The sequence below is a fragment of the Pseudomonas sp. MWU12-2037 genome, assembly GCF_023242345.1.
Taxonomy (GTDB): Bacteria; Pseudomonadota; Gammaproteobacteria; order Pseudomonadales; family Pseudomonadaceae; genus Aquipseudomonas; species Aquipseudomonas gingeri_D.
On sequence record NZ_JALLIZ010000004.1, the window covers coordinates 57,186 to 114,856 of the forward strand.

The following is a 57,671-nucleotide window of genomic DNA, read 5'->3' on the forward strand; positions in this document are numbered from 1 at the left end:
CGACCGTCCCCTCATCGCCTAAACCCGGTACCCGGTCGGGCACAGATTTCCACCAGCCAATCGACAAACACCCGCACCCGCGCCGACATCTGTCGATGGGGCGGATACATTGCGCTCAGCGGTAATCCGGGGGGTGGATAATCGCCCAGCACTTCGCACAACTGGCCGCTGCGCAGTTGTTCGACCACGTGGTAATAGGGAATCTGCACCAACCCATAACCCGCTTCACACGCCGCCAGGTAACCGTCGGCACTGCTGACCGAGAGACGCTTGGGCAGGTCGATCGCCTGCAACTGGCCGCCCTGCTGGAACTCAAGCCCGAAGCGCTTGCCGCTGACACTGGAAAAATACTCGACCATCCGATGCCCCGCCAAGTCCGCCAGTGACGTCGGCAACCCCATGCGCTCGATATAGGCCGCACTGGCACAGGTCACTTGCTCGACCAGCACCAGCGGCCGGGCCACCAGCGATTCGTCCAGGGCCTCGCCACCCCGCAGCACACAATCGATACCGTCGCGGATCAGGTCCACGGGCCGGTCATTCAGGCCGATTTCCAGGTCGATCAGCGGATAACGCTCGCTGAACTCGGGCAATACCGGAATCACGATCAAACGCCCGATGCCCGCCGGCATATCGACCCGCAGGGTCCCCCGTGGATTGCGCCGGGCAGAGGAAAACACCGCTTCGGTCTCCTCCAGGTCCGCCAGCAGTTGCACGCAGCGCTGGTAATAGGCCGCGCCGTCGAGGGTGGCGCTGACCTGGCGGGTGGTGCGGTGCAACAGTTGCACCCCCAGGTGCGCTTCCAGTTGCTTGACCAGCACCGTCACCGAGGCCCGGGGTACTTGCAGGCTGTCGGCGGCCTTGGCAAAACCGCCCAGCTCGACGATCCGGGTAAAGACCCGCATGGCATTGAAGCGATCCATCGGCCCTCCATTATTGGGATTTTACGAATAGTGATAGTGCTTTTAGCCGGTTTATCGCGCTTTTGTCGAGGTTCACACTGCACGAAATCCCACAGGAGCTCACACCATGCACACCCGTCAACTCGGCAAGAACGGCCCACAGGTCTCCGCCATCGGCCTCGGCTGCATGGGCATGACCGATTTCTACACCACCGGCAGCGACACCCGCGAAGCCACCGCGACCTTGCATCGGGCCCTGGAACTGGGCGTAACCCTGCTCGACACCGCCGATATGTACGGCCCCCACAGCAACGAAGAACTGATCGGCCAGGCCATCGCCGGCAAACGCGACCAGGTGTTCCTGGCCAGCAAGTTCGGCATCCTCCGTGACCCGGCCAGGCCGGCGTACCGTGGGGTCAGCGGGAAACCGGAGTACATCCGCACGGCCATCGACGGCACCCTCAAGCGCCTCGGCGTGGAGACCCTGGACCTGTACTACCAGCACCGTATCGACCCGGAAGTGGCCATCGAGGAAACCGTCGGCGCCATGGCCGAGCTGGTCAAGGCCGGCAAGGTTCGTTACCTGGGTTTGAGCGAGGCCTCGGCCGAAACCCTGGAGCGGGCCCATCGGGTGCATCCGATCAGCGCCTTGCAAAGCGAGTACTCGCTGTGGAGCCGTGATCAGGAAGACAACGGCTGCCTGGCCGCCTGCCAACGCCTGGGAATCGCCTTTGTGCCCTACAGCCCGTTGGGCCGTGGTTTCCTGACCGGCGCCTTGAAGAGCCCGGATGATTTCGCCGCCGATGACTATCGGCGTTTCAGCCCGCGTTTCCAGGGCGAGAACTTCGCCCGCAACCTGCGGCTGGTGGAGCAGGTGCAAGGGTTGGCCGCGGAAAAAGGCGTGACGGCCGGGCAACTGGCATTGGCCTGGGTCCTGGCCCAGGGCGACTACCTGATCCCGATTCCCGGGACCAAACAACGCAAATACCTGGAAGAGAACGTGGCGGCCCTGGAGGTGAAGCTGAGCCCCGCCGAATTGCAGGCCCTGGAGGCGATTTTCCCGGCGGGTGCCACGGCCGGGCTGCGCTATCCGGAAGCGGTGATGCAGGGCCTGAATCGCTAAAGACCCGACTGCCGAACCCTGATCCCGAGCACACAACGGAACCTTGTAGGAGCAGGACTTGCCCGCGAAGCGGCGCCCTCAAGGACGCCTTCGCGGGCAAGCCCTGCTCCTACAGGATCGTGTGTGACCGCAGAGGAGTGTCATTCCTCAGAAATCGCGCTTGTAGAAGATATCCAGGGAACTGGCCACGCCGCTCGCCGCCTCCAGGTAAACCTTCTTGCTCAACATATAACGCAAGGCGATGGTATTGGCCGGTTCGAACACCCCCACCCCGTAGCGCAAGCTCAGCTTCTCGGTGATCTTGCCGCTGGCCACCACCGATGTGGTACTGCCGCTGCCCTGGGTATCGAGGGCAAAATCCTCGATACCCAGGTTCTTCGCCAGGTCGCCGGTCAACCCGGCACTGCCCATCAAACCCAGGCCCAACGCCGCCTGGGCCAGCACATTGCTGTCTTCGCCAGTGGTGCTCAACGGTCGTCCCAACACCAGGTAGGACAACGCCTGCTCCTGGCTCATGGCCGGTTCCGAGAAGATCTGCGTGGTCGGTTGCTCTGCGCTGCCGCTCAGGCGGATACCGGCAATCACATCATCGGTCTGGCGAATCGCCTCGATATCCAGATACGGCTGGTCGATGGGCCCGGCGAACAGCAAGCGCGCCCGGCGAATGGTCAGGCGCTGGCCATAGGCGCTGTAGCGCCCGTCATTCAGGCGCAACTCACCCCGGGTATCGAGGTTGTCACCGATATGCACCTGGCCCTGCAAGTCGGCGGTCAGGCCAAAACCGTTGAAACTGAGCTTGTCCTCCCCCACCAGTACCTCGATATCCATGGACATCGCCAGGGGCGCCTTGCCCTCCTCGGTCTGCTGGCCGACGATCACCGTGTCGTCCGAGACCTTGACCGTCGACGGCGGCAGCTCGCGCACGACGATCGCGCCCTTGGGCACATGCACCTTGCCGGCAATCGCCAGCTTGTCGCCGTGCATCGACACCGTCAGGTCCGGCGCCACCTCCAGGGTCGCATAGGGCTCGACGCTGACCGGCAACTGCGAGCCCTTGATCGCCAATTCCACTTGTAGCGCATCGGTCCAGTCGATATGCCCGGTCAGGCTGCCGTGTCCGGCATCACCGCCGGTCCAACTGCCGTTGAGCTGGACGTTTTCCCCGGCAATCTGCGCCTGCACCCGCAGGTCCTTGACCGTGGTCGGCACTTCCGAGCCGGAGACCTCGCCACCGCTCAAGGTCAGGTTGCCGTTGACCTTGGGCGCCAGCAAGCCGCCGGACAAACGCCCGCTGCCATCGAGGCGACCGGCCAGGGTCTCGACCTTTCTTACGAAAGGCCGGGCCACACTGAGATCGAGGCCGCTGAGACGGAAATCGCCGGTCAGGGGTTTGTTCTTCGCCAGGGGATTGATCTGCGCCTGGAGCATCAGTTCGCCGAGCTTGCCACCGCGAAAATCCAGGACCGTGTCGACCCGCCGTGGGCTCAGGTTGCTGGTCAGCTTGAGGGTCTCGTAGGGGAAGTCCAGCCATCTGCGTCGTTCGCGAATACGCAGGGTGCCGCCGCTGGCATCGATCATGATCTGGCCCTTGGGGCCGCTGGCCGGCAGGTCCACTTGCAGGTCGGCATTCAGCCGGCCCTGCCAGGCGAAGTCGCGGGGCAACCATTGCCCCAGGCTTTCCAGGGGGAATTGCTTGAGGTGATAACGCAAGCGCGGTTCGGGCATCAACCGCTGATCCTCGCCGCACAGGCTGGCCTCTCCCGACAGCCAGCAGTGGCTGCCGAAATTCAATCGGCCATCGGCAAGGTATTCGAGTTTGGCCGGGTTCTGCAGTTTCCAGTCCTGGCCGCCGGTCTGTACATCGCCGGAAACCAGGCGCCCGCGCCAGTTGCCTTTGTCGAGTCCGCCGTCCAGGCCCAGGGCCAGTTTCAACAGCGGGCCTTGCAGATCGAGCTGCGCTTGCTGGCGCTTGAGATCGCCCTGCCCGTGCAAGGTCAGGGTACCCAGGGCCGTTTCGCCGGCCTGGATACCTTCGCCCTTGAGATCCAGTTGCCCACGTTGGGCGCTATCGAGGTTTGCCTCGAGACTGAGGTTTTGCAGACGGTTATCGGCAAATACCAACTGCTGGCCGTGCAGGCTGACCTTGCCTTGCGGCGCCTTCAGCGTGCCGGCGAGATCGACCCGGCCTTTGACTTGTCCGCGCAACTGCGGCCAGAGCTGGCCCAGGCGCGGCAGGTTGAGGTCGAGCTGCCCGGCCAGGCGTTGTTGCAGGCTGCCGCTGCCCTGGATACGGTTATCGCCCAAACGAATGTCCAGGGCACCCAGGGTCCATTGCTCGCCTCTACCGCTGGCCTTGGCTTGTAACACTGCCGGTTGCCCGCGCAGTTTGCCCTTGAGGTCGATATTCGCCTCCAGGTTCAACTGCTGGTTCTTCAACTCGCCTTTGCTGCGCAGCGGCCCGGCCAGGGTCCCGGGCAACTCCGCCAGCCAGTAAGCCGGATTGAGCGCGCTCAGGTCCAGTGCGGTGTCCCAGGCGATGCCATCGGCGAATTGCAACTTCAGGTAACCGCTGGCCTTGCCCTGCCCCGCCGTCAGTTCGAGCTGCGGCAGGGCGATCTGTTCCAGGTCGCCACTGAACGGCGTCAGCAGCCGGAACTTGCCCGCCGGGCCATCGAGATCGGCCTGGACGAAACCCAGGTAGTTGCCGTCACGGTAATGTACCTCACCGACCAGGGTCCGCGCCTTGACCGCCGGTTCCTCGATCAACGGGTAAAGGCGATGCCAGGGAAAGTCCAGCCAGTCGACCTTGGCGTCGACAGCGAAGCCCTTCTGCCAGTCCAGTTCGGCGCTGAGTTTCAGCCGCTGTTTGGCATCGGCCGTCAGGTCCAGCGCGGCGATCTGCGCGCCCCGCGCATCGACCCGGCCTTGCAGGTTGAGGTCGACGGGACCTTGCTCGGCCGGCAGCACGGCCTTGCCCTGGAGCTGGTAACCGTCTTTCAGGTTGCCGCTGCCGGTGAGCTCCAGCTGATTGAGTTGCAGGGTGTCCGGCAGTTCGGCGCTGGCCTTGAAGCCATCGGCGGTGACCCGCACCCGGGCCGGCAGGTGCTCGGCCAGGGCCTCCAGTTCGCCCGTCAGTTGGCCCTGCAGATAACCGCTGCTGTTGGCCTTGAGCTTGAGGGTCTTGAGCAGATCGCCCTGCACCTCCAGCGCCAGGGCCCAGGGCTCGCCGCCCGGGGCCGGCAACAGCAGCTTGCCCTCGGCCGTCAGCGGCCAGTCGCCGCTCGGTTGCAGCAGCCCGGAGAGGTCCAGGCTGAGGTCGTCGTGCTGCAGATGCACGGTATCGATCTGCAAACCCTGCGCCGTCCAGTGCGCGGCCAGTTGCAATTCCTTGAGCTGCTCGCTGCCATCGAGCCACAGGCTGCCGATACGCACCTGGCGCAACTCGATCGCCACCGGCAGTTTCAGCGTCGGCAAGCTCAGCGGCCCGCTCTCGGCCGGCGCGCTCGGTTCAAAGCGCAGGTCGACCCGCTCGACTTCCAACTGATCGACACACAGCACAAAGTGCGTCAGGCACAACGGCGACCAATTGAAGCGCGGCTGCTGCAATTCAACCCGATTGCCGCCCTGTTGCCAGAGCAGATGATCGGCGCTCCACTGCCCGCCCAGATGACCCTGGAAATTTTCCACGCTCAAGCCCGGCACCTGCGCCAACGCCCAGCGGCTGCCGGCCTGGGTGCCCAGCAGCAGACCCAACGACACCAGCAACAACAGCATCAGCGCGACAAGCGCCAGGCCGAGTATTTTCAAACCACGCTTCACAACTCAGGCCCCATGGAAAAGTGCAAACGGATACCCCCGGGATCGTCCAGCGCATGGGCCAGGTCGAGACGGATCGGCCCCACCGGCGAGATCCAGCGCACGCCGATGCCGACGCCGGTCTTGAGGCTCGGCAACTCCAGGGTGTTGAACGAGTTGCCCTGGTCGACGAAGGTCGCGACCCGCCATTTCTCGGCGATGGAATATTGGTACTCAAGGCTGCCGGCGACCATGTAGCGCCCACCGATCCGATCCCCTTCGGAGTTTTCCGGGGACAGGCTCTGGTAGTCGTAGCCGCGCACGCTCTGGTCGCCGCCGGCGAAGAAGCGCAGGGACGGCGGCACGTTCCGGTAGCCATTGGTGGCGCTGCCGCCGAACTGGATCCGGCCGAGGAAACGGTGATTATCCCAGACCGTGGTCAGGCCCTTGAGCGTCGCCGTGCCGTACAGCAGGTTATTGTCCGAGGCCAGGCCTTCCTTGGCGACCTTGCTGTCGAACTCCAGGCGATAGCCGTTGTGCGGATCGATGCGGTTGTCGCTGCGCAGGTAGGAGTAATTGATGCCCGGCATCAGCAAGGTACTCAGGCCCGAGTCGTCGCCGAGGCGGTACTCCTCGCGCTGCCACTTGAGCGAGATCACCCGCTGCCAGCCGCTGGGCAGCTTGCTGTGCCATTCCGGGCCGATGGTGAACAGCTTGCTCAGGCTGTCGGTGTTGGCGATCTCTTCGTACTGGTAGCCGGCGGCCCAGCGCAGCTTGTCGGTGAGCGGCGGGTCCAGCGGATGGTCGTACCACAGGCCGATATTCTGCCGGGGCGCGGACACCTCGCTTTCGATGCCATAGCTATCGCCCTGGGCATTGACCCAGTGGCGAGTCCAGTTGGCCTTGACCCGGGGCCCGACGTCGGTCGAATAACCCAGGCCCAAGCCCATGGTGCGCGGCTTGCGGGTATCGAGCTGGACCTCGACCGGAATCACCCGGTCCTTGGCCGCCAGCGGCGCCGCATCCACCCGCACGCCTTCGAAGTAGCCGCTCGATTGCAGGGCCTGGTTGAGCTCGGCGATCAGTTCGGAATCGTAAGGGGTACCGGCCTTGAATGGCACCATGCGGTGCAGCAGGTCCTCGTCGAAGGGCGTGTCGCCGGCGAAATGCACCGGTCCCAGGGAGTAGCGCGGACCGCTGTCATAGATCAGCTCGATATCGGCGATGCCCGCCTTGGGGTCGACGATCAACTTCTGGCTGATAAAGTGGCCGCTGAAAAACCCATAGCGCGAGGCCCGGTTGAGAATCAGGCGCTTGGTATCCTCGTAGTGCCCATGGTTGAGCACGGCACCAGGCTTGAGGGCATCACTCCTGGGGATCTGGAAAGCCTTGAGGCTGGCGGCCGGGCCTTCGATGCGCACGGTGACATTGCGCAGATGCACCGGTTCGCCGGGATCGATGGTCAGGATCAGCTTGGGGGTCTTGCCGGCTTCGACTTCGGTCTCGATCTGCGGCTGATAATAGCCGAGCGCCTGGGCGGCCTTGCGTGCCTGCTCCTGCGCGCCGCGGCTGAAACGCCGCAGGGCATTTTCACCACGATTGCCGAGACTGCCAATGTAGCCTTCCACATTGGCCTTCAACTCGTCGTTCGCCGGCTTGACCCGTACATCGAGTTCGCTTTGCGCCAGGGCCGCCATGCTGCAACAGAGCAGGAGCAAACCGCTGGTCAATCTTATAGAAAACATCATAGGCGCGGATGCTATCACGGGCTGGGTTAAGGCCGTCATAGAACGCGAAACCGACCGGAAAGTTCGACAGTCAAGCCATTGCTGTTTGTAACATCAGGGGGTTGGCGTGATAAAACACGTGCTCGCGGATCGGTCCCACCGCTACCTCACCGATGTCCTCATAACCCTGGCGCTTGTAGAACTCAACGTAACGCGAGTTACCGGTATCGAGCACCACGCCTTGGGAATGCGGGTCTTCGGCACACCAGTTGTGCACCGCCATCAGCAACTGCTCGCCATAGTGCTGGCCCTGGAACTGCGGGTGGATGCCCAGCAACGGCAGCACGTGCACCGAATTCGACGGCAGACAGGCGAGCACCGCCTGCTGGTACTCCAGGTAACGGCGGGTACAGCGAAAGCCGGTGCTCAGCACCATGCGCATGCGCCAGACCCAGCTCTCGGTAATGTCCAGTCGACGTTGGGGCGGAGCGATCAGCGCAATGCCGATCAGGCGGTCGTTGACCAGCAGCCCGATGGCCGGCAGATCCTCGAGAAAGTGTTGCTTGACCCGCTCGCGTACCGTGGCCCGGACCCGCTGTTCGTAGCCCGGGCGTTCGGCCTCGAACAGATAGGCGAACGTCGGTTCATGCCGATAGGCCTGGTACAACAGCGAGCGTGCTTCGCGAGAATAACCACCGTCGAGCAGATGGATCTGGGCCTTGATCTCTGGCATTTCCGGCATGGGGGTCAACCTCCCTGGCCGCGGCGCGTTGCCGCAACGATCTGAGAGAACGTTAGCAGTGCATCGACACTCCCGCCACGCTGGCCGTCGCCGGACTTGTCGGCTAGCATCGCTGTTTTGCCAGGATTGCCGCCCATGAAAATCGTCTCGTTCAACATCAACGGCCTGCGCGCCCGGCCCCATCAGTTGGCGGCGCTGATCGAGAAGCACCAGCCGGATGTGATCGGCCTGCAGGAAACCAAGGTCTCCGACGACCAGTTTCCACAGGCTGAAGTCGAAGCCCTGGGTTACCACGTGCATTTCCACGGTCAGAAAGGCCATTACGGCGTGGCGCTGCTGTCGCGCCAGGCACCACTGAGCCTGCACAAGGGGTTCGAGGGCGACGATGAGGAAGCCCAGAAGCGCTTTATCTGGGGCACCTTCGCCGATGAAAACGGCACGCCGGTGACCATCATGAACGGCTATTTCCCCCAGGGCGAAAGCCGCGACCATCCGACCAAGTTCCCGGCCAAGGAACGCTTCTACCAGGACCTGCAGCAGTTGCTGGAAAGCCGGTTCCAACACGACCAGCCGCTGGTGGTGATGGGCGATATCAATATTTCCCCGGAGGACTGCGATATCGGTATCGGCGCCGACAATGCCAAGCGCTGGCTGAAAACCGGCAAGTGCAGCTTTCTGCCGGAAGAGCGCGAATGGCTGGCACGCCTGAAGAACTGGGGGCTGGTGGACAGCTTCCGGCATCTGCACCCTGAGGTGAATGACCGTTTCAGCTGGTTCGACTACCGCAGCCGTGGTTTTGAAGACGAGCCCAAGCGTGGCCTGCGGATCGATGTGATCATGGCCTCGAATGGCTTGCTGCCACGGGTCAAGGCCGGTGGGGTCGACTATGAATTGCGCGGCATGGAAAAGCCTTCCGACCATGCACCGATCTGGCTGGAGCTGGGCTGATCCCCGCTCTCCTGAACAGCACAACCCTGTAGGAGCAGGGCTTGCCCGCGAAGCTTTTAGCGGTCTCAAGGCCCCCTTCGCGGGCAAGCCCTGCTCCTACAGGTACGTGGCGTTTTCAAGAGTGGGGCTTGGCGCCCGACCGTCGTCATTTAACTGAAACCTGACTGACTTATTCTTGCAGCACTCTGGCCCATTAAAGGTGCAGGCCCCATGCTGCGCGCGCTCTCACTGTTGATCCTCTGCGGCCTCCCCGCCCTGACCCTGGCGGCCCTGCCCGCGCCGCCCGATGACGGCCCGGCGCTGCGTATCCAGGGTTCCAACACCATCGGTGCCGACCTCGGACCGGCGCTGGTCAAGGGCTGGCTCGAGGAACAGGGCCTGCACGGCGTGCACCTGGCCAACACCGGCAAGGACAACGAGCAGCGCGTGCTCGCCACCACCGAGCAAGGCCGCCGGGTCCGGATCGAAGTCGCCGCCCATGGTTCCAGCACCGGCTTCAGCGCCCTGAAAGCCGGTACCGCCGACCTCGCCGCGTCTTCCCGTCCGATCAAGGACGCCGAACTGGCGGACCTCGCCAGCCTCGGCGATCTGAAAAGCCCCGACGCCGAGCAAGTGATCGCCATCGACGGCGTGGCGATTATCCTTCATCCGCAAAACCCGCTGACCCGACTGAACACCGAAGAACTGGCGAAAATCTTTTCCGGCGAAGTGAAAACCTGGGAAGAACTGGGCGGGATCGGCGGCGCCATTCACCTCTACGCCCGGGATGAAAAGTCCGGGACCTGGGACACCTTCAAGGAACTGGTACTGGCCCGTCGCGGCAAGTCCCTGGCCGTCGGCGCCCAGCGTTTCGAATCCAGCGAACAGTTATCCGATGCGGTCAGCCAGGATCACCAGGGGATCGGCTTTATCGGCCTGCCCTACGTTCGCCAGGCCAAGGCCGTGGCCATTGTCGACGGCGATTCGCAAGCGATGCTGCCACTGGCCAGCCTGATCGCCACCGAGGATTATCCGCTGTCCCGACGACTGTTCTTCTACCTGCCGCCCAACCGCCAGAACCCCTGGGCCGCGTCCCTGGTGCGCTTCGCGCAAAGCCCGGCGGGCCAGGCGATTGTCGCCGGCAACGGGTTTGTCGCGCAGACGGTGCAAGCCATCCCGGTCACGCCCGGCCCGGCCATGTCGCCGGAATACCTGGCCCTGGCGAAAGAAGCGCAGCGCCTGTCAGTGAATTTTCGTTTCGAGGAAGGTAGCGCCAGCCTGGACAACAAGGCCCGCCAGGATGTGCTGCGGGTCCTGGATTACCTGCATGCCCAGGGCAAGCTGAACAAACAGGTGACCCTGGTGGGTTTTGGCGACGCCAAGAACGACCCGGCCCGCGCCGCCCTGCTGTCCAAGCTGCGGGCGATGGCGGTGCGTCGGGAACTGGTGAAGGGTGGCGTGGTGTTTCGCGATATCCAGGGCTTCGGCGCGCAGATGCCGGTGGCGGCCAACACCCTGGATGAAGGCCGCATCAAGAACCGGCGGGTCGAGGTCTGGGTGTATTAAGAGCGCGGCTCTCAGCGCTCCGAACGCATCATCTCGCGCGGTACATATTTGCCGATCTCGTACTTGCCGATCGCCGCCCGGTGCACTTCATCCGGGCCGTCGGCCAGGCGCAGGGTGCGTTGCATGGCGTACATGTAGGCCAGCGGGAAATCGTTGGAGACCCCGGCCCCACCATGGATCTGGATCGCCCGGTCGATCACCTTCAAGGCCACGTTCGGCGCCACCACCTTGATCTGCGCGATCTCGCTTTTCGCCACCTTGTTACCGGCGGTGTCCATCATGAAGGCCGCCTTCAGGGTCAACAGGCGCGCCATGTCGATCTCCATCCGCGAGTCGGCGATCTTGTCGATATTGCCGCCCAGGCGAGCCAATGGCCGGCCGAACGCGGTACGGTTGACCGCCCGTTTGCACATCAGCTCCAGCGCGCGCTCGGCCATGCCGATGGAACGCATGCAGTGGTGAATCCGGCCCGGGCCAAGGCGACCCTGGGCGATCTCGAAACCACGGCCCTCACCCAGCAGCACGTTCTCGTAAGGCACCCGCACGTTCTCGAACAGCACTTCGGCGTGACCATGGGGCGCATCGTCGTAACCGAATACCGGCAATGGACGGACGATCTTCACCCCGGGGGTATCCACCGGTACCAGGATCATCGAATGTTGCTGGTGACGCGGTGCGTCCGGATTGCTCAGGCCCATGAACACCAGGATCTTGCAGCGCGGATCACAAGCGCCGGAAGTCCACCACTTCTTGCCGTTGATCACCCACTCGTCACCCTGGCGCTCGGCGCGGGCGGCCATATTGGTCGCATCGGACGAAGCCACATCCGGCTCGGTCATGGCGAAGGCGGAACGGATCTCGCCGCGCAGCAGCGGTTCCAGCCAGCGTTGTTTCTGTTCTTCATTGGCGTAACGCACCAGCACTTCCATATTGCCGGTGTCCGGTGCCGAGCAGTTGAACGGCTCCGGCCCGAGCAAGGAGCGGCCCATGATTTCCGCCAGGGGGGCGTATTCCAGGTTGGTCAGGCCGGCACCCAGTTCGGATTCCGGCAGAAACAGGTTCCACAACCCCTCGGCCTTGGCGCGGGCCTTGAGTTCTTCCATGATCGCGGTGGGCTGCCAGCGATCGCCTTCGGCGACCTGGCGCTCGAACACCGGTTCGGCCGGATACACATAAGTGTCCATGAACGCGGTCACGCGTTCACGCAGTTCCTGAACCTTGGGCGAATAGGCGAAATCCATGGGCAGCTACCTTCTTGAGCAGGTGGTCGGAGTCATGGAATCGATGCTAGATCAGCTACGAAAATTTACCAAAGCTATTCTCGCCGTGTATTAACATTCATCACCGATATATGATCGGCTGATCGAACCCTAACAATAAGAGCGCCGCGAAATGAATCTGAGCAAGGTCGACCTCAATCTTTTCATCGTCTTCGACGCCATCTATACCGAGGCCAACCTGACCCGCGCCGGGCAGATCGTCGGCATCACCCAGCCGGCGGTGTCCAACGCCCTGGCACGCCTGCGCGAGACCTTCAACGACCCGCTGTTCGTGCGCACCGCCCAGGGCATGGTGCCCACGCCGATGGCGCAGAACATCATCGGCCCGGTGCGCAATGCCCTGTCGCTGCTGCGCATCTCGGTCCAGGAAAGCCGGATCTTCAACCCGTTGCAGGCGAACAAGACCTACCGCATCAGCATGACCGACCTCACCGAGGCGGTGATCCTGCCACCACTGTTCCAGCGCCTGCGTCGCCTGGCGCCGACGGTGGCGATCGAGAGTTTCCTCTCCAAGCGCCGCGAGACCACCAAGGAACTGGCCGCCGGACGTATCGACTTCGCCGTCGACGCGCCGCTCAACACTGACCCGCAGGTGCGTCATGTCAAGCTGATGGAAGACCGCTATGTCTGTGCCATGCGCAAGGGCCATGCAATGGCCGGCAAGGACAAGCTGACCCTGGATGACTACATGGGATTCACCCACATCCATATTTCCAGCCGACGCAATGGCCTGGGTTATGTCGACCTGGCCCTGGGCAAGATGGGCATCCAGCGCAAGATCGCCTTGCGTTCGCAGCATTACCTGATGGCCTCGCAGGTGTTGCAGCAGACCGATATGGTCATGACCGTGCCGGAACGCTTCGCCCGCCGCCATGACTTGCATTACTTCCCATTGCCGGTCAATGACGTGCCGCCGGTGGAAACCCACCTCTACTGGCACGAAAGCACCGACCAGGACCCGGCCAACCGCTGGATGCGCGAGCAGATGATCGAACTGTGCCAGCAGGTCACGGCCCATGAGAAGAAGCTCGACAAGGCCTGAGCCTGGGGAAAACACTACTCACTTGAATCTGAACGCATACCCCGTGGGAGCGGAGCTTGCCCGCGAAGCTTTTGGCGATCTTGAAGCCCCCTTCGCGGGCAAGCTCCGCTCCCACAAAGGTCATCGCATGCCTCACGCATGCTTGACGTATACGTCAAGCAGCCCTTAGCTTAGCGCCATGACCTTTCTCGAGCGCTTTCATGAGCAGCCAGACCTACAGCATCTCCGACCTCGCCCGCGAGCTCGACATCACCACCCGGGCCATTCGCTTCTATGAAGAGCAAGGCCTGCTCAGCCCTGAGCGCAAGGGCTTGGAACGCATCTACTCGGCCCGGGACAAGGTGACCCTGAAACTGATCCTGCGGGGTAAGCGCATCGGTTTTTCCCTGGCCGAGTGCCGCGAACTGATCGAACTCTACGACCCCACCAGCGGCAACCACAAGCAGCTCAACAGCATGCTGGCGAAGATCACCGAGCGCCGGGCGCAGCTGGAGCAGCAACTGCTGGATATCGAACAGATGCAACTGGAACTCGACACTGCCGAGGAGCGCTGCCATCAGGCGTTGCAGACCCTCGAACAACAGGCCGACCCCATCCTGTAGGAGCAGAGCTTGCTCGCGAAGGGGCTCTTGAGAGCGCTAGAAGCTTCGCGGCCAGACCCTGTTCCTACTCACCAACAAGGTACCCCCCATGTCATTGCCCACCCACGTACGCCTGATCGAAGTCGGCCCCCGCGACGGCCTGCAGAACGAAGCCCAACCCATCAGCGTGGCCGACAAGGTCCGCCTGGTGGACCGTCTCGGCGACGCTGGCCTGGGCTATATAGAAGTCGGCAGCTTCGTCTCGCCCAAATGGGTGCCGCAGATGGCCGGTTCCGCCGAAGTCTTCGCGCAGATCCAGCGCAAGCCCGGGGTCACCTATGGCGCGCTGGCCCCCAACCTGCGCGGTTTCGAAGATGCCGTGGCCGCCGGGGTCAAGGAGGTGGCGGTGTTCGCCGCCGCCTCCGAAGCCTTCTCCCAGCGCAATATCAACTGTTCCATCAGCGAAAGCCTCGAACGTTTCGTACCGATCATGGACGCCGCCCGCCAGCATGGCATGACCGTGCGCGGCTACGTGTCCTGCGTGCTCGGCTGCCCCTATGAAGGCCCGGTCGCCGCCGAACAGGTCGCCGTCGTGGCCCGCGAGCTGTATGCCATGGGCTGCTACGAGGTGTCCCTGGGCGACACCATCGGCACCGGCACCCCGGGCGCCACCCGGCGGATGTTCGAGGTGGTCTCGGCCAGCGTGCCGCGGGAAAAACTTGCCGGGCATTTCCACGACACCTATGGCCAGGCCATGGCCAATGTCTACGCCAGCCTGCTGGAAGGCATCGCGGTCTTCGACAGCTCCATCGCAGGCCTGGGCGGCTGCCCCTACGCCAAGGGCGCCAGCGGTAACGTCGCCACCGAAGACGTGCTCTATATGCTCAACGGCCTGGGTATCCACACCGGTGTCGACCTCGACCAGTTGCTCCTCGCGGGCCAGGAAATCTGTGCCGTGCTGGGACGTGTTACTGGCTCACGGGTCGCCAAGGCACGGCAGGCGGTGTGAATGTGTCCGGGTGTTACCGTCTGGAAACACAAACGAGTAACACGGAAACAGATTCACGACATTGCCCTTGGCCGAAGGTTCACGAAAAATATCAAAGCATTGATTTTAAAGGGTTTTAAAAAGTTGGCACGCCACCTGCTATATCTCTTGCATAACAAGAATAAAAAGCAGCAAACCCATAAAAATAAGACGTACCGACTCTGACATAACAAAAACAACACGGCAGAGACGCAGCTAACAGATTTTTTTGGAGAAGGTGTGCTTTCAGGGAACCCTCGGGTCACCCGCAACCGGACAGAGAACAATAAAACTACCTCAAGGTAGCTCCCGAACTGGTTGGATCACCTGATAAAGCAGATCAGCGCTCAAAAAAATACGTTTGCTCTTTGACCCCGGATGGGGGTCACCTAAACGGCGAGAAAGGGTCACGGTCGACAAAAACAACAACAGACCGCCCCTCAATAATAAGAAAAGAGCATACAACAACACATTCAAGGGGAGCTTCGGCTCCCCTTCGTGTTTCCGCCTTCCTGTCATTCGCTGACAAATCCTCCTTGTGCCTATCTATGTACCGCATCCGCCGAATTCATGGAGCGGATACTGAACCTGCCTACGCGGCCATCCTCCTGTGCGATCGCCCCGTATCAATACCCGACTGATGACAGATCCTGAACAGGATGTTTATTTCTTTAATTGGCAGGTATCACCATGTCTCCAAGAACCCCGGTCAAACCCACGTCGTCCACCATCAAGATACCTGTGCCCAAGACGCCGGACCTTCCCGAATCCTTGCGCCCATCACTTCCCACGGGGCCACATGCCAGCGGCCTGCGCCCACACCACCTGGACAACCCGGCGGTTTCCGGCGGTCAGGCGCCCGCCCTTGGTCGACCGGCAATCAACACGCCAACGGAGCAGAACCTGCAACTGACGGATCTTCCGGATCAGGCCAGGAGCGCCACCTCCCGTTCACTGGAGAGCTACCGGGTCAGCACGAGCCGGGCATTGCCGCCGCCCGACCCGCAGGGCCTGCGGATCATCAAGAACCGTCACTATGTCGATCTCGATAGCGGTGGCACGGTCATGGTCGCGTACGACACGCAACTCGAGACCTACCGGGCAAAACGTTCCAATGAACTGCTGCCGTCCGGCCCCGCGCTTTATCGGATAGGCAACGGCAGCACCTGGGGAACGGAGCCCATGGCGGCCTCCGTCGATCAGGCCACGGCCAGCCCGCCACCGCGCAAACGGCCACGGCTGGTTGACGAGCCGGCGGCCGAGTCCAAGCCATCGGCAGAAGATAGCCGTGCGGCCGACACACCACGGGCGTCCGCTGTCGTCGTGGCCAAATTCAGCTATTCCGGCCAGCCCCCCTACACCCGTCTCGCGGGCCCTGACAGCCAGGGTTACTATCGCCTGAAAAAGTTTGATGCCGATAACACCGAAGACAGCGTGTACGCATTCAGCAAGGACGACGACAACTGGGTGCTGGTTGACCCGCCAGAGGGTCGGATGGACGCAAACGGTCAGTCGCTTGCCGCCGAACGACTGCCCGCCTGGACCGACCACGAGATCTGGGAACACTACGGGCTTCACGGCAACGACATAACGCGCTTCCGCTCCGAGGTCGAAACCTCCGGCAAACAGCCGCAATGGGCCAATGCCAGCCAGGCAGGCAAGACCAGGGAGCAATTGATCCGGGCGCTGAAATGGGCCCATCCCGACAAGAGCGCGGAAGAACGCGGGCAGATCCTGCAAGGATACAACCTGCTGCCGAGCATGCTGCCTCGCCTGCAACAGGCACTTCAGGAACACGCCAGAGTCCCTGACTGGGCACAGACGCACAAACTTCAGTCGGCGACCGAGACCGATCCACGGCGCTTTGACTTGCTGGAACAGGAAGTGCTGCCGCACATCCGCAATATCCGCAACTTTGAACCGCACTCGCTCGACCCGGATTTCGACGCCTACTACACCCGGCCATTCCTCGAGGCGTTCCTGCTCAAGATCGGCTACCGGAAAAACATCCATGGCTGCCTGTACCGCACGGATATCCCCGCCATGTTCAGGACGGAAGATCGCACGCCGTTCGAGCTGGCCAGGGATGGCTGCATGCTCGCCCGTGAAAACCACCCACCGGGCTCGACCACGAAAAAAGCCCTGAGCGCCACCTTCAGCCTGAGCGACGCGAAAAACTACAGCGTCGGTGGCGGGCCGGGTATCGGCCAACTGCGTTACAACAGGCAAACCAACAAATATCCCGGCAGACGCCCCGAGTCGGAGAGCGGCAGCGACGCCGACAGCGAGGGCAGCGCCGATGAGAGCTCGTCGAATGCCAGCCAGGCCGCTTCGTCGTCAGCCTCGGGCAGCACCCGCCAACCGAGTGAAGCGGCATCGAACGGGTCGGGCTCGGGCGCGCCGATTTCCCTCGACAGCGAACGCGGCTATACCACCTACAGGCACCGGCAGATCACCAGCTTCATCTACATGATCGATACCCGCAACGTCGAGGTCGTGCCGGGGCAGGAAAATCGCTTTTTCAACCATGATCCGCAGAGAAGCAACTTCTTTCCTTATGACGATATCGAAGGGCATATTTCAGTCTCCGACCGAGGCGTCAGTGCCGAGCGGATCTGGCTGGTCAACTCCAGCCTGACCCGTGCCGCCAGTGTCCGCGCAATCCATCAGGCCGCGGGACACACCGCCGCCGACATCGAGAGTGCAACCTGGAGCGGGGTCGACAACAGCGCGGTCTACGATCAGTTGATCGACCAGGTGGCCGAGGCCGGCGGGACTGTGCTGAATTGGCCCGCCGACGGGAAAATCTTTGCCGATGACGTGACCTGGCCCGTCTCAAGCAGCTGATTTCACCGCCTGATCGGGTGAATACCTACCGCAGTCCCAACCGATACACCGCATACGCTGCCCATTCGAATCACGAATCGGGCTTCACACCATGACAGCAAATACCTGGGCGGACGTCGGGTCCGCCACTGCCCCCAAACGCCCCCCCATGCTCCGAGGGCATCGGGGGCGCCATTATGATCTGGTCAAGGGCAAGTTCCCCGGATGGCTGGTCCAGGCCGACACCGCGACGCACCTGGCCCTGGGACAACGCGCACTGGCCGCCGACCTGCCGGTGTTGAAAGAAGCACCGGAGATCTTCAGCCAACTGCATCAGAGCTACACCGCCTGCCTGCACTACCAGCGCCAGGTCCAGGCCGTGCTGCGCAACATGAACAGTATTGAAGCTTTCGCCAAACCCTTGCTGGAGCAGGCCTTGAAGAAGGAGTTCGGGCAGGTGCTGGATGCCAAGCGGACCTTCATCTTTCAACCGACCAAGGGTATCCCGGGCGATCTCCGCTCATCCATCTCCACCCTGCTGCACGCCGCGCTGCACAACTACGAAGCCCGGGAAACCGAGGAAGGCAAGCTGGACGCACCCGGCGACGCGGCAACGATCCACAGCGGCAATCCCATCGATCCGGACGCGCGGCGGCTGCCCCTCTCGCCAGCCAGGTTCGCCGCCTTGTGCCGCAAGCTGGATCTGGGCCGGCAGTACCAGGAACATCTCCATGAGGTGTTCTTCCCAACCGCCAGGGCTGGGGAAACGGCGCTGGAAGCGCAGTACAGTGTTCGTGGCCATTTCACCGTGTATGACGCCTATGCCCTCGAAACCCAGGTGCATATCGCCTTCCTGCGCACCCATCTGGACGAGGCCGCCTATCGGCTAATGCTGGAGGTGGCCAAGGGCAAGGAGGTGCCGGTACCGGCCGGACACCCGCAACGCTGCTTTACCTTGAGCCTGCTGAGAATCGCGCTCAACGGCATTCTGGTCGTACGCACCGCCGACGACGCCCGCAGCTGGGTGGTCTACCTGCCGGACGATCCCTTCCATCCCGTAAAGCAATACCCTTCCCGCGCCGCCTTCGAAGACGACCTGCGGGAAAAGCTGCGGACCCTCGATTACCTGAAGTTCTTTGTCCGCTTCATTCCCCAGCAGGAGCGGACCCGGTTTTTCGACAAACTCCAGGAACGCCTCAACCCGAAGCAATGGAACGGCTATTTCTATCAGCCGACCCCCGACCCACGGGCAAAACTCGATGTCGCCGGCGAGGAAATTGGCGCTTACCTGTTTCGCCAGCGCTACCAACAGAAGGTCGAGACCTTCTTCGCCGACGCCCTGTTTGTCGCGGTGCCCACGGCACAAAAGGACCGGCAAAGCCTCACGGCGCGCCTGCAGCATTACCTCAATATTGCCCTCAACATCCTCAATATCGCGGCGTTCATTGTCCCGGGGCTGGGGGAAATCATGCTGGGAGTGGTCGCGGTACAACTGGGCAACAATATTTTCCACAGCATAGACAGCTTCGCCCTGGGCGAAAAAGCACAAGCCTGGGCCTACCTGACCGGCGTGTTGCAAAACCTCTCATTGATCACTGCGCTGGGAGCCGCTGGAGCCTCCGCGGCGGCCGCCGAAAACGCGGCGATCGCCAGTGCCGGCTTTGTCGATGGACTGCGCCCGGTGACGCTGCTCAACGGCGATATACGCCTGTTCAATCCCGACCTGGCACCGTTCGCCCACAAGCTGGTCCTGCCCCGGACCCTGGAGCCCGATGCCATGGGCCTCTATCACCATCAGGGCCGGACCTACCTGCCGCTCGACGGCAAATACTACGAACTCAAGCCGCAGGCGTCGTCCCGCCGCTATCAAGCCCGGCATCCACGCAAAACCGACGCCTATACCCCGACCTTCCGGCACAACGGCGCCGGTGCCTGGGTCCATGAGTTCGAGCAGCCGCTGGCCTGGAACGACCTGGGCGCGTTCAGACGCCTGGGGCCGGAGGCCGCGGCCCTCGACGAAAGCGCTGCCCGGCGCGTCATGCAGATCAGCGGCATCAACGGCGATGTGCTGCGCAGTGTGCATCTGGATAACCTGCCGCCCCCGGCCTTGCTGCGCGACACCCTGATCCGCTTCAAGCTCGACCGCGACCTCAACGGCCTGATCGCCCGCCTGCAACGCGGCGATGCCCTGGGTTATTCACGGGATGAATTGCACATGACCCTGCAACTGCTGACCAACCGGCCCGTGTGGCCGGCCTCGAAAGTGTTGCGCTTGCTCGATGAGCAAAAGGTCACGCTGACCGAGTACCCGCCCGATGCAGACGCCCGGGTGACGCGCATAGACGCCACCTGGGACAACCTGCATGCCAATGACTTACTCGAACTTGTGCTCACTCGGCTGGGAGAACCCGAGATCACCAGCCTGCTCGACGAAGAGTTCGGGCAAGGCCCCCTCAGCCTGGCGGCGCGCACCCGCAAACTGCGGCAGATACTGGCCGGGGAGGCGCTCAAACGGCGCAATAGCCTGTTCGCCTCTCACTATGAGTTTCGTACCCGTTCGACCCATCCATCCGCCGCGCAGGCGCTGATCCAGCGGGACTTCTCCTCGCTGCCGAGCCTGGTGGTCAGGGAACTGCTCAGCCAGGCCAACAGCGTCGAACTGCAACGGCTCGCCGCCGGATCAGTGCCGCTGCGCCTGGCCGAGGAGGCCCGCTACTACCTGCACAACGTCCGTATCGCCCGGCTCTATGAACAGGCCTGTCTCGGCTCGGTCGACCAGGCCGAGGCCTATCGGGTCATCCTGCCCATGCTGGAAAAACTGCCGGGCTGGTCGAACCGAGTACGCCTGGAAATCCGCGATGCCGCATTCGACGGGCCACTGCTGGACAGCCTCGGCCCCGAGCCGGCCGCCGTGCGCAAGGTCCTGATCAGGCAGGGCAACCGCTATGCGGCCCGCGATGCCCAGGGCCAGGAGTTGCATGGCCCGGACGACCTGTATGCGGCCGTGCTGCATGCCCTGCCGGACGCCGAGCGCGCCGCCCTGGGCTTGCCCCATGTCGGTCAGGGCGCACAGCTGCGGCAAATGCTCCTCGAGCTACCGTTACCACCCCGCGAAACACTGCGCGAGAGCCTCGGTCTGCCGCCCATCAAACCGCACCATATCCCGCCGATGCGCCTGGCCGGCGGGCAATTGGCCTATCCAATGAGCGGGCGTGGCGCGGGCCGGGCACTGCGCTCATTCGAATTCAACCGCCTTGCCCTGGAGTTGTATCCGACCCTGCGTCTCTCCGAGGTGGAAACCCTGCATGGCTTGCGGGACATGAGCCTGGGCGCGGGGATAGCGCGACTGCGGGCGCTGGAACTCGAATATGCCACCCTGGAAGACGAGCTTGACGCCTGGCTCGGCGCCCCCCAGGCCTCTACCGAGGCCCACGGCAAACAACAGATCGCCCTGCAGATCAAGCGCTGCTGGCGCCATGAAACAGAGCTGGCCCGCGATGCCGACGACCTGCCCATCGGCGGTCGCCAGCTCAGCCTGGCAGGCTATCCGGTGGGCAACCTGCCGACACTTTCGGCGAACTTCGAGCATGTCAGCGAACTGCACCTGCGCGGCCTGGCGCTTAGCGTATCGCCGGAGCTGGACAGTTTCCTCGAGGCATTCCCGCGCCTGCAACGACTGGACATGAGCCGCAATGCCCTGACCCAGCTGCCGGCGGCCCTGGGCCGGCTGACGGCGCTCAGGCACCTCGACCTCAAGGCCAACCAGATCGTCCTGACCCCGGCCAGTACCGCTCCGCTGACCCAGTTGATCCACCTGGAGGTACTGATCCTGGAAAACAATACCAGCCTGTCCATGCTCCCCGACCTGAGCCCGCTGACCCGCCTCGCCTACCTGCACCTACGCAATACCGGGCTGCGCGACTGGCCGCCGGGTTATGCCAATCTCCCGGCCCTGAGACGCCTCGACCTCAGCGACAACCGCATCAGCGCCATTCCCGACGAGGTCTTCGGGACCGACCCGCAACGTCAACGCCTCAACCGGGCGATCAACCTGGAAGGCAACCCGATACCGGTCGCACTGCGCCAGCGTGTCGACCGCTACCGCCAGGAAACCGATCTCGACCTGGGCCTCGACGTACTGATCGAAAGCGACGATCAGTCAGAGTGGAGCAGCGGTTCGCGCCCGCAATCGCGCGCCAGCTCCCGCCACAGCCGCTGGGGCTCGCCCTCGCCCGTGCCCCGTGACAACACGCACTGGCTCGAGGGCCTGAGCAGGTCGGAACGGGAAACCAGACGCGACCTGTGGCTGCGGCTGGCCAGCGACGATATCGAAGCCTCCGAAGCGTTTTTCAGGGTGCTGGAAGACCTCAAGTATTCCGCCGACTATATCAGCGCCGAACATCGTCCCGAATTGTCCGAGCGTGTCTGGCGCATGGTCAGGGCCGCCACGGAAAATACCGAGCTGCGCGAGCAATTGTTCAGGCGTGCCAATGCGCCGGATCCGGATAGCTGTGAAGACGGGATCAGCGTGGTGTTCAGCGATATGGGCTTCGATGTCCTGCTGTACGAGGCCAGGGCCCTGCCCCTCGAAGCCCGTGAAGCCGAACTGCTGCAACTGGCCCGGGGAAAATCACGTCTGGAGGGGGTGAACCGCCAGGCCAAGGATCTGATCGACACCCGCAAGGCCAGCGGGGTAGATCCCGATGAAGCGGAAATCTACCTGGCCTTTCGCATCGGCCTGGCCGAAAGGCTCGGGTTGCCCTGGCAAGCCCGGAAAATGAATCACGACCGGGTGGCCGGCGTGAGCAGCCAGCAACTCGACGAGGCTTACCAGGCCATCCTGGCCGACGAGCGTCAGCCCGGCGAAACCTCCGGACGCCTGGTCCGCCAGCCGTTCTGGAAGGACTATCTGGAGGAACGCTTTCACGAGGGACCGCTCAAGGCGCCACGGGAGCAGCGCGACAAGCTGATCGGCGCGCTCGACGATTTGTTGAGTGCGCAACGGGAATGGTTCGGCGGCAATCCCCTGGACGAGCAGCAGAACGCCGACCTGGCCGAGACGATAAAACAATCGGCCCAGACACTCGGGTTGACACCCGATGCAGCCTTCGCCAGTGCCATGACCGACAGCACCTATCTGAGACTGTCCAGCGATATCGCCAAAGCCTACAGCGACACTCTGGAGCAGTTGACCGAACAGTTGCTGCGGCAACACGACCTATAGACGCGGGGCTCGAGTGGAGCGGTGCCTGTGTGTGCGGGGCTTGGTCCGGGCGGTGTTCCGACGAAGCTTTTAGCGCTCTCACGGGCCTCTTCGCGAGCAAGCTCTGCTCCCACAAGAGCCAGCTAGCACGAGACGCTGGTCAAAAGGCCATAACCGACTATTTTACAGACGCGGATTATTGATATTAACCAACTGATTTAACTCAACTTTTTCAACTTTTAAGTGCAGGCGTTCGGCATAAGCTGAAAGCCTTATTCACGGAAAAAGTTGATCTTCATGAGTACCGAGCAACGCCCACTTGCCGCCTCCGCCAGCCAGGCGCGATCGACCAGGAACCATCGCCTGATCCTCAAGCGGCTGCCCTCCTGGCTGACCCAGGCTTCCCTCGAACGACGCCAGGCATTCGCCACGCGCCTCAGGCAGAGCCAGATATCCAAAGCCGCACTGGCGCGCCATCTACACGGTCTCAAAAGCGCCAAGGACTTTGCCGCGCCGCTGCTCTCCCGGGCCCTGGACGAGCACTATGGCCCGGGCCTGGACATTCACCACGACCAACTCCGGCATGTGCATATCCTCGCCGCCGCCACCCTCGGCGAACCGCGTCGGGAGAACATTGTCGTGCAGAGCCTGCTGCAAGCCGCCCTGCAGAACTTTGAAAGCAGCGAAACCGGCCCTTTCGGTTTCGACCACGGCTCGGCCATCCAACGTAAAAGTACCGCTGTCCTGAAAAAGCCCATCGCGCCTCCGGACTTCGCCGCCCTCTGCCGTCGGCTCGACCTGGGCGGCCAGTACAAGCGACACATCGAACATTTTCTCCTGCCCACCGAACGCAACCGCCCAAGCCCGCGCTTCAAGAACCTCTTCGAGCAACAGGAGCGCGACGAACTGGCGGTGCAAGCGGAAATCGCCCTGATCAAGGGCCACCTGGATCAGTCGGCCTACCGGATGCTGCAAAGCCTGCTTGATCCGACGCGAACACCCCGTTGGGACAACCGTCCCGTGCACTGCTACTCCCTGACCCTGCTCGACTTTCCGAACGTCGACAGCGGCGCCTGGGGCGCGTTGCTCAAGGGCGTGCTGCTGATCGAGCACGACGCTCTCTCAAGCACCGGCGAGCGCCCCTGCGTGGTCTACCTGTCGGGTGATCCGCTCCAGGCCGTCAAGCGCTATCCGTCCTTCAACGCATTCCACAATGAACTCAGGGAACGGCTGCGGGATAAAACCTATCAGGCGTTCTTCAAGCGTTATGTTCACCTGCGCACCCAACCGGCACTCTTGCGTGCCCTCGAGGATTGCCTGAGCCCCCTCGACCCCGTCAGCGAACAGCGCAAACCGGCCCCGCAAGCCAACTTGCGCCTGGAGAAAGGCTCGCTGGGCGACAATCCTTTCAGCGAGTTCTGCGTTCTGCAAACGGTCAAGAAGCTCGACGACGCCCGGATCAGCGCGGTGCCCACGGACGACGAGGACAAGAAGACCCGCACCGCGCGCCTGCGCTCGTTGCTGAACTGGGGGGTCAATCTGTTGTTCCTAGTGCCCGGGCTCGGCGAGGCGATGCTCGCGGTCGCCGCCGCGCAACTGATCGTGCAGCTCTACAACGGCATCGAGGAATGGAGCCATGAAGAGAAAATGCAGGCGGTGCTCGGCTTTATGGGCGTGCTGCTGAACGTTGAACTGCTGGGATTGGGGGCCGTCATGACCCTGGACTTCGAAGGTTCGACGTTTATCGAAGGGCTCAAGCCGATCAACACCGCCCAAGGCGAACAGGCACTCTGGAAACCCGACCTGACCCCCTATGAACACCGGCTGCCCGACACGCTGGACCTGCAGCCCGATGGCGCGGGGCTCTATCACCATCAGGACAAGACCTTCCTGGGTCTTGACGGCCGCCATTACCGGATCAAGCCCGGCACAAGCCCCAACCGCTTCCGCCTGCAACACCCGAACAACCCCGACGCCTACGCCCCGCTGATCCATCACAACGGCAAGGGCGCCTGGCGCCATGAATTCGAGCAACCCTTGCAGTGGCGGCAACCGCAGCTGTTTTCCCGACTGGGGCCGGATGCGGCCAGCCTGGACCCGGCGTCGGCGGAAAAAATCATGCAGTTGAGCGGGGTCGACGACGATGCCCTGCGCCTGCTGCACCTGGACCAGGAACCGCCCCCGGCCCTGCTCGAAGACAGCGTGACCCGCTTCAAGCTCGACCGCGACCTCAAGCGCCTGGTGCAACGCCTGCAAAGCGGTGGCGCGGCCAACAGCTCAATCGACGAACTGCACATGGAACTGCAACTGCTCACCAGCGAACCGGTCTGGCCGCCCTCGAAAGTGTTGCGCTTGCTGGACAGCCACGGCGTGCCGCTGAAGGAATACCCCGCCGGCCAGGCGCAAGCCTTGCAGCGTATCGACCTGCGCTGGCCCGGGCTCGACGCCAACCAACTGCTGCGCAAGGTCCTGGAAAACCTCGACGAGGCCGAGATCCGCAGTTTGCTGGGCGAAGATTTCGGCACCGGTCCCATCAGCCTGGATGCCCGTGCCGTGGCCCTCCGGCGCAAGCTCGCGACCCAGGCCGGCAATCGCCAGGCGGCGCTGTTCGATTCACACTATCGCTATCGCACCCAGAGCAACGACCCCGCCGTTGCGGTGATCCGCAAAGAGTTTCCCAGTCTGTCGACGCCGATCGCGGAGGAATTGTCCAGAAACGCCAGTCCGGCCGAACAGCGGGTTCTGCTCAACGCCAGGCGTGTACCGTTGCGACTGGCCGAAGAGGCCCGCTATTACAGCCGCAATCTGCGCCTGGCGCGCGCCCGGGAAGGCCTCTATCTCGACGCGACGAGCAACCCCGATACCGACAAGCTGATCCTCAACCAGATCGGCAAGCTGCCGGGCTGGTCGGATCAGGTGCGTCTCGAAATCCGCCAGCCCTACTTCAGCGGGCCCTTGCTCGACAGCCTTGGCGCGGAGCAGGCACCGATTCGCAAGGTACTGGTTAAAAATGGCGACCAGTACGAAGCCCATGACGCCCTGGGCCAGGAACTCCACGGCCCGGACAATCTGTACAGCAGTGTCCTGCACGCCCTGCCCGACACCGAGCGCAAGGCCCTGGGCTTTCCCGGCCCCCATGAGGCCGCCGGCCTGAAGCAGACCGTGCTCGATCAGCCATTGCCGCCGCGCAAGGAGATGGAAAAACTCCTCGGCCTGCCCCCCACCAAACCCAACGAAACGCCGCCGAGGCGCCTGGCCGCCCGCCGGCCCGGCCCGTCTGCCGCCGGGCCCGAGGCGGCAGAAAGAATCGTGGGGGCCCGCTCCCCGGCCTTCACCGAGCTTGCGCAACGTCTTTACCCCACCCATGACTGGCGCAATGTGGAGGCCTTTCTCGACCTGCGCGGCCTGAACGAAGGCGCGGCGGTGCAACGCCTCGAGGCACTGGAAAGCGAATACAACACCTTGTCCACGGAGCTCGAAACCTGGGTCAGTACACCGCCGGATCCCCAGATAGGCGTGACGGTCAGGCACTATATTGCCCGGGCGATCAGGCAATGCTGGCGCCGGGAACCCTTCCTGGGCAGCGCCCCGGAAGGCTATCAGATCAATTTCTCACTTTACGACTCGACAGCCCGGCTGCCGACGCTGTCGGCCAACTTCAGCCATGTCACCGAACTGTTCATGAGCGGGACCCACCCGGACATCACCCGGGGACTGAACCGTTTCCTCGAGGGTTTCCCCCAGTTGAAGCGCCTGTATATCGGCGGCGGCGTCCTGACCGAGATTCCCCCCGCGCTGGGTTCGATGAGCGAACTGGTCCACCTCAACCTGAGCGGCAACCGTATCGTCCTGACCGAGGAAACGGCCAACCTCCTCGAAGGGCTGACCCACCTGAGGGAACTGAACCTTTCCAGCAACCCGACCCTTGGCCGTTCGCCGGATTTCAGCGCGATGCTCGAACTGGAGCGTATCGACCTGCGCAACACCGGACTTACCCAATGGCCGACCGGCTACCAGGAACTGCCAGCACTGACCCGACTCGACCTGAGCTCGAATCACCTGACCACTATCCCCAGTACCGTCCTGGACACCAGCGAAGAAGGGCAACGCATCGCCAGGGCCATCAACCTCTACCACAACCCCATCGAAAGGGACTTTTTCGATGACGCCGTGGATTACAACACGGAAACCGGGATCGACCTGGGGCTGGATATGCCGGTCGATTCGGATTCGGAAGCCAGCGTGAGCGGCGGCGACTCGCCGGCCCATAGTCCGTATGGCCCGCGAGGGCCCGTCTCACGGGATGAGAGTGCCTGGTTGCAAGGGCTCGACAGCCAGGCGCAGGAGGCCTTTCGCGACACCTGGCTGCGCCTGGCCGGCGAGGAACCGGTCGATGAGTCCGAAGCGTTTTTCCGGGTGATCGGCGATCTGCGTGAATCGGCCGACTATGCCGACAGCGCCACTCGTCCCGGACTCATGGACAAGGTCCGGCGCATGGTCAGCGCCGCGGTCGATGACACCGCGCTGCGGGAGAAACTCTTCGCCAAGGCCAACGCACCGCAATCGGACGCCTGTGCCGACGGCATCACCGTGGCCTTCAGCGACATGGGCCTCGACGTGTTGCTGCATGAAGCCTACACCGAACCGGACGCCCGCAAGATCGAGTTGAAACTGCTGCAACTGGCCAAGGGAAAATCGCGCCTGGATCGCGTCAACGCCCAGGCCCGGGACCTGATCGGCAAACGCCGGGCCGAGGGTCGACGTCCCGATGAAGCGGAAGTCTACCTGGCCTTTCGCATCGGCCTGGGGGATCGGCTGGAACTGCCCTGGCAGGCCTCGAAGATGAATTACCACCAGATTTCCGGGGTCACCCCGGCCCAGGTGGATGCCGCTTACCTGGCCATCCTCGAGCAGGAGCAGCAGCCGCTGGATGGGGTCAGACAGATCCTCGGGCAGGAGTTCTGGAAGGAGTACATGGAGATCCAGTATCTGCAGGAGCTCAGCGCGAAAGAGGCGCTGCGCGAGACCAAGAGCGATGCCCTGCTGGACCTGCAATCGGCACAGGAACGCTGGTTCAACAATGGAAACCTGCCCGAGGAAGAAAAGACCCGGCTGCAAGCGGTTATAAAAGCCTCGGCCGGCACCCTGGGCAAGTCCGAGCAGGAAGTATTTGCCCGGCCCATGACCGACGCCGAATACCAGGCCCTCTACGAAGCCATCGGACGTGAACACAGCGACGAGATGGAGCGCCTGACCCTGGAGGCGTTGCGCGAGCACGGACTGGCGAGCTGAACCCAAAGAGGCTGCGGCCCTGAGCCAGGCCGAAACAGGTGGCGAACGGGCTGCTGCGTCGAAAATGTCCGATTGACAGTCAGCCCTATCACCTTTACGTTAACGTAAAGGTGAACAATCACTCACACCCACGCCTTGCTCAACCCATAACAACAGGTGCCCCATGAGCTATCCGACCCTGAACTTCGCCCTCGGTGAAACCCTAGACATGCTTCGCGACCAGGTGCGGACCTTTGTCGCCCGGGAGCTGGCGCCGAGGGCCGCGCAAATCGACGTGGACAACCTGTTCCCCGCCGATATGTGGCGCAAGTTCGGCGACATGGGCCTGCTCGGCATCACTGTTCCGGAAGAGTACGGCGGCGCCGGCCTGGGTTACCTGGCCCATGTGCTGGTGATGGAAGAAGTCAGCCGCGGCTCGGCCTCGGTCGCCCTCTCCTACGGCGCCCACTCCAACCTCTGCGTCAACCAGATCAACCGCAACGGTAATCACGAACAGAAAACCAAATACCTGCCCAAACTGATCAGCGGCGAGCATGTCGGCGCCCTGGCCATGAGCGAACCCAATGCCGGCTCCGACGTGGTCTCGATGAAATTGCGCGCCGACAAACGCGGCGACCGCTACGTGCTCAACGGCAGCAAGACCTGGATCACCAACGGCCCCGACGCCAACACCTACGTGATTTATGCCAAGACCGAGCCGGAAAAGGGCGCCCACGGCATCACCGCCTTTATTGTCGAGCGCGACTGGAAAGGCTTCAGCCGCAGCAACAAGTTCGACAAGCTCGGCATGCGCGGCTCCAACACCTGCGAGCTGTTCTTCGATGACGTCGAAGTACCGGAAGAGAACATCCTCGGCGTGCTCAACGGTGGCGTGAAGGTGCTGATGAGCGGCCTCGACTACGAGCGCGTGGTGCTCTCCGGCGGCCCGACCGGGATCATGCAGGCCTGCATGGACCTGGTGGTGCCCTATATCCACGACCGCAAGCAGTTCGGCCAGAGCATCGGCGAGTTCCAGCTGATCCAGGGCAAGGTCGCCGACATGTACACCCAGCTCAATGCCAGCCGCGCCTACCTGTATGCGGTGGCCCAGGCCTGCGAACGCGGCGAGACCACCCGCAAGGACGCCGCCGGGGTGATCCTCTACAGCGCCGAGCGCGCGACCCAGATGGCCCTCGATGCAATCCAGATCCTCGGCGGCAACGGCTATATCAACGAATTCCCCGCCGGACGCCTGCTGCGCGACGCCAAGCTGTATGAGATCGGCGCCGGCACCAGCGAGATCCGTCGCATGCTGATCGGCCGCGAACTGTTCAACGAAACCCGCTGAGGGGCGCGCACATGGCAATCCTGCACACGCAACTCAATCCGCGTTCGGCCGAGTTCGCCGGCAACCGCGCGGCGATGCTCGAACAGGTCGTCGCCCTGCGCACCCTGCTGGCCCAGGTCCAGCAAGGCGGCGGGCCGAAGGCCCAGGAACGGCACACTTCGCGGGGCAAACTGCTGCCCCGGGAGCGGATCAACCGCTTGCTCGATCCCGGTTCACCGTTCCTGGAAATCAGCCAGTTGGCGGCGTATGAGGTCTACGGCGAAGACGTACCAGCCGCCGGAGTGATTGCCGGGATCGGCCGTGTCGAAGGCGTCGAATGCATGATCGTGGCCAACGATGCCACGGTCAAAGGCGGCTCCTACTACCCCCTCACGGTGAAAAAACACCTGCGGGCACAGACCATCGCCCAGCAGAATCGCCTGCCGTGCATCTACCTGGTGGACTCCGGCGGCGCCAACCTGCCGCGCCAGGATGAAGTGTTCCCGGACCGCGAGCACTTCGGGCGGATCTTCTTCAACCAGGCCAATATGAGCGCCCAGGGCATCCCGCAGATCGCCGTGGTCATGGGCTCCTGCACCGCCGGCGGGGCCTATGTGCCGGCGATGGCCGACGAAGCGATCATGGTCCGCCAGCAGGCGACCATCTTTCTCGCCGGTCCCCCGCTGGTGAAAGCCGCCACCGGTGAAGTGGTCAGCGCCGAGGACCTGGGCGGTGCCGATGTGCACTGCAAGATCTCCGGCGTGGCCGACCATTACGCAGAGAACGATGAACACGCCCTGGCCCTGGCCCGGCGCAGCATCGCCAATCTCAACTGGCGCAAGCTCGGCGAGTTGCAGCAACGCACGCCGATCGCGCCGCTGTACGGCAGCGACGAGCTGTATGGCGTGGTGTCGGCGGATGCCAAGCAACCGTTCGACGTGCGCGAGGTCATTGCCCGGCTGGTAGACGGCTCGGTATTCGATGAGTTCAAGGCGCTGTTCGGCACCACCTTGGTCTGTGGTTTCGCCCACCTGCACGGTTACCCCATCGCGATCCTGGCGAACAACGGCATCCTCTTCGCCGAAGCCGCGCAGAAAGGCGCGCACTTTATCGAACTGGCCTGCCAGCGCGGCATCCCGCTGCTGTTCCTGCAGAACATCACCGGTTTCATGGTCGGCCAGAAATACGAGGCCGGCGGTATCGCCAAGCATGGCGCCAAGCTGGTCACCGCCGTGGCCTGCGCCAAGGTGCCGAAATTCACCGTGATCATCGGCGGCAGCTTCGGCGCCGGCAACTACGGCATGTGCGGGCGCGCCTATGACCCGCGTTTCCTGTGGATGTGGCCGAACGCGCGGATCGGCGTGATGGGCGCCGAACAGGCCGCCGGGGTGTTGGTGCAGGTCAAGCGCGAGCAGCACGAGCGCAATGGCGAAGGCTTCACGGCGCAACAGGAAGCCGAGATCAAGCAGCCGATCCTCGACCAGTACGAACACCAGGGGCACCCGTATTACTCCAGTGCCCGGCTGTGGGACGACGGCGTCATCGACCCGGCCCAGACCCGCGAAATCCTCGGCCTGGCACTCTCGGCCGCCCTCAACGCGCCGATCGAACCGAGCCGCTTCGGCGTGTTCCGGATGTGACCATGAGGCCCTATCGCCGCCCCTCTCCCAGTGGAGCCCGCACCGTGACCGACTTCAACACCCTCGAATTGCAGCTCGACCCCCGGGGCTTTGCCACCTTGTGGCTGAGCCGCGAAGACAAGAACAACGCCTTCAACGCCGAGATGATCCGCGAGTTGATCCTTGCCCTGGAGATGGTCCAGGCCAACGCCGCCCTGCGTTTCCTGGTGCTGCGCGGCCGTGGCCGGCACTTCAGCGCCGGCGCCGACCTGGCCTGGATGCAGCAATCGGCCCAGCTCGACTACGCCACCAACCTCGACGATGCCCGCGAACTGGCCGAACTGATGTACAACCTGGCCAAGCTGAAAGTCCCCACCCTGGCGGTGGTCCAGGGCGCGGCCTATGGCGGCGCCCTTGGCCTGATCGGCGCCTGTGACATGGCCATCGGCGCCGACGATGCGCAGTTCTGCCTCTCGGAAGTGCGCATCGGCCTGGCCCCGGCGGTGATCAGCCCGTTCGTGGTCCAGGCCATCGGCGAGCGTGCCGCCCGCCGCTACGCCCTGACCGCTGAACGCTTCAGCGGCCTGCGGGCTCGCGAGCTGGGCCTGTTGTCGGAAACCTGCCCAGTCGGCGAGCTGGATCAGCAAGTCGCGGCCTGGATCGACAACCTGCTGCTCAACAGCCCGCAAGCCATGCGCGTGAGCAAGGAACTGCTGCGGGAAATCGGCAGCGGCGAACTCAGCCCGGCACGGCGGCGTTATTGCGAAAACGCCATTGCCCGTATCCGCGTCAGCGCCGAAGGCCAGGAAGGCCTGCGGGCCTTTCTGCAAAAACGCCCGCCGAGCTGGCAGGCCGAGTCCACCGCCAAGGAGCCGCGCTGATGAGCACGCCCGTGATCACTTCCATCCTGGTGGCCAATCGCGGCGAAATCGCCTGCCGGGTCATGCGCACCGCCAAGGCCCTGGGCCTGACCACGGTCGCCGTGCACAGCGCCATCGACCGTGATGCCCGGCATAGCCGCGAAGCCGATATCCGCGTCGACCTGGGGGGCAGCAAGGCCGCCGAGAGCTACCTGCAAATCGACAAACTGATCGCCGCCGCCCAGACCAGCGGTGCCCAGGCGATTCACCCCGGTTACGGTTTTCTCTCGGAAAATGCCGGCTTTGCCCGGGCCATCGAGGCCGCCGGCCTGGTGTTCCTCGGCCCGCCCGCCAGCGCCATCGATGCCATGGGCAGCAAGTCCGCGGCCAAGGCCCTGATGGAGACTGCCGGGGTACCGCTGGTGCCGGGTTATCACGGCGCGGCCCAGGACCTGGAAACCTTCCGCGCCGCCGCCGAGCGTATCGGCTACCCGGTGCTGCTCAAGGCCACCGCCGGCGGTGGCGGCAAGGGCATGAAAGTGGTCGAGGACGTCAGCCAGCTGGCCGAAGCCCTGGCCTCGGCCCAGCGTGAAGCGCAGTCGTCCTTCGGCGACTCGCGGATGCTGGTGGAGAAATACCTGCTCAAGCCGCGGCATGTCGAGATCCAGGTGTTCGCCGACCAGCACGGCCACTGCCTGTACCTCAACGAGCGCGACTGCTCGATCCAGCGCCGTCACCAGAAGGTCGTCGAGGAAGCCCCGGCGCCGGGCCTGAGTGCACAACTGCGCCAGGCCATGGGCGAGGCGGCGGTGCGCGCGGCCCAGGCCATCGGTTATGTCGGTGCCGGCACCGTGGAGTTCCTGCTGGACGCCCGTGGCGATTTCTTCTTTATGGAAATGAACACCCGCCTGCAGGTCGAGCACCCGGTCACCGAAGCCATTACCGGCCTCGACCTGGTGGCCTGGCAGATTCGCGTGGCTTGCGGTGAAGTGCTGCCGATCACCCAGGAACAGGTGCCGTTGCATGGCCATGCCATCGAAGTGCGCCTGTACGCCGAAGACCCGGGCAATGACTTCCTGCCGGCCACCGGGCGCCTGGAGCTTTATCGCGAGTCGGCGCCAGGGCCGGGACGTCGGGTCGACAGCGGCGTGGCCGAGGGCGACAGCGTCTCGCCGTTCTACGATCCGATGCTCGGCAAGCTGATCGCCTGGGGCGAGACCCGCGAACAGGCGCGCCTGCGCTTGCTGGCGATGCTCGACGAATTCGTGATCGGCGGGCTGAAAACCAACCTCGGTTTTCTCCGGCGGATCGTTGCCCATCCGGCGTTTGCCGAGGCAGAACTGGATACCGGCTTTATTCCCCGTTATCAGGAAGATCTGCTGCCGCAACCGGGCGCGCGTACCGATGAATTCTGGCAGGCGGCCGCCCAGGCCTTCCTGCAGAGCCAGGCCCCTGGCGTACGGGCGGACGACCCCGCCTCGCCTTGGGCCCAGGGCAACGGTTTTCGCAGCGGGATGCCGGCGCAAAGCGTGGTGCACCTGAGCTGCGAGGGTGAGGACCGCGCCGTCAGCCTGACGTCGGACACCCGGCTTGAACTGCACGATGAGTACCTGTCGACGGAGCATGCCGGCGTTCGCCGTCGACATCGAGTGATCAGCGGGGCCGACGGGCTCTATCTGCATTGGCAGGGCGAGTGCCACAAGATCACCCGCTTCGACCCGATTGGCGCCGTCGACAGCGGCCACGGCCACCATGGCGGCCTGAGCGCGCCGATGAACGGCAGCATCGTGCGGGTGCTGGTGGAAGTCGGGCAAAGCGTCGAGGCCGGGGCCCAGTTGGTGGTGCTGGAAGCGATGAAGATGGAACACAGTATCCGCGCGCCCCAGGCGGGCGTGATCAAGGCGCTGTATTGCCAGGAAGGTGAAATGGTCAGCGAAGGCAGTGCGTTGGTGGAGCTGGAATCCTGACTCTCGACTCGCCACGGACATTGTGGGAGCCGGCTCGCCGGCGATGAGGCCGGCACGTCTTGCATCGATCTTGCGGACGCCTGGGCTTTTGTGGGAGCGGAGCTTGCCCGCGAAGAACGATGACGCGGTATACCTGATACACCGCAGCGCATTCTTCGCGGGCAAGCTCCGCTCCCACAGGTGAACGCGTCACGAACGGAGCCAACCCTCAGAACTTCGCGGTCGCCTGCACCACCACGCCGATCACGCAACAATCCTCGCCAACCGGAATCTTCGGCCAGGTCGGGTTCAGCGGCTTGAGATAGGGTTGCCCACCCTCCTCCATCCACTGGCGGAAAATCGCTTCCTCCCCCTCCCGCAGGCGGGCAACCACCAGGCTGCCGGCCTTGACCTCCCGATCCGGGTCCACCAGCACCATCATGCCCTCGGGCACGCTGGTGCCGGACGGAGCCGTCATCGCATCCCCCACCACCTGCAACCAGAACGCCGCCGGGGCGTAATGATCGGTCACCTCGTAACGCCCGGCGTACTCGCCCTTCGCCGAGTCCTGCAACGTGGCAACCACCTGCCAGTCGCTGACCGGGTAACGAAACGCCGAAGTGATGTCGTAGACCTGCTCGTCCCGCTCCTCGGGGGCCTGGGCCGCCACCGCGCGGTCGCGAACCAGCAGGACCACCTCCAGGTGCCCGAGCCCGAGCGCCTGGAGGACCTTGTTCATCATCACGAGATCAGGCTTGCGCCTTTTGTTCAGCCAATGACCGACACCGCCCTGGGTGATGTCCAGGCGTTCGCCAAGTTTTTCCTGCGAAAGACGAAGCTCTTCGAGCTTGGCCTTCACCAACGCTATCCATTTATCCATGGACGGAACAATACGGACAGTACTTCAGCGCTCAATACACAAAATGTATTGTTTGTGACAAGCAACGCAATACCAATAGTACTAATCTTGGAGAGTTGATTTGAACTTCCTCTGAAAGGCAGGCCCCTCATGACTTCCATCACGACAGAAAGCCCTCGAACCGACTCGAAAAGCCCCCTCGCATCCCTCAAGGATCGCGCCGCCGCCCAACGTGCACTCGACTATTATTTGAAACCAGCTGTTTCAACGGCCGCCTGCGCGGCGAACACCAGCGATGACCCCCTCCACCAGAAGCTCTTTGCCGTACGCGACGACCTGGATATCGAGGACGCCATGATCCAGGCCTCGGACCTGCTGCGCTGCGCGGCGGCGGCCGCCTACGAAGCCGCGAACAGCGCGAACCGCGACCTGGGTTGTTCGGTGGTGTACATGATCGACATGGCCAAGGCCCTGGTGGACCGCGTCGTGCAGATACAAACCCGCACGACGTGAGTCCGCCATAGCCAGGGGATAACCGACTTTGGGGAAGGAATGGGAAAATAATATCCGCGAAGAACGGGAAAAGACTTGATCTTCAAATGATAATGATTATTATTGCTACAAGCTGATCGCGAGATCGGTCGATAACCCGGAGACCTCAGGTCGGACTCCTGGATTATCTCCTCATCAGGCTAATCACGGTTTTTGACCCGGCTTTTTGCCGGGTCTTTTTTTGCACCCGCTTTATTCGCGGGCTTGGCTTCAGGCTGATGAAGACAGGTGCACTGCCCTCTGGGTGGGCAGTCATGACCTCGCGCCTCGGCTAATACGCCATCGAGGTGTAGAGTAGCCACCACAAAAAGCCTTTTCAGGTACTCACCCGTGGTTCTATCTCCTCTCAAAATCAGCAGCGACTTCGACAGCGGCAATATCCAGGCACTGGACACCAGCAACCCGCACCACCTGCTCCTGGCCATCGAGCCGGATACCCGCAGCCAGCACTTCCAGTGGTTCCATTTCAAGGTTGAAGGCCTGCGCGTGGGCGAGACCTACACCTTCGAACTGAGCAATGCCAGCCAGTCCTCCTACAACAAGGCCTGGACCGGCTACCGCGCCGTCGCCTCCTATGATCACCAGAACTGGTTCCGCGTCGACACCCGTTTCGACGGCGAAAGCCTGCATATCAGCCTGGTGGCCGAACAGGAGCAGGCCTGGTTCGCCTACTTCGAACCCTACAGCCGCGAACGCCATGACTGGTTGATCGAGCAGGCCCTGACCCACGCCGGCACCGAGTTGCTGGCCGTCGGTAAAAGTGTCGAAGGCCGGGATATCCAGCTGTTGCGCAAGGGCAACGGCGCCGAGGGCCGGCGCAAGGTCTGGATCATCGCCCAGCAGCATCCGGGCGAGCACATGGCCGAATGGTTCATGGAAGGCGTGATCGAGCGCCTGCAACAGGAGGACGATGCCGAGCTGCGCGACCTGCTGACCCGCGCCGACCTTTACCTGGTGCCCAATATGAACCCGGACGGGGCCTTCCACGGGCATCTGCGCACCAACGCCATGGGCCAGGACCTGAACCGTGCCTGGCAGAACGCCAGCCAGGAAATCAGCCCCGAAGTCCTGTTCGTCCAGCAGCAGATGGCCAAGCATGGCGTCGATCTGTTCGTCGATGTCCATGGCGACGAGACCATCCCCTATATCTTCACCGCCGCCTGCGAAGGCAACCCCGGCTACACACCACGTATCGCCCAGTTGGAAAGCCGCTTTCGCAGTCATCTGAGCGCGCTCACGGCGGATTTCCAGACCACCCACGGCTACGCCCGCAGCCTGCCCGGCCAGGCCAATATGACCCTGGCCTGCAACAGCGTCGGCCAGCGCTACGACTGCCTGTCGCTGACCCTGGAAATGCCCTTCAAGGACAACGACGACGCCCCGGACCTGCACGCCGGCTGGTCCGGCCAGCGCTCGAAGCAGTTGGCCAAGGACTTGCTCAGCAGCGTCGCGGATATCGTCGAACACCTGCGCTGAAGCGGCACGGTGGTGCAAGGGCCCGCGCCATTGCACCCCGCGCCGAAGCCCCTCAGCCGGCCGTGCAGGCGGGTGGAGCCTCCACTTGCGCCACCAGCCGGGCAATCAACCAGGACGCCGCCGGACCTGGCGGCGTGTCGGTTCGATAAATCGCATCAAGCCCATAAGGGCCGCCGCGCATATCCGGCAGGTCCAGGCTGACCAGGCGCCCACTGGCCAGGTCCTCGGCCACCATCGGCGCGGGCATGTTGCCCCAGCCGACCCCTTCGCGCAGCAGCATCAACTTCGAGCCCAGGTCCGCCAGGCGCCAGGTGCGGGTGCCGAGCACGCCGAACTCCTGGTTGCGGGTCAGGCTCGAACGGTCCGAGAGCACCAATTGCACATGCTCACGGCCAGCCCCGGGCAGGTTCACACCCTGGGCCAGCGGATGACTGGGCGAGGCCACTGAAATCAGCTGGACACTGCCCACCCCGACCCGCTCCAGCCCCGCCATGCCGCGACTGAAAAAACCACTGACACCGACACTCGCGCGCCCCTCCAGCACCAGTTGCGCCACCGCCCCCAGGGCCTCCACGTGCAGGTGCAGGAGCACCGTGGGGAATTGCGCGCGAAAGCCCTTGAGCACATCCACCAGGCGCGCCGCCGGCAGCATCACATCGACCACCAGGTGAATTTCGGCTTCCAGCCCCTGCAGCAGCCCCTTGACCTTGGCCCGCAAGCCATCGATGCCACTGTAGATGGTCCGCGCCTCGGTCAGCACCGTACGGCCGGCGTCGGTCAACTGCGGCTTGCGCGTGGTGGTACGATCAAACAACTGCACCCCCAGTTGCAGTTCCAGATTGGCGATGGTGTAGCTGATCACCGAAGTGGCGCGACTGAGCTTGCGCGCGGCCGCGGCAAAACTGCCGGTTTCGACCACGGTCAGCAGCACCCGCAATTGGTCGAGGGTCGGTGTGCCGGGATTGGGAATCATGGGGCGGGCTCCTGGAGGCGTTCGATATTTTCGAACCTAATCCTCGAAATTATTCGGCTATTGCGTACGTTAGCGCGATGGCAGACTGCACACCACTCCGACGCACCATGGTGGTCGCGTCGCTCTCATAGGTACAAGTCCATGTCCAACACCGCCAATGCCAACTCCGCACTCCACAGTCAATCCGACAGCGCCAGCGCTTCGGCTGCCATCGCCCTCGCCGGACGCGTCCTGCTGGCCGCGATCTTCCTGCTCTCGGGCTTCTCGAAGATCGCCAACCCGGCCGGTATGATCGGCTACATCGAATCGGTGGGCCTGCCCCTGCCACAGCTGGCGCTGATCGCGGCGATCGTCGTCGAAGTCGGCGGCAGCCTGCTGTTGATCCTCGGTTACCGCACCCGCGCGGTCGCCCTGGTCATGGCACTGTTCACCGTGGTCACCGCCCTGGCGTTCCACAATCACCTGGGCGACCAGAACCAGTTCATCCACTTCTTCAAGAACATCGCCATGGCCGGTGGCCTGTTGCAGGTGGTCGCTTTCGGTGGCGGTCGCCTGAGCCTGGATGCTCGTCGCAAAGCCTGACCGGGCGGTTATAAAACCGGTCCTTGGCCTCGCCGGACACGATGTGCAAGGATGTTCCCTTGCACAGCGTTGTCTGCCGGCCCGCCAAGGATTTTTCATGACTGCCCTCACCGCCCACGCCCCGGTCAAACCGGGACGCCTGGAACAGATGTCGACCCGTATCGCCTTCTTTATCGCCGGTTTCGGCGTCGCCGCCTGGGCACCGCTGGTGCCTTACGCCAAGGCCCGCGCCGGGCTCGATGAGGGCACCCTGGGGCTGTTGCTGTTGTGCCTCGGGGTCGGCTCGATCATCGCCATGCCAGTGGCCGGTGCCCTGGCCTCACGCTTCGGTTGCCGACGGGTGCTGAGCGTCGGCACTTTGCTGATCTGCCTCGCGCTGCCGCTATTGGCCACGGTCAGTTCGATTCCCTGGCTGGTGGCCAGCCTGTTTCTGTTCGGCGCCGGGCTCGGCGCGGTGGACTCCACCGTCAACCTGCAAGCGGTGATCGTCGAGCGCGCCAGCGGCAAGACCATGATGTCGGGCTTTCACGGGCTGTTCAGCCTCGGCGGGATCTCCGGCGCCGCCGGGGTCAGCACGCTGCTGGGCCTGGGGCTGTCGCCCCTGGGAGCGATTGGCGTGGTGATCGTGTTTCTGCTGGCGGCGCTGTACAAGGCCGCCCCGCACCTGTTGCCCTATGGCAGTGAAAGCTCGGGACCGGCCTTTGCCGTGCCCCATGGCGTGGTGTTGTTTATCGGCCTGCTGTGCTTTGTGGTGTTCCTCGCCGAAGGTGCGATGCTCGACTGGAGCGCGGTGTTTCTCAGCGCCGAGCGCCAGGTCGCGGACGCCTATGCGGGCCTCGGCTACGCGGCCTTTGCCCTGACCATGACGGTCGGACGGCTGACCGGCGATGCCATCGTCCGGCGTCTGGGGGCGAAAAAAGTGATTGTCTTCGGCGGGCTGACCGCCGCGGCCGGCCTGGCCCTGGCCACGCTGGTGCCGGCCTGGGAAGCCGCGTTGATCGGTTATGCGCTGGTGGGCGCCGGGTGCTCGAATATCGTGCCGGTGCTGTACACCGCCGTGGGCAAGCAGAAGGTCATGGCGGAAAACATCGCCGTGCCGGCGATTACCACCCTGGGGTATGCGGGGATTCTGGCGGGACCGGCGGCGATCGGTTTTATCGCCCATGCCAGTTCGTTGAACCTGGCCTTTATGGTGATCGCGGTGATGCTGGTGGGAGTGGCGGTCAGCGGGCGAATCCTGCGCACCTGAAATGACACAACCTTCGTAGGAGCAGGCTTGCTGGCGATCCAGGCGACGCGGTATGACAGGACACCGCGTCGATTCCATCGCCAGCAAGCCGGCTCCTACAGGATGGGGTCAGCCGTCAGTCGATCAGAACCCTACACTGGCCTGCACAAAGAAGGTCCGTGGTTCACCCACGTAGATCCCCGCATTGTTGTCGCTCGACCGGGTGAAGTACTGCTGGTCAAAGACGTTACGCACCCCCGCCCCCAATTTCAGGTTCGACAGCTGCGCGCCGAAATCATAGGCACCGCGCAGATCCCAGGTCATGTAGCCGGGAATATTGCCGTACTGGCCGTCAGCGGTCGGCGTGGTGATGTAGTTGCCGTTGAAGCTGCCGTCGGCGTTGCTCCCGGTCCCCGGCGCGCGCTGGGAAGACTGGGCGAAACCGTCGAGGTTGTAGGTCCAGCGATTGACCGCATAACGCAAACCGACATTCAGCACCTCCCGCGAGTACAGCGGCAGGTCACGGCCCTTGAAGCCCGGGATATCGCCCTGGGAGGTCGCCTTGGTGTAGGTCAGGCCGACATTCGCGGTCAGGCCCTCGAGCGCCGGGTTGAGGTCCGCCAGGTTGTAATGCGCGGAGGTTTCAATACCCCGGTGAGCGGTGGCGCCCAGGTTGGTCCAGCCCACATCGTTGCTGACGTATTGCAGCTCATCGGAGAAGTCGATGTAGAACAACGTCATCTCTGCGCCCCAGGTGCCGTTGTCATAGCGCGTGCCCAGTTCGTAGGTCTTGGCCTTTTCCGGTTGCAGGCCATTGGCCGTGCTGTTGCCATTGCCACCCTGGGCAATCTGGAAATATTGCAGGCTGCCGAAGGAGGTTTCGTAGTTGGCGAAGACTTTCCAGGCATCGGAGAGGTGGTACATCACGCTCAGGGCCGGCAGCGGCTCGTTGCTGTCGACGCTGCGGAACTTCTCCTGGACCGGCACGTAGTTGGTCCCCGGCACGGCCCGATCATGCCAGTTGCTGCTGATGCGCTCGAAGCGGATACCCGGGGTGATGGTCCATTTGCCGATATCGATCTTGTCATCGAGGTAGAAGGCATTGGCCTCGGTGCCGCCGGTGCGGTCCTGGTAGATATGCCCGTCGGAGGTCGGCGTCAGGGTCGGCACGCCGTTGACCAGGGCCACGCGGCTGGTGGCCTCATGCATGCCTTCCTTCAGGTAGCGGTAGCCGACGCTGACTTCCTGGGTGGTCGGGCCCAGGTCGAAGACGTGGGACGCCCGTGGCTCGATGCCAAAGGTGTAGTAGCTGCGCGGGTAGGCGCTGAGGGTCTGGAGGTCGCGGGCGGCGATATTGCTGCCACGGAAACTGTCGGTGTAGTAGGTCAGCACTTCGACCTGGGTCTGGTCATCCACCTGCCGTTTGTACTTGAAGGAGATATCCTTGCGCCGGCCGGTGAAGTTGTCGTAGTTGCGCACCGACTGGTAAGGATTGGCGTCGTACTGTTTCTGGGTCAGGCCGCCGGGCATGTCCGCATTGGCATCGTAGTAATGCAGGTTGAGGGAGAAGTCGTCCTGGTCGGTAGGCGCCCAGTGGGTCTTGAGCAGGACATCGTTGATGTCGTTGCCGTTGTTGCTTTCCCGATAACCCTCGCCCTTCACGCCGGAATACAACAGCGCCGCGCCAAAACCGTTGTCCGCGGTGCCGCCGAGGAACGCCGTGTCGAGGTGCTTCACACCGCCGTAACGCGAGGTTTCCAGGGTGCTGCCGATCTCGCCGGAGAATTTCTCGGGGATCGCCCGGGTCACGAAGTTGATCACGCCGCCGACGTTCTGCGGTCCATAACGCACGGAACCGGCACCGCGTACCACGTCGATGCTGTCCAGGTTGCCGACCGACACCGGGGCCATCGACAACTGGGGCTGGCCGTACGGGGCGAACGCCGCCGGCACGCCGTCGATCAGCACGGTGGAACGTGGCGACAGACGGGACGTCAGGCCGCGCACGCCGACGTTAAGGGAAATATCGCTACCGCCGGTGCCGTTGTTTTCCTGCACCTGCACGCCGGGCACGGTACGCAGGGCGTCCTTCACGTTCATCGCGCCCTGCTCGACCATCGCCTGGCGACGGATCACGGTCCGCGCCCCCGGATGGTTCTGCACAATCGCCTGGTCGGCGTCGCCGAGCCAGTCACCCACCACCTTGACATCCAGCGGCGCCAGTTCCAGGGCACCGGCGGTGGCCGGCGCGGCGGCACGCAAGGTCACCGAGCCGTCCTTGAGGTCATAGTCCAGGCCGCTGCCGCGCAGCAGCACGTTCAGGGCTTCTTCCGGCGACAGCTTGCCGTCGACCGCCGGGGCAAGCTTGCCGGCCACCAGTTGCGGGCTGAAAAACACTTGCAGGGAGGTTTGCTGTCCCAACTGACTCAGGGCCGACGCCAGGGGCTGGGCCTGGATATGGATGGCCGCGTCCCCCTGAGCCGCCTGGCTCAGGGGGGCAACGGCACTGATCGCCAGGGCCAGGGCAAAGACCGGGGAACTGGGCAGTGCGTTGCGGATCGCCTGGTAAAGCGCGTTGGGTGTGTTGTTCACGTCTGACCTTGTCCTGTAGTTCGCCATTGCATGCGATTGTTAATGCAAACCAGTTGCAGCTGGACAAGAAGACGAAGAACTCGAAAAAAACCTGAATCTATTTTGCAATTATTTCCTGGGCACCGTCGGCACGGGTCCTGACGGCCACTGGCAGGATGCTCGGCAAGGCCCTGAGCAGGGCCTCGGTATCGTTGAGCTTGAACACGCAGGTCAAGCGCAGATTGCCCACCGCCGGAGAAGCGACACCCAGGGGCTTGTCCCGGTAACGCGAGACTTCCTGCACCACATCGCTGAGGCGGGCATTGTTGAAGACCAGCTTGCCGCTGCGCCAGGCGGTGAGTTCGTCGGCGTTCACCGCTTCCGCCGCGGCCACCCGGCCCTGCTCATCGACACGGGTGCCCTGGCCCGCCGTGAGATTGACGAAATCCCCGTCCGCCGCGTCGCGGCCCTGGACCTTCACCGTGCCCGCCTCGACCACCACCCGGGTCTGCGCCGGATCGCGGCGCACATCGAAGCGCGTGCCAGTGACAGTGACCTTGCCGACCCCGGCCTGGACCACAAAGGGACGGCTGCTGTCGTGCTCGACACTGAACATCGCCTCGCCCTGCTCCAGCTCGACCGCGCGCCGGTCGCGCTGGTAATGCACGCGGACCCGGCTGCGGCTGTTCAGGTCGATGATCGAACCGTCGGGCAAGGCCACGTGTCGACGCTCACCAAGCACGCTGGCAAAGGTCGCGTCATAGGGCGCCGGATGATTCAGGCCGCTGAACAGCCCCAGGGCCAAGGCCACCGCGACCACCCCGGCGGCCACCGCATAACGCAGCAGCGGCCGGCGCTTGAGCCGCGCTGGAGGCTCGTCGCAGAGCGCCTGCAAACGCGCCTGGGGCAGCAGGTCGGTGGCGCTCCAGAGTCCCTGGAGCAAGTCGAACTCATCCTGATGCAACGGATGCTCATGGCGCCAGGCGTCGAATTCGGCCTGTTGCCCGGCGCTCAACGGCGCCTCCCGGACCCGCACGAACCAGGTGGCGGCCTCATCGCGAACCGTGGCGCTATCACGATTCTCCATCATGCAAAATCCTTGTAGGAGCGAGCTTGCTCGCGATAAACGTCAACGATAACGCGGAGCCTCTGACTGACCGCAGTGCCCTGGAGATCATCGCGAGCAAGCTCGCTCCTACGGGTAGAAACGCACGGGAGCCTCATTGATCCGCTCCATCCAGGCGCTCGCGCAGATGCCGCAGGGTGCGAATCATATACTTCTCCACCATATTCTTGGACAGCCCGAGGCGCTCGGCGATCTCCGCCTGGGTCAGGCCCTCGATCTTCTGCCAGACAAAGGCCTTGCGACAATTGACGGGCAACTCGCCCAGGGCCCGCTCGATGGAGTCGGCAAGCTGGATGGCGTGCATGAAATGCTCCGGGTCGCCGGTAGGCGGTGCGCTGTGGTCAATCGCTTCCAGCTCCAGGGCCCCACGCCGGTCTTCGCGACGATAGGTATCCACCGCGATATTGCGCGCGGTCTGGTGCAGATAGGCCCGTGGTTGCTCGACGCCGGCGGCCTGGCTTTCCAGTACCCGCACAAAGGTATCGTGGGCCAGGTCCTCGGCTTGCTGACGGTTTCTCAGCCGACGGGTCCAGGTGCCGATCAACTCCTCGTAATGCTCGAAAAAACCGGGTCTGCGGGGTGGAGGGAGATTCATGGCGACAGGCTATGAAGGCGGAGCTCAAATAGTAATGCTTCCTATTAATAGCCGCAATTGATTCCGGTGCTCGCCCTTCTCAACGGCTCAGCGCAGTCCGTCAGAGCGCAAAGCTGTCGATAATTGCCTGTTTGACCAGCAGCACGGCGCCATCCGTCTGCGCATGGGTGCGCCAGCCAAGCTCGATGGGATAGTGCGGCAGGTCGATCGGACAGGGGAGCATCTGGATATCGCATAACCCGGCGATCGCCCGGGCGGCATGGGTGGGCAAGGTCGCCACCGCCGACGAGCCCTTCAACAGGAAGGGCAGTGCCGCGAAATGCGTGGTGGCGGTGACGACCTTGCGGCTCAGGCCGCGAGCCGCCAGCCCCTCGTCGACGATGCCGATAAAGCCCCCCGAGGAAATCAGGATATGCTCGCGGGCCACATAGTCCTGCAGATCGAGGGTCGTCCTGTCGCCCAGGCTGGCGCGATCCACCAGGCATGCATAACCGCCCTCCCCGAGCAACTGCCGACCCAGCAGCCGATTGGGGATACCGCCGGCGGTGATGGTCAGATCGAACTGGCGCTCCATCAGGGCATCGACCGCGATCTGGCTGTGGGTCTGGCGAAAGATCAGCCGCAGGTTTTTCGCCCGTTGCGCCACGGTTTCAATCAGCTGGCGACCGAGGGCGATTTCAAAGTCGTCGGACAGGCCGATGGTCACAGAACGCCCTTCATAACCGGCCAGGGACGGCTGAACCAGGGAAAAACTCTGGCGACATTTGTTCAAGGCGTCGGAGATCACCGGCTTGAGCTGGTTGGCGATCAGGGTCGGCGACAGGCCCCGGCCGGTGCGGACAAAGAGTTGATCGCCGTACATCGCGCGCAGGCGATTCAAGGCGGCGCTGACCGCCGACTGGGTCAGCCCGAGCTGCAACGCCGCGCGACTGGCGCTGCCCTCGTCATGCAGGGCCTCGAAGACCTTGAGCAGGTTGAGATCGGTATTGTTGATATTCATCCGGCTTGTACTGCTTGCAAATAAGGCAGCCAGATTAATACATCATCCCCAAGGCGTCGCGACCTGCCTCAGCCGCTCAACCCGGGTTGCCGGCCAGCTCAGTCCCCTTCGCCTCCTCCAGCAAGGCCTGGATCACCCTTTCCTGCTCGGCATAAGCGCCTTCGCCAAAATGGCTGTAGCGCACATGGCCCTTGGCGTCGATCAGATAATGCGCCGGCCAGAACTGATTATCGAAGGCGTGCCAGATCCTGTAGTCGCTGTCGACAGCCACCGGGTAGCCGATGCCGAGCCGCCTGACCTGCTGGCGGATATTGCCCGGACTCCCCCCGCCGCCCCTGAGGTGCACCCAGGTCAGTCCTTTTTGGAATGATCCCTGGACCTTAATTCGTTTGAACCCGCCCCCCACCACCCGCAGAATTCAGCGCAAGTCCAGTCATCCCGATTTTGCGGAGTACCACCCCCATGAGCACCGCTGTCTTCGCCCACCCCGACGAGATCCGCGCGCAGTTTTCCCGTGCCATGTCGCAGATGTACAAGACCGAAGTGCCGCTCTACGGCGCGCTGATGGAGTTGGTCGCGCAGGTCAACGAACAGGTGCTGGGCAACAATGCCCAGGTTGCCGAAAGCCTGCGCCAGACCGGCGAGATCCGTCGCCTGGACATGGAACGCCACGGCGCCATTCGCGTCGGCACGGCGGCGGAACTGGCGACCCTGGCCCGACTGTTCGCGGTGATGGGCATGGAACCGGTGGGTTATTACGACCTGACTCCGGCCGGCGTGCCGGTGCATTCGACCGCCTTTCGCGCGGTGCATGAAACGGCCTTGCAGGTCAGCCCGTTCCGCGTCTTCACTTCGCTGCTGCGCCTGGAACTGATCGAGGAAGACGGGCTGCGGGAATTCGCCGAATGGATCCTCAGCCGGCGGAATATCTTCACCCCTCGCACCATCGAACTGATCGAAAAGGCCGAGATGAATGGCGGCCTCGATTCCGCCGATGCCGCCGAGTTCGTCCAGCAGGCACTGGAAACCTTCCGTTGGCACAACAGCGCCACGGTGTCCCTGGACGAGTACAAAAAGCTCAATGCCCAGCATCGGCTGATCGCCGATGTGGTGGCGTTCAGGGGGCCGCATATCAACCACCTGACCCCGCGCACCCTGGACATCGACGCGGTGCAAGCCGCCATGCCGGGCAAGGGCATCACCCCCAAGGCGGTGATCGAAGGCCCGCCCCGCCGTGAGTGCGCGATCCTGTTGCGCCAGACCAGCTTCAAGGCGCTGGAGGAAGCCATCACCTTTATCGGCCAGGACGCCAGCGAAACCGGCAGCCACTCGGCCCGTTTCGGCGAAATCGAACAACGCGGCGCGGCACTGACACCCAAGGGCCGCCTGCTCTACGACCGCTTGCTGAACGCCGCGCGGGAGGAACTCGGTGACTTCCCCAACGAGGCCAATGCCGCGCGTTATGAGCAGATCATGGCAAACACCTTCAAGGCCTTCCCCGACAACTACAGCGAGATGCGCAAGCAGGGGTTGGCGTACTTCCGCTACTTCCCCACCGAGAAAGGCATTGCGGCACGTAGCAGCGAATTGCCGCTGCGGGAGCTGGAAGCCTTGATCGAAGCCGGCCAGGTGAGTTTCGAGCCGTTGGTGTATGAGGACTTTTTGCCGGTGAGCGCGGCCGGGATCTTCCAGTCGAACCTGGGGGATGATGCCCAGGCGCATTACACCGGCAGCTCCAACCGCGAGCAGTTCCACCAGGCGCTGGGGCGTGAAACCATTGATGAGTTGCAGCTGTATGCGGCGACGCAACGGCGTTCGTTGTTGGCATGTTCGACCCGGTTGAATATCGCGCCGTTGGTCTGATCCATACGTGTGAACGCTGCATAACCCTGTAGGAGCCAGCTTGCTGGCGATGCAATCTGATAGCCGACATCGCCGTTGCCTGGAAAATCGCTATCGCCAGCAAGCTGGCTCCTACAGGGTTATGCAGCGTTCGGAACGGGCCAGCTATATCGCCTGCCCGGCCATCAACTCATTCAGCGCCACCACCAACGGCGCCCGCACCGACGCCCGCTGCCAGACAATCCCCAAAGTCCGAAACAGCCTCGGCTCCGGCACTTCCCAACGGCGCACACCCTGCCCCTCGTGATTGGCCTTCGGCCGGTCAGGCACCAATGCCACCCCCAGTCCCTCGGCGACGAACTTGACGATGATATCAATGCCATCCAGCTCGAACTGGGACTTCGGCTTGAGGCCATGCCCCTGCAGATAAGCCTCCACCAGCTTGCCGCCGACCACCTTGCGGCTGAAGCGGATAAACGGCTCTTCAACAAGGGTGGCCAGCACATCCTCGACCGGCATCGCCGTCGGCGTGATCAGCACCAGCGGTTCTTCCACCAGCGCCACCCACTCGCAGCTCTTGGGCAAGGCGAACAACGGATGCACGATCAACGCCGCATCCAGGTCGCCGCTCACCACCTGCTCCATCAACTCCTGGGAGTTGCCGGGCTCGATATAGATTTCGATCTCGGGATAACGTCGACGCCATTCATGCAGCGACGGCGGCAGCAGTTGCATCAAGGCATATTGGGTCGCCCCCAGCCGCAGGGGCCCGACCGGCAGCACACCGCTGGAGGCACTGGCCCGCAGGTCGCGGGTTTCGCGGACAATCAGCCGCGCCCGCTCGATAATCCGATGGGCCGCCGCGGTCGGCTTCACGGTATGCCCGCTGCGTCTGAGCAAGGCATTGTCGAGCTGTTTTTCCAGGGCCTTGATCTGCTGGGCCACGGTGGTCGGCGCCAGGTCCAGTTGACGCGCCGCCGCGGCAATGGAACCGCAGTCGATCACCGCCAGGAAAGTTTCGAGAAATAGAGTGTCCATCCACGGATTTTACGTTGTTCAACCCCGTGAACAAGCGCTTTTCAAGGGCAGCGGAAAACCGCAGATTAGGCCTTTGCCCACCCAGGAGCGCGACATGACCTCACAGCCCATTCAACTGGCCGATATCGAACAGGCCGCCCTGCGTATCCAGGGGCACGCCGTGGAAACGCCATTGCTGGAATTCCACAGCCTGAATGAACACTGCCAGGGCCGGGTGCTGGTCAAGCCGGAAGTGCTGCAACGAACCGGTTCGTTCAAGTTCCGTGGCGCCTACAACACCCTGGCCAGCCTCAGTCCCGAAGAACGCGCCCGTGGCGTGCTGGCCTTCTCCTCCGGCAACCATGCCCAGGGCGTGGCTTGCGCGGCCAGGCTGCTGGGCATCCAGGCGACGATCCTGATGCCCAGGGATGCACCCGCCTTGAAGATCCGCCGCACCCGCGAATATGGTGCCCAGGTGGTGCTGTTCGACCGCGAGACCGAAGACCGCGAGGCCATCGCCGCGACACTGACCGCCGAAAGCGGCGCGGTGCTGGTCAAGCCCTACGACGACCCACGGGTCATGGCCGGCCAGGGCACCCTGGGACTGGAGATCGCCCGCCAGGCCCGGGCGCTGGGCCTGCGTCCCGACGTGGCCCTGGTGCCCTGCGGCGGCGGGGGCCTGATTGCCGGGGTCAGCGTGGCCCTGCACAGTCAGTTTCCCGAGGTCGCGGTGTATGCGGTGGAACCGGAGGGTTTCGATGACACCGGGCGCTCCCTGGTCGCGGGCAGCCGGCAAAGTATCGCGCCGGGCGGCCATTCGATCTGCGATGCGATCCTGACCGCCGCACCGGGCGAGTTGACCTTCGAGATCAATCGCCGGCTGCTGCGCGGCGCGTTGACGGTCACCGACGCCGAGGTCCGCTTCGCCCTGAGATGGGCGTTCGAAAACCTCAAGCTGGTGGTCGAACCGGGCGGCGTGGTCGGCCTGGCGGCATTGCTGGCCGGGCGCATCGCGCTGGAAGGTCGCTGCGCGGTGGTGGTGTTGTCAGGGGGCAATGCCGACCCGGCGCTCTTCGCCAATGCATTGCTGACGAACGATTGAACGACGTCGGTGCAGGAGTGACGGCTTCCGCACCTCAGGCCTTCCCTTCCAGCGCCTGCAAGCGCCGATACAAGGTGCGTTCGCTCATCCCCAGGGTTTTCGCCAGTTCGCTGCGCGAGCCATCGAACATCGCCAGGGCGTGGGCCAATTGCTCCAACTCGTTGCGCCCACGCCGTCGCTGGGGTGCCGCCGACGCGGTTTCACGCCTCAGTTCGGCGGGCAGATCGGCCAGCCGGATCACCCCATCGTCGGTAAACAGCCGGGCCCGCTCCAGCACATTGCGCAGTTCGCGGATATTGCCCGGCCAGTCATGCAGCCCCAGGGCCTTCATCGCCGGCGGGTCGATACGCGGCACCGCCGTCGGCGCCAGGCGTTGCAACAGGCTGTCGATCAGCAACGGCAGGTCGTCACCGCGCTCGCGCAAGGCCGGCAGGCGAATCGGAAAGGCGCTGATACGGTAGAACAGATCCTGGCGAAAACTCCCGGCCGCGACCATATCCTTGAGCGGCTTGTGGGTCGCGCAGACCAGGCGGAAGTCCGAGTGCACGGTACGCAGGCTGCCCACCGGGCGAAAGCTGCCGGACTCGATCAGGCGCAGCAACTTGACCTGCATCGCCAACGGCACCTCACCGATCTCGTCGAGAAACAGCGTGCCGCCATGGGCCGCCTCGGCCAGGCCGATCTTGCGCTGCACAGCGCCGGTGAAAGCACCCTTTTCGTAACCGAAGAGCTCGCTCTCCAACAGGGTTTCGGTCAGGCCGGTGCAATCGACCACCACCAGCGGCCCGCCGGCCCGTGGACTGCCCTCGTGGAGGGCGCGGGCAAAGAGTTCCTTGCCGGTACCGGACTCGCCTTGCAGCAACACCGGAATCGGCGACGGCGCCGCCCGTTGCAAGGCACTCAAAGCTTCCTTGAACGGTGCCGAGCGACCCACCAGGCCCTGATGCTGCGGCTGGGCCGAGGCCACGGTGACGGTATTCAAGCGTTCGACATAACCCACCACTTCGCCCTGCGCGTCCAGCAACGGCCGCAGTTCCACGTCGACATGCTCGGGGCCACGGGGCGTGTGGTGAATATGCAGGACCCGCTCGGGCAAGCGGCTTTCATGGGCCTTGCGCATGGGGCAATGCTCGCCGGCCTGGTCGCAGGGCACCGCGAACTGATGGGAGACCCGAAAGCATTTCGCGCCGACATGGGGACGCCCCTCTACCCCGAACTGACGCTGGTAGGCGGTGTTGGCGGCGACGATGTTGTAGTCGGTGTCGAGGACGATGGTCGGCTGGAGGTCGTGTTCCAGATAGGACACCAGGGCCCGCATATCGGCTCGGGCAAGATCGGTGGCAAGGATGGTCATGGCAACTCCCGGGTGGAGGCAGGAGCTTAATCCATGCCAATGCTTTCTGCCATTAGCTGCCATCGACTGCCAGAATGACTGCCAATTTATCTGCCAAATGCTTCTAAATCAGAAAACGTCGGCGAATAGGTTGATATAAATCAGCAAACACAGCAGAAAATAAAAAACTAAGCTTGGCATGCTTATTGAACTCTTTGTCAGACAGGACCGGGACATTGAACACACCGCCTAACCTGTAGGAGCAGGGCTTGTCGGATCGCCGCGAAGGGGCCCCTGAGAACGCTAAAAGCTTCGCGGGCAAGCCCTGCTCCTACAGGACCGTGTGAACCCCATCCCCGCCGATGACACCAGGAGTACGCAATGACCTTTGGCGACAAGCTAGCCGTAGAAGCTTTTTTCGATCCCGATACCTGGACCATCAGCTACCTGGTGCTGGACACCAGTACCCGCTGCTGCGCACTGATCGACAGCGTGCTCGACTACGACCCCAAGTCCGGGCGCACCCGCACGGCATCAGCCGATCGCCTGGTCGCCAGGATCCACGAACTGGACGCCCGGGTGGAATGGATCCTGGAAACCCACGTCCACGCCGACCACCTCTCGGCGGCGGCCTACCTGAAGGAACAACTCGGCGCCAAGGTCGCCATCGGCAGCCATATCACCGTGGTCCAGCAGGTATTCGGCGAGCTTTTCAATGCCGGCAGCGACTTCCAGCGCGACGGCAGCCAGTTCGACGTGCTGCTGGGGGACAATGCCGAATTCAGCATCGGTACCCTGAAGGCCCGCGCCCTGCACACGCCAGGACATACCCCGGCCTGCATGAGCTACCTGATCGAGTCCGGCGACGAACGGGTCGCCTTTGTCGGCGACACCCTGTTCATGCCCGACTACGGCACCGCCCGCTGCGACTTCCCCGGCGCCGACGCACGCACCCTCTATCGCTCGATCCGCCAACTGCTGGCGCTGCCACCCCAGACCCGGCTGTTCATGTGCCACGACTACCTGCCGGGCGGTCGCGAGCTGCGCTACATGACCACCGTCGCCGAACAGCGCGCGGACAATATCCATATCCATGAGGGCATCGACGAAGACAGCTTCGTCAGCATGCGCGAGGCCCGCGACGCCACCCTCGATATGCCGGTGCTGATGCTGCCGGCGGTGCAGGTCAACATGCGCAGCGGCCACCTGCCCGAGCCGGAAGCCAACGGCGTGCGCTACCTGAAGATCCCGCTCAATGCCCTCTGAACCAGGACCCGACACCATGTCTTCGACTGCCGTTTCCCATCACCAGATCCTGATCGTCGGCGCCGGCGCGGCCGGTATCGCCGTGGCCGCCAGCCTGCTGGCCCGGGCGCCGGACCTGGATATCGCGATCATCGACCCGGCCGACACCCATTATTACCAACCCGGCTGGACCCTGGTCGGCGCCGGGGTGTTTCGTCCCGAGTCGACCGCCCGGCCCATGGCGTCACTGATTCCCCGTGGCGTGCGCTGGATCAAGGCGGCGGTCAGCGCCTTCGGCCCCCACGGCCACGAAGTGGTGCTCACCGACCAGAGCCGGGTCGGTTACGAACAGTTGATCGTCTGCCCCGGCCTGAAACTCGACTGGACGGCCATCGACGGGCTCGAAGAGACTCTCGGGCGCAATGGCGTGACTTCCAACTATCGCTACGACCTCGCGCCCTACACCTGGAAACTGGTGCAGGAGCTCAAGGAGGGCGAGGCCCTGTTCAGCCAGCCGCCAATGCCGATCAAATGTGCCGGTGCGCCGCAGAAGGCCCTGTATCTGTCCTGCGATCACTGGCTCGGGAGCGGACGCCTGGAGCAGATCAACGCGCGCTTCTTCAACGCCGGCGCCGTGCTGTTCGGCGTGGCCGACTATGTCCCCGCGCTGATGGAATACATCGACAAGTACGCGATCGACCTGCAATTCGGCCACAGCCTGGTGGCGGTCAATGGCCCGGCGAAACAGGCGACCTTCGCCCGCACCCTGGCCGATGGCACCCGGGAAACCCTGGTCCGCTCGTTCGATATGCTGCATGTGGTGCCGCCGCAGGTGGCCCCGGACTTTATCCGTTCAAGCCCTTTGGCCGACGCGGCCGGCTGGGTCGATGTCGATCCGGCCACCCTGCAACACCGTCAGTTTTCCAATATCCACGGCCTGGGCGACGTGACCAACACCAGCAATGCCAAGACCGCCGCCGCCGCGCGCAAGCAGGCGCCGGTGGTGGCTAACAACGTGCTGGTGGCCCTCGGCCGCCTGCCCCGGCAGGCCAGCTACGACGGTTATGGCTCGTGCCCGCTGACGGTGGAGCGCGGCAAGATCGTTCTCGCCGAATTCACCTACGGCGGCAAGCTGGCGCCGACCTTCGCCCCCTGGTTGCTGGACGGGCGCAGGCCGACGCGGCTGGCCTGGTGGCTGAAGGAGCGGATCCTGCCGCCACTGTACTGGCGCGGCATGCTCAAGGGCCGTGAATGGCTGGCGCGGCCGACATTGACGGCGGCCAAAACCCAACCATGAACGAACATCTTTTTCTGGGGGCGGGACTGGGTACGCTGATCGGCGCGATCCTGGCCCTGACCGGGGCCGGCGGCGGCATTCTCGCGGTACCGCTGCTGGTGTTCGGGCTGGGTTTGTCGATGGTCGAAGCAGCGCCCATCGGCTTGCTCGCGGTGGGTCTGGCGGCGGGTGTCGGGGCCTTGCTCGGCTTGCGCCAGGGGATTGTCCGCTATCGGGCAGCGGCCTATATCGCCGGGGTCGGCGTGCTGCTGACGCCCCTGGGGTTATGGCTGGCCCATCATCTGCCCAACGAGCCGCTGGCCCTGGGGTTTGCCGCGGTGATGGTCTATGCCTGCGGCCGGATCTTCCTCAAGGCCCGCAAGGAGTTGCAACACGGCCGTCCGGCGCCGCGACCGGGCTTTCAGCCCTGTGTGCTGAATCCGTTGCAAGGCCGGTTGCGCTGGACCCTGCCCTGCGCCCGCGCGCTGACCGTGACCGGCATGCTCTCGGGATTGTTGTCGGGGCTGCTCGGGGTCGGTGGCGGTTTTGTCATCATCCCGGCGTTGACGCGTTACACCAACCTGGACGGCAAGAGCATCGTTGCCACGTCCCTGGCGGTGATTGCTCTGGTGTCGTTGGGTAGCGTGGTCACGGCCACATTGTCCGGGGCCATGCACTGGTCAGTCGGTGGGCCGTTTGCGGTGGGGGCGGTGCTCGGGTTGGTGCTGGGGCGCCAGGTTGCCGGGCATCTGGCCGGGCCCCGATTGCAGCAACTGTTCGCGCTGGTCGGGGTGATGGCGGCGGTGTTGCTGGCAGTGGGGGCGCTGGGGTTCTCGTTCTAAACCATAGGCTTTTGGCGATCTCAAGGACCTCTTCGCGACTGATCCCCCCTCAAGTCCGACTGCGCAACCACTGCATAAACCCGCGCTTCTCCACCGGCTTGGGCACCTCGCGGGTAAAGTTCTGCACCGCGCTCAAGCGCCGGTCGAGCAGGCTTTTCATGGCCTCGCCGATATCGTGCCGGGCTTCCAGGCACGGCTTGAGGTACTCGTTTTCAATGCGATACAGCACGCAGTCGGTCTTGGCGGTGAAGTCCGCCACCACCGCCATGTCGGCCAGCACCCCGGCCTCGCCGATCACCTCGCCCGGCCCCATGCGCCCTGCCTCCATCGGCACGCCGCCGCGCAACAGCGTCACCGAGACCACACCGGACTCGATGATGAACAAGTGATCGCTGACCTCGCCGCGGGCCATGATCTCGCTGCCGGCACGGAACATCTGCGCCTGCATGTTCTCGCTGAACGTATCCTTCTCCTCCGAACGCAAGGTGGAGAAAATCGAAGAGCTTTCCAACAACCTTCGCGCACGCGATAAATTCACCGGCGCGGCAGTCTCCCCGCTCGACAGCAGGCTCACCCCCGAAGCGCGCAAATGGCGGAACGCCAGGTCGTAGAGCTGATTGCGCACTTCGCGCTTCTCGCCCATGGACACCACAAAACCGTTGATTTCGTATTCAGCGCCCTCGGCACTGGAGCTTTTCAGCGTCACGCAAGGCGCCGGGGTCGGCAGCAAGGCGCGACAGCCGAGCATGGCCCGCTCCAGGGCATCGATCACCACCTGGGGCCGGGAATGCGGGCTGACCTGGACGCTGATGGACAGGCCATGCATATCGCTGGGCCGGCTGAAGTTGACGATCTTGGCCTTGGCCGCGAGGGAGTTGGGCACCACCGCCATGCTGCCCTGGGAGGTCTGCAGGCGCGTGGCGCGCCAGTCGATATCGACGACCCGGCCTTCGGTACCGTCGATGGCCACCCAGTCATCGACCTGATAAGGCTTGGTGGCATTCAGCACGATCCCGGAGAACACATCGCTGAGGGTGCTCTGCAAGGCCAGGCCGACAATGATCGCCAGGGCCCCGGACGTCGCCAGCACGCCCTTGACCGGCAGGTCGAGCACATAGGCCGCCGCCGCGACAATCGCAATCAGGAAGATGATCGCCCCGAGCACATCCTGCACCAGCCGTCCGGCATGCCCGACCCGCTGCATCATCACCGTGCCGAGCAGCACCGTCAGGGTCCGTGCACCGAACAGCCACCAGCCGATCTGCAAGCCGGTGGCCGCCAGGTGCCGGGGGATGTCATCCGGCCAGGGCGGGGTCTGCAAGGGGTTCATGCCTTCGTTGAACAGCAGCAGGCTGAACAGCGAGAACACCGTCAGGCGCACCGCCAGTTTCCAGGTATCGCTCTTGCTGCCCATCAGGTGCCACAACACCAGATCGATCACGATCAGCAGAAAAGCGCAGGACAGGGGATGTTCAGACAACAGGTCAAGCATCGAGCCACTCCATGAAAAGAAACCGTCGGCGGCGCGAAGATCGCACAGAACGGCTTCATGGAGTTATAGCTTTATATTCGAAGTGGTGGGCGGCCCTCGGGGAACGAGGACCGCCTGACGGCGTCAGTCGTGCATCTGCCCGAAGCGCCCGGCCTGGAAGTCGGCAAAGGCCTGGTGGATCTCGGCTTCGCTGTTCATCACGAAGGGGCCGTGGCCGACAATCGGTTCGTCAATCGGCTCGCCGCTGAGCAGCAGCACCACGGCATCGCCGTCGGCGTGCAGCGACACGTCGCGACCGACCCGCTCGAAGACGACCAACTGCCCCGGTTGCGCCAGTTGCTCGCCATTGACCCGCACACCACCGCGCAGGACCACCAGCACCGTGCTGCGGCCTTCATGCAGGTCCAGCGCCAGGGTTTTCCCGCCGGCCAGACGGATATCCCAGACATCCATCGGTGTGAAGGTCCGCGCTGGCCCCTGCCGGCCGTCGAACTCACCGGCGATCAGGCGCAGGCTGCCGGCCTGGTCCTTGAGGGGAATCCTGGGAATATCGTTGTCGAGAATGCCCTGGTAACCGGCCGGTGCCGACTTGTCCCGGGCCGGCAGGTTGACCCACAACTGGACCATTTCCAGGCGGCCACCGCGTTTGGCGAAGGCTTCGGAATGGAACTCCTCGTGGATGATCCCCGCGGCGGCGGTCATCCATTGCACGTCGCCCGGGCCGATCACGCCACCGGCACCGGTGGAATCGCGGTGCTCCACTTCACCGTCATAGACGATGGTCACGGTTTCAAAGCCGCGATGGGGATGCTGGCCGACGCCACGGCGCTGGGTGGTGGGAGTGAAATCAGCAGGTCCAGCGTGGTCCAGCATCAGGAACGGGCTGATGTGCTGGCCCAGGTTGTCATAGGAAAACAGCGTGCGCACCGGAAAGCCATCGCCGACCCAATGGCCCCTGGGGCTGGTGTAGAGACCAAGAATCTTTTTCATGGGTACCTCCATCAATATGGGGCACAGCTTAGATTCAACTGATTTTTGGCGCTAGACGGTAAAAATCAGCTTCATCGTTCCACTACTGGAACGACCACCCACAGAGCCCAGGATGCTGGATTAATTTATATTTCAGACATAATATGAAGCGAAATATTACGAACATAATTTTTTATATCAAGAAAGGAGCCGTCCATGCAGACCCCGAACCGCGACGTCACGCTCGCCCAATGGATCGCCGAGGAACAGGCCATGCGCGAGCGCCTGCAAGGCCCCGGCAGCCTGACCCTGGCCGAAGTCAGCCAGCTGACGCCGGCCGAGTTCTTCAACGGCATCGGCAACGGCGAACTGCCCTCGCCGCCGATCGGCAGCTTGCTGGACTTTATCCCCATCGAATGGGCCGAGGGCCACTTCGTGTTCCAGGGCACCCCGGACTCCCGCCATTACAACCCACTGGGCAGCGTCCATGGCGGCTACGCGGCGACCCTGCTCGACTCGTGCATGGGTTGCGCCATCCACACCCGCCTGCAAAAGGGCCAGGGCTATACCACCCTGGACCTGCGCATCAGCTACGTGCGGGCCTTGACCGACAGCAGCGGGCCGATCCGCGCCGAGGGCAAGATCGTCCACCTCGGGCGCTCCACCGCCCTGGCCGAAGGGCGGATCTATGACGTCGACGGCCGGCTTTATGCCACCGGATCGACCACCTGCATGATTCTCCAACCGCGCGGCTGAGCAACCGCCACGCCCCTTGCGCCCTACCCAGGAGTTTCGCCATGACCTCCATCGTGATCGCCGGTTACGCCCGTTCCCCCTTTCATTTCGCGAAAAAAGGCGCGCTGATCGATATCCGCCCGGACGACCTCGCCGCCCAGGTGCTGCGCGGCCTGGTGGATAAACTCGACCTCGACCCCGCCGAACTCGAGGACCTGGTCATGGGCTGTGCCTACCCGGAAGCCGAGCAAGGCATGAATATCGCCCGTATCGCCAGCTTCCGCGCCGGTTTCCCCGACAGCCTCGGCGGCGCGACGATCAACCGTTTCTGCGGCTCGTCCATGAGTGCCGTGCACTATGCCGCCGGGCAGATCCTGCTGGGGGCCGGCGATGCCTTCCTCTGCGCCGGGGTGGAATCCATGACCCGCGTGCCCATGGGCGGTTTCAATATCTCGCCGAACCCGACGCTGATGCGCGATCACCCCGAGGTGTATATGCCCATGGGCTACACCGCCGAAGAAGTCGCGCGGCGCTACGACATCGGTCGGGCCGAGCAGGAAAGCCTGGCCGTCGAGTCCCACGCCAAGGCCGCCCGGGCTCGCGAACTGGGCCGCCTGGAGGACGAAATCATCGCCATCCAGACCGCGAACGGCTGGGTCAAGGAAGATGGCTGCATTCGTCCCGGCACCAGCCTGGAGGGTTTGGGAGGGTTGAAACCGGCGTTCGACGGCACGGTCACCGCCGGCACGGCCTCACCCTTGACCGATGGCAGCGCCGCCGTGCTGGTGTGCAGCGAAACCTTCGCCCGCGAGCGCGGTTTGTCGATCCTGGCGCGGATCAAGGCGGTCGCGGTGGCCGGCTGCGCCCCGGAGATCATGGGCATGGGTCCGGTCCATGCGACCCGCAAGGTGCTGCAACGGGCCGGTTTGCGGATCGGCGATATCGACCTGGTGGAAATCAACGAAGCCTTTGCCAGCCAGTCCCTGGCCTGCCTGCGGGAACTCGACCTGGATCGCGGCCGGATCAACCTGGACGGCGGCGCCCTGGCCATCGGTCATCCCCTGGGAGCCACCGGCGCGCGCATCACCGGCA

Annotated in this window: 39 protein-coding genes and 1 pseudogene (1 of these 40 only partly in view); 24 read left to right on the forward strand and 16 right to left on the reverse strand. The window is 63.6% G+C overall.

Going from position 1 to position 57,671, the window contains the following annotated elements:
• Positions 1–11 precede the first annotated feature (11 nt).
• Complete coding sequence (locus M5B42_RS08535) at positions 12–923, reverse strand: LysR family transcriptional regulator (protein WP_248745549.1); 912 nt, start codon at positions 921–923, stop codon at positions 12–14.
• Positions 924–1,029: 106 nt separating this feature from the next.
• On the opposite strand from M5B42_RS08535, the gene M5B42_RS08540 reads away from it, so the two are divergent.
• Entirely contained in the window at positions 1,030–2,025 is a 996-nt protein-coding gene (locus tag M5B42_RS08540) for an aldo/keto reductase (protein WP_103494823.1), read from the forward strand.
• Between the two features lie 147 nt (positions 2,026–2,172).
• Here the strand turns inward: M5B42_RS08540 and M5B42_RS08545 are convergent, their stop codons facing one another.
• The 3 genes from M5B42_RS08545 to M5B42_RS08555 all read right to left on the reverse strand — a co-directional run bounded on the left by M5B42_RS08545 (position 2,173) and on the right by M5B42_RS08555 (position 8,289).
• Entirely contained in the window at positions 2,173–5,844 is a 3,672-nt protein-coding gene (locus M5B42_RS08545) for a translocation/assembly module TamB domain-containing protein (protein WP_248745550.1), read from the reverse strand.
• Positions 5,841–7,568 (reverse strand): autotransporter assembly complex family protein, encoded by a 1,728-nt coding sequence (locus M5B42_RS08550; RefSeq protein WP_152736927.1) that lies wholly within the window; start codon positions 7,566–7,568, stop codon positions 5,841–5,843. Before M5B42_RS08550 ends, M5B42_RS08545 begins: the two co-directional genes overlap by 4 nt.
• 70 nt (positions 7,569–7,638) lie before the next feature.
• Positions 7,639–8,289, reverse strand: coding sequence for a GNAT family N-acetyltransferase (locus M5B42_RS08555; RefSeq protein WP_248745551.1), 651 nt, complete (start codon positions 8,287–8,289; stop codon positions 7,639–7,641).
• Between the two features lie 135 nt (positions 8,290–8,424).
• Here M5B42_RS08555 and xthA point away from each other — a divergent pair, with 135 nt between their 5' ends.
• Complete coding sequence (xthA, locus tag M5B42_RS08560) at positions 8,425–9,237, forward strand: exodeoxyribonuclease III (RefSeq protein WP_103497093.1); 813 nt, start codon at positions 8,425–8,427, stop codon at positions 9,235–9,237.
• Positions 9,238–9,447: 210 nt separating this feature from the next.
• A complete protein-coding gene (locus tag M5B42_RS08565) occupies positions 9,448–10,782 on the forward strand; it encodes a phosphate ABC transporter substrate-binding/OmpA family protein (protein WP_177102891.1) in 1,335 nt (444 codons plus the stop codon).
• Between the two features lie 11 nt (positions 10,783–10,793).
• On the opposite strand, the gene M5B42_RS08570 is transcribed toward M5B42_RS08565, so the two are convergent.
• Positions 10,794–12,023 carry an acyl-CoA dehydrogenase gene (locus M5B42_RS08570; RefSeq protein ID WP_103497095.1) on the reverse strand — a complete coding sequence of 410 codons (1,230 nt, stop codon included), beginning with the start codon at positions 12,021–12,023 and terminating at the stop codon, positions 10,794–10,796.
• 151 nt (positions 12,024–12,174) lie between these two features.
• On the opposite strand from M5B42_RS08570, the gene M5B42_RS08575 reads away from it, so the two are divergent.
• The 10 genes from M5B42_RS08575 (at position 12,175) to M5B42_RS08620 (ending at position 33,785) form a co-directional block, all read left to right on the forward strand.
• Complete coding sequence (locus M5B42_RS08575; RefSeq protein WP_100943899.1) at positions 12,175–13,104, forward strand: LysR family transcriptional regulator; 930 nt, start codon at positions 12,175–12,177, stop codon at positions 13,102–13,104.
• 200 nt (positions 13,105–13,304) lie between these two features.
• The gene (locus M5B42_RS08580) at positions 13,305–13,706 is read left to right on the forward strand and encodes a MerR family DNA-binding transcriptional regulator (protein ID WP_103497096.1); all 402 of its coding nucleotides are present in this window, start codon (positions 13,305–13,307) and stop codon (positions 13,704–13,706) included.
• Positions 13,707–13,794: 88 nt separating this feature from the next.
• On the forward strand, positions 13,795–14,694 hold the full coding sequence (locus M5B42_RS08585) for a hydroxymethylglutaryl-CoA lyase (protein ID WP_248745552.1): 900 nt from the start codon (positions 13,795–13,797) through the stop codon (positions 14,692–14,694).
• A gap of 708 nt (positions 14,695–15,402) precedes the next feature.
• Entirely contained in the window at positions 15,403–17,559 is a 2,157-nt protein-coding gene (locus tag M5B42_RS08590; protein WP_248745553.1) for a hypothetical protein, read from the forward strand.
• A gap of 148 nt (positions 17,560–17,707) precedes the next feature.
• Positions 17,708–22,762 carry a DUF6543 domain-containing protein gene (locus M5B42_RS08595; protein ID WP_248745554.1) on the forward strand — a complete coding sequence of 1,685 codons (5,055 nt, stop codon included), beginning with the start codon at positions 17,708–17,710 and terminating at the stop codon, positions 22,760–22,762.
• 276 nt (positions 22,763–23,038) lie between these two features.
• Entirely contained in the window at positions 23,039–28,033 is a 4,995-nt protein-coding gene (locus M5B42_RS08600) for a DUF6543 domain-containing protein (protein ID WP_248745555.1), read from the forward strand.
• 163 nt (positions 28,034–28,196) lie between these two features.
• A complete protein-coding gene (locus M5B42_RS08605) occupies positions 28,197–29,360 on the forward strand; it encodes an isovaleryl-CoA dehydrogenase (RefSeq protein WP_103497102.1) in 1,164 nt (387 codons plus the stop codon).
• Between the two features lie 11 nt (positions 29,361–29,371).
• Positions 29,372–30,979, forward strand: a complete 1,608-nt coding sequence (locus M5B42_RS08610; protein WP_248745556.1) for a carboxyl transferase domain-containing protein — start codon at positions 29,372–29,374, stop codon at positions 30,977–30,979.
• Positions 30,980–31,023: 44 nt separating this feature from the next.
• Complete coding sequence (locus M5B42_RS08615) at positions 31,024–31,839, forward strand: gamma-carboxygeranoyl-CoA hydratase (protein ID WP_248745557.1); 816 nt, start codon at positions 31,024–31,026, stop codon at positions 31,837–31,839.
• Positions 31,839–33,785: an acetyl/propionyl/methylcrotonyl-CoA carboxylase subunit alpha gene (locus tag M5B42_RS08620; protein ID WP_248745558.1), complete on the forward strand. Its 1,947-nt coding sequence runs from the start codon at positions 31,839–31,841 to the stop codon at positions 33,783–33,785. Before M5B42_RS08615 ends, M5B42_RS08620 begins: the two co-directional genes overlap by 1 nt.
• Before the next feature lie 208 nt (positions 33,786–33,993).
• Here M5B42_RS08620 and M5B42_RS08625 read toward each other — a convergent pair whose 3' ends face one another.
• On the reverse strand, positions 33,994–34,644 hold the full coding sequence (locus M5B42_RS08625; RefSeq protein ID WP_103499590.1) for a LexA family transcriptional regulator: 651 nt from the start codon (positions 34,642–34,644) through the stop codon (positions 33,994–33,996).
• A 129-nt stretch (positions 34,645–34,773) separates the two neighbouring features.
• Between M5B42_RS08625 and M5B42_RS08630 the strand changes: the two genes are divergently transcribed.
• Together M5B42_RS08630 and M5B42_RS08635 are read left to right on the forward strand one after the other, a co-directional pair.
• Complete coding sequence (locus tag M5B42_RS08630) at positions 34,774–35,136, forward strand: DUF3077 domain-containing protein (RefSeq protein WP_103499591.1); 363 nt, start codon at positions 34,774–34,776, stop codon at positions 35,134–35,136.
• A gap of 369 nt (positions 35,137–35,505) precedes the next feature.
• Positions 35,506–36,651 carry a M14-type cytosolic carboxypeptidase gene (locus tag M5B42_RS08635; protein ID WP_248745559.1) on the forward strand — a complete coding sequence of 382 codons (1,146 nt, stop codon included), beginning with the start codon at positions 35,506–35,508 and terminating at the stop codon, positions 36,649–36,651.
• Positions 36,652–36,703: 52 nt separating this feature from the next.
• Here the strand turns inward: M5B42_RS08635 and M5B42_RS08640 are convergent, their stop codons facing one another.
• Positions 36,704–37,624 (reverse strand): LysR family transcriptional regulator, encoded by a 921-nt coding sequence (locus tag M5B42_RS08640; protein ID WP_152736937.1) that lies wholly within the window; start codon positions 37,622–37,624, stop codon positions 36,704–36,706.
• 141 nt (positions 37,625–37,765) lie between these two features.
• On the opposite strand from M5B42_RS08640, the gene M5B42_RS08645 reads away from it, so the two are divergent.
• Both M5B42_RS08645 and M5B42_RS08650 read left to right on the forward strand, forming a co-directional pair.
• Positions 37,766–38,206, forward strand: a complete 441-nt coding sequence (locus M5B42_RS08645; RefSeq protein WP_103499594.1) for a DoxX family protein — start codon at positions 37,766–37,768, stop codon at positions 38,204–38,206.
• 97 nt (positions 38,207–38,303) lie between these two features.
• Complete coding sequence (locus M5B42_RS08650) at positions 38,304–39,455, forward strand: MFS transporter (protein WP_248745560.1); 1,152 nt, start codon at positions 38,304–38,306, stop codon at positions 39,453–39,455.
• 123 nt (positions 39,456–39,578) lie between these two features.
• Here M5B42_RS08650 and M5B42_RS08655 read toward each other — a convergent pair whose 3' ends face one another.
• The 5 genes and pseudogenes from M5B42_RS08655 to M5B42_RS08675 all read right to left on the reverse strand — a co-directional run.
• A complete protein-coding gene (locus tag M5B42_RS08655; RefSeq protein WP_248745729.1) occupies positions 39,579–41,993 on the reverse strand; it encodes a TonB-dependent receptor in 2,415 nt (804 codons plus the stop codon).
• A 130-nt stretch (positions 41,994–42,123) separates the two neighbouring features.
• A complete protein-coding gene (locus M5B42_RS08660) occupies positions 42,124–43,095 on the reverse strand; it encodes a FecR family protein (RefSeq protein ID WP_248745561.1) in 972 nt (323 codons plus the stop codon).
• 130 nt (positions 43,096–43,225) lie between these two features.
• On the reverse strand, positions 43,226–43,726 hold the full coding sequence (locus tag M5B42_RS08665) for a sigma-70 family RNA polymerase sigma factor (protein ID WP_152736941.1): 501 nt from the start codon (positions 43,724–43,726) through the stop codon (positions 43,226–43,228).
• A gap of 100 nt (positions 43,727–43,826) precedes the next feature.
• Positions 43,827–44,726, reverse strand: a complete 900-nt coding sequence (locus tag M5B42_RS08670) for a LysR family transcriptional regulator (protein ID WP_248745562.1) — start codon at positions 44,724–44,726, stop codon at positions 43,827–43,829.
• Between the two features lie 76 nt (positions 44,727–44,802).
• Positions 44,803–45,039 (reverse strand): annotated as a pseudogene (locus M5B42_RS08675) (redoxin); the annotation flags it as partial.
• 149 nt (positions 45,040–45,188) lie between these two features.
• Between M5B42_RS08675 and M5B42_RS08680 the strand changes: the two are divergent.
• Positions 45,189–46,589, forward strand: coding sequence for a VOC family protein (locus M5B42_RS08680; protein WP_152736943.1), 1,401 nt, complete (start codon positions 45,189–45,191; stop codon positions 46,587–46,589).
• Between the two features lie 144 nt (positions 46,590–46,733).
• On the opposite strand, the gene M5B42_RS08685 is transcribed toward M5B42_RS08680, so the two are convergent.
• Positions 46,734–47,606 carry a LysR family transcriptional regulator gene (locus M5B42_RS08685; RefSeq protein ID WP_248745563.1) on the reverse strand — a complete coding sequence of 291 codons (873 nt, stop codon included), beginning with the start codon at positions 47,604–47,606 and terminating at the stop codon, positions 46,734–46,736.
• Positions 47,607–47,700: 94 nt separating this feature from the next.
• On the opposite strand from M5B42_RS08685, the gene M5B42_RS08690 reads away from it, so the two are divergent.
• Positions 47,701–48,687, forward strand: coding sequence for a threonine/serine dehydratase (locus tag M5B42_RS08690; RefSeq protein WP_248745564.1), 987 nt, complete (start codon positions 47,701–47,703; stop codon positions 48,685–48,687).
• Positions 48,688–48,721: 34 nt separating this feature from the next.
• Here the strand turns inward: M5B42_RS08690 and M5B42_RS08695 are convergent, their stop codons facing one another.
• Positions 48,722–50,041 (reverse strand): sigma 54-interacting transcriptional regulator, encoded by a 1,320-nt coding sequence (locus M5B42_RS08695; RefSeq protein ID WP_103499605.1) that lies wholly within the window; start codon positions 50,039–50,041, stop codon positions 48,722–48,724.
• Between the two features lie 360 nt (positions 50,042–50,401).
• Between M5B42_RS08695 and M5B42_RS08700 the strand changes: the two genes are divergently transcribed.
• The 3 genes from M5B42_RS08700 to M5B42_RS08710 are packed head-to-tail and all read left to right on the forward strand — an operon-like array spanning position 50,402 to position 53,383.
• Positions 50,402–51,286 (forward strand): MBL fold metallo-hydrolase, encoded by an 885-nt coding sequence (locus tag M5B42_RS08700; RefSeq protein WP_103498099.1) that lies wholly within the window; start codon positions 50,402–50,404, stop codon positions 51,284–51,286.
• A 16-nt stretch (positions 51,287–51,302) separates the two neighbouring features.
• On the forward strand, positions 51,303–52,562 hold the full coding sequence (locus M5B42_RS08705) for an FAD/NAD(P)-binding oxidoreductase (protein ID WP_177102858.1): 1,260 nt from the start codon (positions 51,303–51,305) through the stop codon (positions 52,560–52,562).
• On the forward strand, positions 52,559–53,383 hold the full coding sequence (locus tag M5B42_RS08710; protein WP_177102857.1) for a sulfite exporter TauE/SafE family protein: 825 nt from the start codon (positions 52,559–52,561) through the stop codon (positions 53,381–53,383). The genes M5B42_RS08705 and M5B42_RS08710 overlap by 4 nt, the downstream gene beginning before the upstream one ends.
• Before the next feature lie 49 nt (positions 53,384–53,432).
• Here M5B42_RS08710 and M5B42_RS08715 read toward each other — a convergent pair whose 3' ends face one another.
• Complete coding sequence (locus tag M5B42_RS08715; RefSeq protein ID WP_248745565.1) at positions 53,433–54,875, reverse strand: mechanosensitive ion channel domain-containing protein; 1,443 nt, start codon at positions 54,873–54,875, stop codon at positions 53,433–53,435.
• A 123-nt stretch (positions 54,876–54,998) separates the two neighbouring features.
• Positions 54,999–55,865, reverse strand: coding sequence for a pirin family protein (locus tag M5B42_RS08720; RefSeq protein WP_248745566.1), 867 nt, complete (start codon positions 55,863–55,865; stop codon positions 54,999–55,001).
• Between the two features lie 195 nt (positions 55,866–56,060).
• Here M5B42_RS08720 and M5B42_RS08725 point away from each other — a divergent pair, with 195 nt between their 5' ends.
• Together M5B42_RS08725 and M5B42_RS08730 are read left to right on the forward strand one after the other, a co-directional pair.
• Positions 56,061–56,600 (forward strand): PaaI family thioesterase, encoded by a 540-nt coding sequence (locus M5B42_RS08725; protein ID WP_103498096.1) that lies wholly within the window; start codon positions 56,061–56,063, stop codon positions 56,598–56,600.
• Between the two features lie 41 nt (positions 56,601–56,641).
• A protein-coding gene (locus tag M5B42_RS08730; protein ID WP_248745567.1) for a thiolase family protein crosses the window boundary here: on the forward strand, positions 56,642–57,671 show its 5' portion. Its footprint extends 107 nt past the window's final position; only the first 1,030 of its 1,137 coding nucleotides appear in the window; it begins with the start codon at positions 56,642–56,644; the stop codon falls past the right edge of the window.

What these genes read in the sequence shown, in the direction of transcription:
- M5B42_RS08625 (WP_103499590.1), bottom strand. Translation starts at nt 34,644, where the DNA reads ATGGATAAATGGATAGCGTTGGTGAAGGCCAAGCTCGAAGAGCTTCGT.
- M5B42_RS08685 (WP_248745563.1), bottom strand. Translation starts at nt 47,606, where the DNA reads ATGGACACTCTATTTCTCGAAACTTTCCTGGCGGTGATCGACTGCGGT.
- M5B42_RS08590 (WP_248745553.1), top strand. Translation starts at nt 15,403, where the DNA reads ATGTCTCCAAGAACCCCGGTCAAACCCACGTCGTCCACCATCAAGATA.
- M5B42_RS08695 (WP_103499605.1), bottom strand. Translation starts at nt 50,041, where the DNA reads ATGACCATCCTTGCCACCGATCTTGCCCGAGCCGATATGCGGGCCCTG.
- M5B42_RS08540 (WP_103494823.1), top strand. Translation starts at nt 1,030, where the DNA reads ATGCACACCCGTCAACTCGGCAAGAACGGCCCACAGGTCTCCGCCATC.
- M5B42_RS08580 (WP_103497096.1), top strand. Translation starts at nt 13,305, where the DNA reads ATGAGCAGCCAGACCTACAGCATCTCCGACCTCGCCCGCGAGCTCGAC.
- M5B42_RS08665 (WP_152736941.1), bottom strand. Translation starts at nt 43,726, where the DNA reads ATGAATCTCCCTCCACCCCGCAGACCCGGTTTTTTCGAGCATTACGAG.
- M5B42_RS08550 (WP_152736927.1), bottom strand. Translation starts at nt 7,568, where the DNA reads ATGATGTTTTCTATAAGATTGACCAGCGGTTTGCTCCTGCTCTGTTGC.
- M5B42_RS08725 (WP_103498096.1), top strand. Translation starts at nt 56,061, where the DNA reads ATGCAGACCCCGAACCGCGACGTCACGCTCGCCCAATGGATCGCCGAG.
- M5B42_RS08585 (WP_248745552.1), top strand. Translation starts at nt 13,795, where the DNA reads ATGTCATTGCCCACCCACGTACGCCTGATCGAAGTCGGCCCCCGCGAC.
- M5B42_RS08555 (WP_248745551.1), bottom strand. Translation starts at nt 8,289, where the DNA reads ATGCCGGAAATGCCAGAGATCAAGGCCCAGATCCATCTGCTCGACGGT.
- M5B42_RS08595 (WP_248745554.1), top strand. Translation starts at nt 17,708, where the DNA reads ATGCTCCGAGGGCATCGGGGGCGCCATTATGATCTGGTCAAGGGCAAG.
- M5B42_RS08690 (WP_248745564.1), top strand. Translation starts at nt 47,701, where the DNA reads ATGACCTCACAGCCCATTCAACTGGCCGATATCGAACAGGCCGCCCTG.
- M5B42_RS08700 (WP_103498099.1), top strand. Translation starts at nt 50,402, where the DNA reads ATGACCTTTGGCGACAAGCTAGCCGTAGAAGCTTTTTTCGATCCCGAT.
- M5B42_RS08670 (WP_248745562.1), bottom strand. Translation starts at nt 44,726, where the DNA reads ATGAATATCAACAATACCGATCTCAACCTGCTCAAGGTCTTCGAGGCC.
- M5B42_RS08650 (WP_248745560.1), top strand. Translation starts at nt 38,304, where the DNA reads ATGACTGCCCTCACCGCCCACGCCCCGGTCAAACCGGGACGCCTGGAA.
- M5B42_RS08645 (WP_103499594.1), top strand. Translation starts at nt 37,766, where the DNA reads ATGTCCAACACCGCCAATGCCAACTCCGCACTCCACAGTCAATCCGAC.
- M5B42_RS08630 (WP_103499591.1), top strand. Translation starts at nt 34,774, where the DNA reads ATGACTTCCATCACGACAGAAAGCCCTCGAACCGACTCGAAAAGCCCC.
- M5B42_RS08660 (WP_248745561.1), bottom strand. Translation starts at nt 43,095, where the DNA reads ATGATGGAGAATCGTGATAGCGCCACGGTTCGCGATGAGGCCGCCACC.
- M5B42_RS08715 (WP_248745565.1), bottom strand. Translation starts at nt 54,875, where the DNA reads ATGCTTGACCTGTTGTCTGAACATCCCCTGTCCTGCGCTTTTCTGCTG.
- M5B42_RS08535 (WP_248745549.1), bottom strand. Translation starts at nt 923, where the DNA reads ATGGATCGCTTCAATGCCATGCGGGTCTTTACCCGGATCGTCGAGCTG.
- M5B42_RS08680 (WP_152736943.1), top strand. Translation starts at nt 45,189, where the DNA reads ATGAGCACCGCTGTCTTCGCCCACCCCGACGAGATCCGCGCGCAGTTT.
- M5B42_RS08705 (WP_177102858.1), top strand. Translation starts at nt 51,303, where the DNA reads ATGTCTTCGACTGCCGTTTCCCATCACCAGATCCTGATCGTCGGCGCC.
- M5B42_RS08610 (WP_248745556.1), top strand. Translation starts at nt 29,372, where the DNA reads ATGGCAATCCTGCACACGCAACTCAATCCGCGTTCGGCCGAGTTCGCC.
- M5B42_RS08570 (WP_103497095.1), bottom strand. Translation starts at nt 12,023, where the DNA reads ATGGATTTCGCCTATTCGCCCAAGGTTCAGGAACTGCGTGAACGCGTG.
- M5B42_RS08620 (WP_248745558.1), top strand. Translation starts at nt 31,839, where the DNA reads ATGAGCACGCCCGTGATCACTTCCATCCTGGTGGCCAATCGCGGCGAA.
- xthA (WP_103497093.1), top strand. Translation starts at nt 8,425, where the DNA reads ATGAAAATCGTCTCGTTCAACATCAACGGCCTGCGCGCCCGGCCCCAT.
- M5B42_RS08640 (WP_152736937.1), bottom strand. Translation starts at nt 37,624, where the DNA reads ATGATTCCCAATCCCGGCACACCGACCCTCGACCAATTGCGGGTGCTG.
- M5B42_RS08565 (WP_177102891.1), top strand. Translation starts at nt 9,448, where the DNA reads ATGCTGCGCGCGCTCTCACTGTTGATCCTCTGCGGCCTCCCCGCCCTG.
- M5B42_RS08710 (WP_177102857.1), top strand. Translation starts at nt 52,559, where the DNA reads ATGAACGAACATCTTTTTCTGGGGGCGGGACTGGGTACGCTGATCGGC.
- M5B42_RS08575 (WP_100943899.1), top strand. Translation starts at nt 12,175, where the DNA reads ATGAATCTGAGCAAGGTCGACCTCAATCTTTTCATCGTCTTCGACGCC.
- M5B42_RS08720 (WP_248745566.1), bottom strand. Translation starts at nt 55,865, where the DNA reads ATGAAAAAGATTCTTGGTCTCTACACCAGCCCCAGGGGCCATTGGGTC.
- M5B42_RS08605 (WP_103497102.1), top strand. Translation starts at nt 28,197, where the DNA reads ATGAGCTATCCGACCCTGAACTTCGCCCTCGGTGAAACCCTAGACATG.
- M5B42_RS08600 (WP_248745555.1), top strand. Translation starts at nt 23,039, where the DNA reads ATGAGTACCGAGCAACGCCCACTTGCCGCCTCCGCCAGCCAGGCGCGA.